Source organism: Streptomyces sp. NPDC107550 (genome assembly GCF_055639095.1).
On the sequence record NZ_JBVKBC010000014.1, the window covers coordinates 113,193 to 169,831 of the forward strand.

The following is a 56,639-nucleotide window of genomic DNA, read 5'->3' on the forward strand; positions in this document are numbered from 1 at the left end:
TCGGTCAGGACCGCGGCCGCGAAAGGGTGAGAGGTAGACGGCTCCGCCATTCGTCCTCCTTGACGCTTGGACTGAGCTCAAGACGTGGACGGATTGTAGGGAGCATGACCTGATCAAAACAGTACGCGGTAAACGGAATTGCTCTTGAGCGAAGATCCGGCCAGATCCGGCCTGAGTACCAGCGAATAAACCCGAGCCCCACGAGTCCCTATGGGTAATACATAACACCCTCAGGGCGTTACTCGGGACGATACTCAGGGTGTTACGCACGCCATTGGCGGGACTTCTTCCGCCCCGCGATCACGCCCGCGATCACATCCGGGATCGCAAAGGAAAAAGCCCCGCTCACCGGGTTCGGTGAACAGGGCTCTCGGGGTCGGTCAGGTGACTGCGGGGTCAGGGGGCCGCGGGTCAGGGGACTGTGGGTGCCGGGGTCGTCGGCCAGCTCATCCTGATGAGCCCGCCGTCCGCGTCCGCGGTGACCTCGACGTCGTCGACGAGGCCGCTGATGACGGCGAGCCCCATCTCGTCCTCGCCCTCGGCGTCCGCCTCCTCGCCGCCGCTCCCGGGCGCCCCGGGGCGCTGGGTCGCGTGCGGCGCGTCGTCCCCGACCTCGATGGAGAACTGCTTCTCCTCCTCGACCAGGGCCACCCGCACCGGCGACGTGATCCCGCCGTTCTGATGGAGTCCGACCGCGCGGCTGCACGCCTCGCCGACGGCGAGCCTGACCTCGTCGAGGACCGCCTCGTCCACCCCTGACCTGCGCGCCACCGCCGCCGCCACGAGCCGGGCGGTGCGGACGTGCTCAGGCAGAGGGCTGAAGCGGAGTTCGACGGTGGTCATGCGTCCCCCTCGGTCGTACGGGCGTGCTCCGGGAGAACGGGCCGGCCGCGCACGGCCGCCCGCACCCCGCTGTCTACCGGGTGCCCGGGATCTCCCGGCGCACCGGACCGGCCGACCCGCGCGGGGCCGGCCGTGTCCGCCGGTCAGTCGGTCGCCGCGACGGCTTCCTCGACCGAGGTGTGGATCGGGAACACCTTGGTCAGACCAGTGATCCGGAAGATCTTCAGAATGCGCTCCTGGTTGCAGACCAGGCGCAGCGAGCCCTCGTGGGCACGCACCCGCTTCAGGCCGCCGACCAGCACGCCGAGCCCGGTGGAGTCGAGGAAGTCCACGCCCTCCATGTCGACGACAAGGTGGAAACTGCCGTCGTTCACCAGCTCGACCAACTGCTCGCGCAGCTTGGGCGCGGTATATACATCGATTTCGCCACCGACCTCGACGACCGTACGATCGCCGACGGTACGGGTCGACAGGGACAGGTCCACGGATCCTCCAGCACCTTGCTATCGAGCGGTCGCCCCTCGGGGACACCTCGGCATGATCCCCCGGGACGGTTCGCCAGCCGCGATGCATTCAATCACTTACCGGCAGGCAAGCACGACGCCTTGGGAGCATTGTCGGTCACGCCAGTGACACACTCGGTGCCGATGGCCAAGAATCACCGATCCGAACGACCCTCGGCGCCCACCGGCTCCCGCCCCTCTCCCGGTGCGGTCCTGGAACGGCTCGCCTCGGGTCCGAGCAGGGCTGCGCGCATCACCCATACGGAGCACTTGCCCCCTCGTCAGGGGCGTCATGCAGTCTGGCCCGACCGGATCCGCGCCGAGGTCGTCGCGGCCGTCCAGGCGGCCGGGATCGAGCATCCCTGGGCCCACCAGGCGCTGGCCGCCGAGCACGCCCTGGACGGCGAGTCGGTCGTCGTCTCCACCGGAACCGCCTCGGGGAAGTCCCTGGCGTACCTCGTCCCGGTCCTCTCCCGCCTCCTCGACGGCTCCGAGGCGCCGAACGGGCGCGGCGCCACCACCCTCTACCTCGCCCCCACCAAGGCCCTCGCCGCGGACCAGTGCCGATCCGTGAAGGAACTTTCACAACCGCTCGGCACGGCGATCCGGCCGGCGGTCTACGACGGCGACACCCCCTTCGAGGAACGCGAGTGGGTCCGCCAGTACGCCAACTACGTCCTCACCAACCCCGACATGCTGCACCGCGGGATATTGCCCTCGCACCCGCGCTGGTCCTCCTTTCTCAAGGCCCTCAAGTACGTCGTCATCGACGAGTGCCACACCTACCGCGGCGTCTTCGGCTCGCACGTCGCCCAGGTCGTGCGCAGGCTGCGCCGGCTGTGCGCCCGCTACGGCTCCGACCCCGTGTTCCTGCTGGCGTCCGCGACCGCCGCCGAACCGGCCGTCGCAGCGAGCCGTCTGACCGGGCTGCCGGTCGTCGAGGTCGCCGACGACGCCTCCCCGCGCGGCGAACTCGTCTTCGCCCTCTGGGAGCCCCCGCTCACCGAGATGCAGGGCGAGAAGGGCGCGCCGGTGCGCCGCACGGCGACGGCCGAGACCGCCGACCTGCTGACCGACCTGACCGTCCAGGGCGTCCGCTCGGTCGCCTTCGTACGGTCCCGGCGCGGCGCCGAGCTGATCTCGGTGATCGCCCAGGAGCGACTGGCCGAGATCGATCGGTCGCTCGCCCGGCGTGTCGCGGCCTACCGGGGCGGCTATCTGCCCGAGGAGCGCCGTGCCCTGGAGAACGCGCTGCACTCCGGCGAACTCCTCGGCCTCTCCGCCACCACCGCCCTCGAACTCGGCATCGACGTCTCCGGCCTCGACGCCGTCGTCATCGCCGGCTACCCGGGCACCCGCGCCTCCCTGTGGCAGCAGGCCGGACGCGCCGGACGGGCCGGGCAGGGCGCCCTCGCCGTGCTCGTGGCCCGCGACGACCCGCTGGACACGTTCCTCGTCCACCACCCCGAGGCGCTGTTCGACCAGCCCGTCGAGTCGACCGTCCTCGACCCCGACAACCCGTACGTCCTCGCCCCGCACCTGTGCGCCGCCGCCGCCGAACTTCCGCTGACCGAAGCCGACTTCGCCCTGTTCGGCCCGGCCACGACCGAACTGCTGCCGCAGCTGGAGGGCGCGAAGCTGCTGCGCCGGCGGCCCGGCACGAAGGCGTGGCACTGGACGCGCCGGGAGTCCGCCGCCGACCTGGCCGACATCCGCGGCGAGGGCGGCGACCCGGTGCAGATCGTCGAGGCGAGCACCGGCCGTCTCCTCGGCACGGTCGACGCGGGCTCCGCCCACACCAGCGTCCACGACGGCGCGGTCCACCTCCACCAGGGCCGCACCTACGTCGTCAAGCACCTCGACCTCGACGACTCCGTCGCCCTCGTCGAAGCCGCGAACCCCACGTACTCGACCACCGCCCGCGACACCACCGCCATCTCCATCCTGGAGACGGACGTCGAAGTCCCCTGGGGCGAGGGCCGGTTGTGCTACGGCTCCGTCGAAGTGACCCACCAGGTCGTCGGCTATCTGCGCCGCCGCCTCATCACCGGCGAAGTACTCGGCGAGACCAAGCTCGACCTCCCTCCCCGTACGCTGCGCACCCGCGCCGTGTGGTGGACGGTCACCGAGGACCAGCTCGACGCCGCCCGCATCAACCCCGAGATCCTGGGCGGCGCCCTGCACGCCGCCGAACACGCCTCCATCGGCCTCCTCCCTCTCTTCGCCACGTGCGACCGCTGGGACATCGGCGGTGTCTCCGTCCCCCTCCATCCCGACACGCTGCTGCCCACGGTCTTCGTCTACGACGGCCACCCGGGCGGCGCGGGCTTCGCCGAGCGGGCCTTCCACACGGCGGAGGAATGGCTGACGGCCACCCGTGAGGCCATCGCCTCCTGCGAGTGCGAGGCCGGCTGCCCGTCCTGCGTCCAGTCCCCCAAGTGCGGCAACGGCAACGATCCGTTGCACAAGCGGGGCGCGGTACGACTCCTCTCCGAGCTGCTGCGGTCGGCGTCTTCTTCGGCGGGGGGCGGGGCGGGCTCTGTGGGTGGTTCGCAGGGGGCTTCTGTGGGGGCGGCTTCTGCGGGGGGCTCCGCGGGCGGGGGTTCTGCCGGGGGCTCTACGGGCCGGGTTTCCCGTGGGGGTTCTACGCAGGTGGCTCCTGCGGGGGGCTCCGCGGGCGGGGGTTCTGCGGGGGGAGGGTCCCGGGCTGCCGGTTAGGGAGGCGGGGGTGGCTCCGTCGCCGGGTTCGGCGGGTGCGGGGAGCCGGGGTCGGCGGGCGCGGGTGTCTTGTGTGGCGGGCCTGTTCGGGAAGCAGCCGGGGGTGCGGGGCCTGTTCGGGAGTTGTCCGGGGGCGCCGGGGCGGGTGCGGGGAAGGGGCCTGCGCCCAAGGGCGGGGGGTCCCCGTCCGGGGGGTCCCCGTCCGTCGGGCCCGCTCGGGACGTGGCCCGGGCCGCGAGGGACCCCGATCCCGCCGACACCGTCACCTCCGCGACCGCGCCCCGCAGTTCGCACCCCACGACCCTGGTGCCCTGCGCCCGTGCCACCCGCGCCGCCAGCCCACAGGCCGCGCCGGCGCCCTCGTCGCCGTGTCCCGCCGCCGCGAGCGCCGCCAGATCCGCCGCGCCGCCCGCCCGATGCCGGGCCTCCACCGCCGTGCCCAGCGCCAGGACGCCCCCGAACACCAGCCCCAGGGCCGCCAACGCCATCGCCGCCCAAACAGTCGCTGACCCCCGGTCCCGCCCCGCGCACGCCCGCCCCCGAAGCACAGCCCACGCCCCCATGCCTCTCACCGCCTTCACCACAATCGCCGCACTCGTCGCCCTCGTCGCGCTCACTGCCCTTATCGCCCTCACCGCCCTCACCCGTCGCCCCCTGCCGGCTCTCCGCCCGAGGGCGCGGCCCCTGGCGTGTCCTCCGCCGCCGCCACCGCCCGCGCGGTCAGGTCGACGCCGAGCGGTCCGGGGCCGGTCGCCCGCGCCCGCACCGTCACCCTGATCAGCGCGCCCTCGCGGTCCACGTCGATCCGCGCCCCGGCCGGCGCCGCTTCCCGCGCGGCGCCGATCGCCGCCTCCCGGGGCTCCTCCCGGGCCAGCGCCCTGGCCCCGACCCGCGCCGCGTCCACGCACCTGATCTGCGCGGACGCTGCGAACACCGCCCAGATCAGCGCCAACGTGAACGCCACCAGCACGGGCAGCACCACCGCCGCCTCCGCCGTCACGAACCCTCCGTCGCCGTCCGCCCGGTCCGCCCGGTCCGCCCGGGGGGCCTCAGAACGACCCGTGGAGCGCCTTCGCCACCATCGATTGCAGGGCCGACTGCACGACATCGCTCGTCACCACCTGATAGAGCACCCCGGCGAACCCCACAGCGGCGAGCAGCCCCACCGCGTACTCCGCACTGACCATCCCCGCGTCCCGCTCCGCCGCCGCCCGCACGGCCCGCGCCCACCGCAACATCCGCCTGCTGCGGGCCAACCGCCCCCGCCGCTGCGCGTCCCGGCGCCCGCGCACGCCCCCGAGCCCCAGGAGTCGACGCCTGCGCGCCCGTACCCCGATCGCCCGCGCCCCGATCTCCCGCGTACCGCTCTCCGGCGTCCTGCTCGTCCGCGTCGCTTCCATCACAACCCCCGTGTAGTTCCTTGGTAGTTCCGTCATGTGTCACGTCATGCGCTACTTCATGTGCCAGGTCGTGCGTCACGCCACGCGTCACGCCATGCCTCACGCCACGCGTTACGTCACTCGTCACGTCCCGCGTTACGTCGACTGCCGCCGCCCGGCGCCTCACCGGCCGGCGCCCCACACCCCGCCCGCGAGCCCGATGACCACGGGCACGATCCCGATCACGAGGAACGCGGGCAGGAAACACAGCCCCACCGGCGCTGTCACCGCGACAGCGGCGCGACGGGCCACGGCGGTCGCTCTCCGCCCGCGTTCCGCTCGGCACTCCGCGGCGAACCCCGCGACCGAAGCCGCCGCCGGCACCCCCGAGTCCCCCGCCCGCTCCAGCAACCGCACCAGCCCCGCCGCTCCCGGCACTGCCGCCAACTCCGCCCACGCCCGCCCCGGTTCACCCCCGAGCCGCACCTGAGCCCCGCCCCGGACGAGCGCCCTGCCGACCGGCCCGCCCAGCGCTTCCCCCACGGCCCGCGCCGCCCCCACCGGCTCCGCGCCCGCCGCGAGGCAAGCCGCCAACAGGTCCGCCGCCAGCGGTAGTTGCCGCTCGGCCTCGGCCCGCTCAGCCGCCGGCATCCCGGCGCCGCCGACAGCCGCCCGCACCGCACGAGCCCGCCGCCACCGGTGCAGCGCGACGCCCGCGAACGCGCCCAGCACCAGCCCCGCCACCCCGCCCACCAGGACGTACCCGGTGCTCACCGCCCCGGCCATGGGCAGCCAACTCCGCGCCCGCGCCGACATCCGGCCGCCCGCTCCGTCTCTGCGCAGGCCCCCGGCGGCCCGTGTCCCTGTCGCCCAGGCGTCCACGGACCACACCTGCCTCGCCCGCGCTCCGCCCGGCTCCCGAAGGCCCCGTCGCCCGGACGGCGAAGCCCCTGGGACGCCCCCGGCTCCCTCCCTCCGCGCTTCCGCTCCTCGCGCTCGCGTCACCGCCGCCGGCTCCCGCGCCCCTGGCCCGTGATCGATCTCCTCCAGGAGCAACCGCACCCTCCGCCTGAAGGTCCGCGCCCGGCGCCTCTCCTCGAACTCCCGTACCGCGTACATCACCAGGGCCGCCACGCACAGCACCGCCCCCAGCCTGTGGACAAAGTCCATCGCCTCTCACTCCCCGTTCCGTACGACCTCGTGCACAACCCCGAACTCCGACAACCGCCCCGACCACCGCCCCTCCAGCCGCCCCGCCACCACTCCGGCCCGGCCCGTCCTCGCGGAACCGTCCCCACGGGCCCGCCCCCAGGGGCCCTCCTCACCCGCGCTCCCGCCCCCCCTCCGGCCCCAGCCCCCAACTCCCCTCACCCCTCCGCCCCGCGCACGATCCGCCGCGCCCAGCACAGGCCCGCCGCCTCCAGTGCCGCGCCCACGACCAGGCACGCGGCGCCGCCTCCGGTGTGGAGCAGCACCCGCAGCGGGCGTGCCCCGAGCGCCGCCCCCAGCGCCAGCCCGAGCCCGGGCAGCGCCGCGAGCATCACCGCCGTCGACCAGGGCCCCGCCAACTGGGCTCTGAGGTCAGCCCGTTGATCCCGCTCCGCGCGCAACGCCCCCGCCAGCCGTTCGAGCCCGGCGGCCAGCCCCGCGCCCCGGTCCACCGCCACCCGCCAGCACGCGGCCAGCCCGTGCAGCCCCTCGGCGCCCGGCTCACCGGCGGCCTCCCGCAGCGCCCCCGGCACGTCCCCGCCGAACCGCGCCGCGGCCACCACCCCGGCCGCCGCCGCCCCGGGCAGTGCCTCGCACTCCCCGACCGCGATCTCCAGGGCCGCCCCCGGCTGACGGCCGGCGCGCACCTCACCGGCGAGGACCGCGCACAGCCGGATCACCGCGTCCCCGCGCCGTTCCCGTTCCCGGCGAGCCGCGCGGCTCCTGCGGGCCCGCGCGAGCCCCGGCACCGCCCCCACCCCCAGCAGCAACGGCACCGGCGACGCCCCGAGCAGCCCGAGCAACGCCCCGATCCCCACGCACCCCCACTCCGGCCGCGCCCGCGCCCAGCCCCGCGCCCGCTCCGCTCCGGCCCGCCACCCGGCAGGCACCGGCCCCGCGACCGTGCCGCCCAGCACCGCCCGGGCCCGCCGCACCTCGGCGCCCTGCGCGATCACCGCCCAGGCCACGGCCAGCGCCCCCAGGACCGCCACCACCATCACGCCCGACACATCACTCACCCCGTACTCCGCGCTCCGTACCGCTCCCGCCGACCCGTCCGTCCCCGCACCCCGCTCACTCCCTGTCCGGCAGCCCTCCCCTCGTCCTCAGCACCGCCGCCAGCCGCTCCCAGCCGGCGCCCTGGACGAAGCCGCGCTCGCCCCACTCCAGCGCGGGCACGGCCCGCACCCAGCCCTCGGAGTCCCGTTCGAGGACGCGGACCTCGGCGACCCGGCGCCGGCCGGCCCGGTCGCGTACGAGGTGCAGGACGACGGAGACCGCCGCCGCCAACTGGCTGTGCAGGGCGGCGCGATCGAGCCCGGCGGCCGTGCCCAGCGCTTCGAGCCGGACCGGGACGTCGCCCGCCGCGTTGGCGTGCACGGTGCCGCTGCCGCCCTCGTGCCCGGTGTTGAGCGCGGCGAGCAGCGAGACGACCTCCGCGCCGCGCACCTCGCCGACGACGAGCCGGTCGGGCCGCATCCGCAGGGCCTGGCGGACCAGGTCGTCGAGGCCGACCGCGCCCGCGCCCTCCTGGTTGGCGGGCCGCGCCTCCAGCCGTACGACGTGCGGGTGGTCGGGCCGCAGCTCCGCCGAGTCCTCCGCCAGCACGATCCGCTCCTGCCGCCCGACAAGCCCGAGCAGCGCGCTGAGCAGGGTCGTCTTCCCCGTGCCCGTGCCCCCGCTGATCAGGTACGACAGGCGGGCGGCCAGCAGCGCGCGCAGGATCCGGTCGCCGCCCGGCGGCACGGTTCCCGCGGTGACCAGTTCGTCGAGGGTGAAGGCTCGGGGACGTACGACGCGCAGGGACAGGCAGGTGCAGCCCACCGCGACGGGCGGCAGCACCGCGTGCAGGCGGGTGCCGTCGGGCAGCCGGGCGTCCACCCAGGGCCGGGCGTCGTCGAGCCGGCGTCCGGCGACGGAGGCGAGGCGCTGGGCGAGCCGGCGTACGGCGGAGGGACTCTCGAAGGTCACCCCGGTCCGTTCGAGTCCGGCGCCGCGGTCGATCCAGACGCGGTCCGGCGCCGACACCAGCACGTCGGTCACGGCGGGGTCGGCGAGCAGGGTCTCCAGCGGGCCCGCGCCCACCAGTTCCGACCTCAACCGGCCGGCCGTGCCGAGCACTTCGGCGTCGCCGAGGACGCGGCCCTGGGCGCGCAGCGCCTCGGCCACGCGCGCGGGGGTGGCCTCCGCCCCGTTCTCCGCGAGCCACTGGCGTACGCCGTCCAGCATGCGCGCTCCGACGACGGCGCTCATCCGGCACCACCGCCGTCGGCGAGGCCGACCGCCATGCGGTCCCAGAACTGCCCGCAGAAGCGCCCCAGGGGCCCGTCAGCCGCCACGACGGCGTCGGTGGGGGCGTCCGCCGCCCGGCCGCGCAGCGCGGGCAGCTCGCCCGCGAGGGGCAGTCCGAGCAGGCGCGCGACCTCGTCCGCCGGCAGCCCTCCGGCCCCGGCGGCGCCCTCGGATGCCGGACCGGTCACCACCCGCAGGTCCCGCAGCACCATGCCGACCGCGCCCGCGACCCGGCGGGCCGCCGCCACCGCGCGCAATTCGGGCGGGACGACGAGGAGCGCCACGTCGAGCTGGGCGAGGGCCTCCACCGACCCGGCGTCCACGCGGCGCGGCAGGTCCACGACGACCGTGCCGCCCGTGCGCCGTCCGGCGGCGAGGACCGCCCGTACGGCTTCGGGCGGGACCGCCGCCATGTCGCCCCGGTCCCAGCTCAGGACGCGCAGGCCGTGCAGGCTCGGCAGGGACTCCTCCAGCGCGCCACTGCCGACCCGGCCCCGCGACTGGGCGAACGCGGGCCAGCGCAGGCCCTGGGTCGTCTCCCCGCCGAGCAGGACGTCCAGGCCGCCGCCGAGCGGGTCCGCGTCGACCAGCAGGGTGCGCCGCCCGGCCCTCGCGGCGGCCACCGCGAGGGCGCAGGCCAGCGTGGAGGCTCCCGCACCGCCGCGGCCGCCGATGACGCCGACGGTCAGCGCGGGACGGCCCACGGCCTCGGCGACGTCCGCGATCCGGTCCATCAGCCACTGCTCGCCGGCCGGCAGCATCAGTACGTGGTCGGCGCCGATCTCGACGGCCCGCCGCCACACGCCCGGGTCGTCCTGGTCGCGGCCCACGAGCACGACGCCGCGCCGCCGGGCCGCGCCGCTCAGCCGGCCGGCCGCGTCGTCCCCGACGAGGACCAGCGGGGCGGCCTCCCAGCTCCCTCTGGTCCCGGGTGGACCGTGCCCCACTTCGGGCCGGACGCCCGCCGCCGCGCACAGCCGCAGCAGGTCGTCGAGCAGTTCCACGTCCTCGGTCACGATCAGCGGCGTGCGCCGCTCGGCTCCGGCGCCGCCCGCCGGGTCGCACGTGATGACTCCCGTCACGATCCGATCCCCCTTCTCACCGCGCTCGCCCGCGTCCGCGGGCGTCGTCCTCCGGAGCGAAGTCACCGGCGCCAGGGGCTCCGAATAGCGGCCGCCGGACATCGGTCGGCCATAACGAACCGGCCATGAACACCGGTCCGGACTTCGCGTCCGGAATCACCGTGCAGCGATCTCGGAAATCATGTGGATCTTGGTCAAAAACTGTGGACAGGAGAAGGCTTGTGGATATCTCGCTCACCCATACCGGTGACGTTTGGAAGTTGACGCGTGAAACGACCCCGGATCACCTCACAGTGCGGCCGTACGGTCACGCTGTGTAGTGGCCGAGGGGATGGGTGCGGGCGGATCCGAGGGGTGGATCAGGAGGCTCAGGGCCGTTCGGGGCATGAAAAAAGGACCCGAAAACGGGTCCGGACATGCGACGACCCCCGCCGGGGGGGAGAGCGGGGGTCGTCCCCACGGTCCGACTCGGGGGGGGGAGGAGCCAGACCGGGTTAGCACGGACGCGAACGATCCGTGACTTCCATGGTGTACCCGAGAGCCTTCTCAGGCAAACCCACGCGCCCCAGAGTACGCCGAATGGTGGGCGCCTATGCTCGGGCACGTGGAAAACCACTCCTGGAACGACTCGATGAACGACTCGGCGAACGATGCGATGAGCGATCCGACGCACCGGTCGGCGCACGATGCGAAGCCGCACTCCATGCCCCGCACAGCGGCCTTCTTCGACCTGGACAAGACCGTCATCGCCAAGTCGAGCACGCTCACCTTCGGCAAGTCGTTCTACCAAGGCGGCCTGATCAACCGCAGGGCCGCGCTGCGCACCGCGTACACGCAGTTCGTCTTCCTGGCCGGCGGCGCCGATCACGACCAGATGGAGCGGATGCGCGCCTATCTGTCGTCGCTGTGCAAGGGATGGAACGTGCGGCAGGTCAAGGAGATCGTCGCCGAGACCCTGCACGAGCTGATCGACCCGATCATCTACGACGAGGCCGCCTCCCTCATCGAGGAGCACCACACCGCCGGGCGGGACGTCGTCATCGTCTCCACCTCGGGCGCCGAGGTCGTCGAGCCGATCGGCGAACTGCTCGGCGCCGACCGTGTCGTCGCCACGCGCATGGTCGTCGGCGACGACGGCTGCTTCACCGGCGAGGTGGAGTACTACGCGTACGGCCCGACCAAGGCCGAGGCCGTCGAGGAACTCGCGCGGAGCGAGGGGTACGACCTCGCGCGCTGCTACGCGTACAGCGACTCGGCGACCGATCTGCCGATGCTGAACGCCGTGGGGCATCCGCACGCCGTCAACCCGGACCGGACGCTGCGGCGTGAAGCTCTCGCGCGCGAGTGGCCGATTCTGGACTTCACCAAGCCCGTCCGGCTCAAGCAGCGGCTGCCCCGCATGTCGGCGCCCTCACGGCCGGCCCTGATCACCGCCGCCGCCGTGGGCGCCGCAGCGGCAGCGGCCGGTCTGGTCTGGTACTCCAGCCGCCGCCGCGGCCTCGCGTCCTCCGCCTGAACCCTCTCGCCCTCCGCCCGGTTCGCCCGTATTTGAACCCAAAAGTAAAAAGTGCGGGCAGGGGTTTCACTTCCCCTGGGTGAGGAGTACAAAGGAGTCAACGGCCCGCGAGACCAAGGACATCCGCGAGGATCCCCTTCACACGCAGACTGGCCCCACGGACCGAGCATGAACATCGGGCACCCACGCGACGTCGACCCGTCGATTACGGGCCAGCCGCACCAGGAGACGGGCAAAGTTCCCGACCTGATGGGCGACATCACGAGGACGCTTGGTAACCCGGTGGCCATGCCAGCGGCGGTACGAGGACTCGTACCGCCGCACTTTTGTGACCTCCGCCCGGACCGGGACTCCCCGTAACCCCCGCCGCCCGAACCGGGCCTCCACGCGCGCGTAGCGCTACGCCGCGCCGCGCTGAAGCGCCTCGCAGACCGCGGTCGAGTCGCGCACGCCCAGCTCGACGGCCTTGCCGCAGTGGGCGATCCAGGCCGCCATGCCCTCCGGTGTACCGGACACATAGCCTTCGAGCGCCGCCGCGTACGCCGCGCGCCCCAGCTCCGCGTGGCCGACCTCCGCCGGGCAGATCGACTTCGGGTCGAGGCCGCTGCCCACCAGGACGATCCGCTCGGCGGCGCGCGCCACCAGCCCGTTGCAGGAGCCGAAGGGGCGCAGCGCGACCAGTTCGCCGTGCACGATCGCGGCGCTGACCAGCGCCGGTGCCTCGCTGCCCGCGATGATCAGCCGGGCCAGACCGTCGAGCCGGCCGTCGACCTCCTGCGCGCCCGGCAGCGGCAGCTCCACGAGCGGCTCGTCGACGGGCTCCCCCGCCTGGCGCGGCCGGCCCACCGTGTCGCCCTGATCGGCGGCGGCGACCAGATGCAGGCGCGCCAGCACACGCAGCGGCGACTGGCGCCAGATGGACAGGAGTTGACCCGCCTCGGCGGTCAGCCGCAGCGCCGCGCCGACGACGGGTGCCTCACGGTCGCCGTCGCCGCCGCTGAAGTCGGAGCGCCGCCGCACCTCCTCCAGCGCCCAGTCGGCGCCGGACAGCGCCGCACTGCCGCGCGCACCGCGCAGCGCGGCCTCGGAGGTGACCTCGTTGCTGCGGCGCCGCATGACGCGGTGCCCGTAGACCCGGTCCACGGCCTTGCGCACGGAGGCCACGGACTCGGCCACGCCCGGCAGGTCGGCCAGCGCGGCGAGGGGGTCGGCTGTCGTACTCATGAGTACGACCCTACGGGCCCGGCGGCCGCGCCCCACGAAGGAGTGGTCTTCTTCACGCGGGCTCGGCACGCACGGCGACGCGCCCGCTACGCTTCGTGAACATGAAGATCGCTTTCGTGGGGAAGGGCGGCAGCGGCAAGACCACGCTGTCCTCCCTTTTCATCCGCCACCTCGCCACCACCGGATCGCCGGTCGTCGCCGTCGACGCCGACATCAACCAGCACCTGGGCGCGGCCCTGGGCCTCGACGAGCAGGTCGCCGCCGAGCTGCCCGCCATGGGCGCGCGGCTGCCGCTGATCAAGGACTATCTGCGCGGTTCGAACCCCCGGATCGCCTCCGCCGACACGATGATCAAGACGACCCCTCCCGGCGAGGGCTCCCGCCTGCTGCGGGTGAGGGAGAACAACCCGGTCTACGACGCCTGTGCGCGAGAGGTGGAACTCGACGGCGGGGCCGTGCGTTTGATGGTCACCGGGCCGTTCACCGAAGCCGACCTCGGTGTCGCCTGCTACCACTCCAAGACCGGAGCGGTGGAGCTGTGCCTGAACCACCTCGTCGACGGCCAGGGCGAGTACGTGGTGGTCGACATGACCGCGGGCTCGGACTCCTTCGCTTCGGGCATGTTCACCCGCTTCGACATGACGTTCCTCGTCGCCGAGCCGACACGTAAGGGGGTCTCCGTCTATCGCCAGTACAAGGAGTACGCACGGGACTTCGGCGTCAGCCTGAAGGTCGTGGGCAACAAGGTGCAGGGCGAGGACGACCTCGACTTCCTGCGCTCCGAGGTCGGGGACGACCTGCTGGTCACCGTCGGGCACTCGGACTGGGTGCGGGCCATGGAGAAGGGGCGCCCGCCGCGCTTCGAGCTCCTGGAGGAGGCCAACAGGGCGGCGCTGCACGCCCTCCAGGACGCGGCCGACGCCACGTACCCGGCCCGGGACTGGGAGCGGTACACGCGCCAGATGGTCCACTTCCACCTGAAGAACGCGCAGAGCTGGGGCAATGAGAAGACGGGCGCCGACCTGGCGTCCCAGGTCGACCCCGCCTTCGTCCTGCGCGAGAGCGTCGCGGCGAGCGCCTGACGCGGCCTACGGCTTGGCGGCCGGCGCGCCCGCGCCGGGGGCCGCCGATCCGGGTGCGGCCGCGCCGGGGGTGCCGGGAGCCGGGGTGCCCGGGGCGATCGGGGCTCCGGACGCGGCGGGTGCGCTCGGAGTCCCGGGAGCGGCCGGGGCGTTCGGGGTGCCCGGTGCGGCCGGGGTCCCGGGGGCGACGGACTCGGCCGGCACCGGAGAAGCGCCGGGGGCCGTCGAGGTGCCCTGGACCGGGGACGGGGACGAGGGCTCGGTCAGGAAGGACGCCCAGCCCTGCCGGGGCGCCTGCCCGACGCCGAGCGTGCCGAGCCTGCGCAGCGTCTCCGGGTCCTGCGCGTCGAGCCAGTCGGCGAGCTGTCGGAAGGAGACGCAGCGCACCTCGGGCTTGGTGCAGACGGCCTTGACGGTCTGTTCGACGGCACGCATGTAGACGCCGCCGTTCCAGGACTCGAAGTGGTTGCCGATGATGAGCGGCGCGCGGTTGCCCCGGTAGGCGCGGTCGAAGCCGGCGAGGAGGCTGTCGCGCATCTCGTCACCCCAGAAGGCGCGGCGGTCGGGGTCGCCGTGGACGGTGCCCGACTGGTTGACCATGAAGTTGTAGTCCATCGTCAACTGCTCGTAGCGGTGCCCGGTGAAGGGGACGAGCTGCATGGACAGGTCCCACAGGCCCTCCTTCTTCGCGGGCCAGACCTGGTTGGCGACGCCGCTCGTGTCGTAGCGGAAGCCGAGCTGGTGGCCGGCGCGTTTGAAGTTGCGCTGCCCTTCGAGGCAGGGCGTGCGGGCGCCGATCAGTTCCTTGTCGTAGTCGAAGGGCAGGGGCGCCGCGTTCTTCAGGCCGGAGTTGCTCTTCCAGGACTTCACGAAGTTCTTGGCCTGCTGGATCTCGCTCTTCCACTCGTCGACCGACCACTCGCCGACGCCGCCGCCTGCGCCGCAGAAGTGGCCGTTGAAGTGGGTGCCGATCTCGTTGCCCTCCAGCCAGGCGCCCCGCAGTTGCTCGGCTGTGTCCTTGATCCCCTTGGTGTCGTTGAAGCCGATGTCCGAGCGGCCCGGGGAGTGCTGGGGCGCGTGGTACAGGTTCTTCTTGGCCTCGGGGAGCATGTAGACGCCGCTGAGGAAGTACGTCATGGTCGCCCGGTTCTCCTTGGCGACCTTGCGGAAGCGGGAGAACAGCTTCTGGCTGTCCTCGCCCGCGCCGTCCCAGGAGAAGACGACGAACTGCGGTGGTTTCTGCCCGGGTCTGAGCTTCTCGGGCGTCGGCAGGTGGGGTTGGCGCCCGGTGTACGCGGTCGAGCCGTCGCCGATGAGCCGCAGCGGCGTGCCCGGGGCTGCGGGCGCGGCCGGTGCCGCCTTCTTCGGGCCTGCGGCGCCCACGTGCTGTTCGGCGGCCGGACGGTCGGTTCCGGCGCAGCCCGCGAGGACGGTGGCGCACGCGGCGGTGACGACCACGCCCGCAGCGCCCCTGCGGACCACGGCCCCCTTACGGGCGACGGGCTCCTTACGGGCGACGATGCCTCCGGGTACGGCGGTCCCCCCGGGTACGGCTGTGCCCCCGGCCACGACGGCTCCTCGGGCCATGGCTCCGGCGCCGGCACCGCGGCGGGCGGTGAACAGCCTCCGGGCCGCGGCGATCCCCCGGGACAGGGCCCGGGACGCGGTGATCCTCCTGGTGGCGGCCATCTTCCGCCCACCTTCTTCCTGGGACTCGGAGGCACGCGGCCTCACGGCAAGACGATGAATGCGAGAAATGCCCGCTTTATACGGGCGGCGCCGTCAAGGTCGCACGAGGTCCGCGCGGAGATAGTCCGACAAGCCGACCAGGATTCCTATTCACTCCGCAGAGTGAAGCCATGACCCATTTGCCCCGAATATCCGTCCGCAAGCTTTACTCTGCATTACGATCCATTTACCGAGCGTTGATTCATCCCGCCGCTGCACGCCGTGAACCACGGCCGCGTTCCGACCCCAGCCACCGCCCGGGGTCACCCCTCATTCCGCGACCGCGCTGCACCCCGGAGGAGACGGGAACATGTCAGCCTGCGTACCCACCCGCGCCAGCGACTCCGATCCGCACGGAGCCGACCTCACCGGCGAACCGACCGCCGCCGACCGCACCGCCCACAGCCCGCCGCCCCGCGCGCCCCGGCGCCGGTTCCGCGTCGCGGGCGCCGACCTCTCGGCGTCCGTCGCCGTCTTCCTCATCGCCCTGCCCCTCTCGCTCGGCATCGCGCTCGCCACCGGCGCCCCGCTGGAGTCCGGGCTCGTCGCCGCCGCCGTCGGCGGGATCGTCGCCGGCTGCCTGGGCGGCGCCCCGCTCCAGGTCAGCGGCCCGGCAGCCGGTCTGACCGTCGTCACCGCCGAGCTGATCCAGCGCTACGGCTGGCGCACCACCTGCGCCGTCACCGTCATGGCGGGCGTCGCCCAGATCGGCCTCGGCTGCCTCCGGGTGGCCCGCACCGCCCTCGCCGTCAGCCCCGCCGTCGTGCACGGCATGCTCGCGGGCATCGGCGTGACCATCGCCGTCGCGCAGCTCCACATCGTCCTCGGCGGCACGCCCGACAGCTCCGTGCTCGCCAACCTGGCTTCCCTGCCACGCCAGTTGACGCACGCGCAGCCCGCCGCCCTCGCCGTCAGCGTCCTCACCCTCACCGTGCTCCTCGGCTGGCCGCGGCTGCCCGGCCGCGCGGGGCGCGTCGCCCGGAGAGTCCCCGCCGCGCTGCTCGCCGTGATCGCGGCGACCGTCGTCACCGCCGCCCTCGGGCTCACCCTGCCGAAGGTCGATCTGCCGTCCTGGAGCAGTCATGCCCTGGTGGGGCTGCCCGAGGGGCCGGTGCTCGGCATCGCCGCCGCCGTGCTCACGACGACCCTGGTGTGCAGCGTGCAGTCGCTGCTCGGCGCGGTCGCCGTGGACAAGATGGCCGCCGCCCGCCCGGATCTGCCGCCCGCGATGCGCCGTTCGAACCTGGACCGGGAGCTGCTCTCCCAGGGCGCGTCGAACATCGTGTCCGGGACGCTCGGCGGGCTGCCCGTCGCGGGCGTCGCGGTGCGCTCCACGGCGAACATCAACGCGGGGGCGGTCAGCGGGAACTCCTCGGTCCTGCACGGCGTTTGGGTAGGTGCGGCCACCTTGCTCCTGGTCCCCGTCCTGGAGCTGATCCCGCTCGCGTCACTCGCCGCCCTGGTGATGGCGGTCGGGGTGCAGATGGTCTCGCTGAACCACATCCGCACGGTCACCCGCCACCGTGAGGTCCTGGTCTACGGCGTGACCACGGCCGGAGTCGTCGTCTTCGGCGTCCTCCAGGGCGTCGGGCTCGGCGTCGCCGTCGCCGTCGGCGTCGCGCTGCACCGCCTCGCGCGTACCCGCATCACGCACGAGGAGGACAGCGCCGGCGTCCACCATGTGCGGGTGCGGGGGCAGTTGACGTTCCTCGCCGTGCCCCGGCTCAGCCGCACGCTGCACCATGTCCCGCACGGGGCGGACTGTGTCGTGGAGTTGGACGGCTCGTTCATGGATCACGCGGCGTACGAGGCGTTGCAGGACTGGCAGAAGTCGCATCGCGCGCAGGGCGGCCGGGTCGAGGTCGGCGGGCGCGCGGGCGGCACCGGCGGCCGGATCGCGGAGCCCGCGAGCGCGGCGCACACGTGTTGCCGCCCGTGGACGCCGTGGCGCAACCACCACTGCGACCGGCCCGGCCCCCCAGTCGCCGAGAACACCGGAAGCCCACAGAAGACCGGAAGCCCCCAGAGCCCCGGGAGCCCGCGGAACCCCGGCCGACCGGTCAGCCCCGCGAGCCCGGGGAACACCGGGAGCCCGCAGAGCGCGCGGAGCCCAGGGGACCCCGGGAGCCCGACCAGCCCCGGGACCCCCGCCGCTCCCGGCGCCACAGCCGCAGCCGCCACCCCCACGGCGACCTCCGCCCGCTCCAGGACCAGGCACCATCTGGCCACCGGCATCAGGGCGTTCCACCGGAACACCGCGCCACTGGTGCGCGGGGAGCTGGCGCGGCTGGCGCGCGAGGGGCAGCAGCCGACGCACCTGTTTCTGACCTGCGCCGACTCCCGCGTCGTCACCTCGATGATCACGTCGAGCGGCCCCGGCGACCTGTTCGTCGTGCGTAACGTCGGCAATCTCGTACCGCTGCCCGGCGAGGAGAGCGGGGACGACTCGGTGGCCGCCGCCATCGAGTACGCGGTGGACGTGCTGAAGGTGCAGTCGATCACCGTGTGCGGGCACTCCGGCTGCGGCGCGATGCAGGCCCTGCTGAGCAGCCCGCCCGACGCCGGGGCGCGCACCCCGCTCAAGCGCTGGCTGCGGCACGGCGCGCCGACCCTCGCCCGGGTTTCCGACGCCACGCTGCCCGGGGCGCGGCTCGCGGGACGGGCGCCGGCGGACGCGGTGGAACAACTGTGCCTGACCAACGTGGTGCAGCAGTTGGAGCACTTGAGGGCGCACGAGTCGGTGGCCCGCGCCCTCGCGGACGGCACGCTCGACCTGCACGGCATGTACTTCCACGTCGGAGAGGCGCAGGCGTATCTGCTCCGGGAGGCCACGCCGCTTCCGGCGGCCGAGCCGGTGTTCGGGCAGGTGGAGGCGGCCGCGTACGAGGACACGCGGGCCTGAACCGGGCGGCGGCCGGCCGCGTGCAAAGAGGAGGAGCATGTGGCCTCCCGGTCCGCCGGGGGCCACATGTTCGCGCCCCCGCCCAGAACTCGCTCATCACACGCTCAGAACGCGCGCAGAACCCGGCTATAGGTCTAAACCAATTTTGCGGACACCCCTTGTCACCAGGGGTCCCCTTCTGATGAGCTGTGGTCTGGGACACAACGGCCGCCCGGCAAAGCACCGTAAGGGAGATGTCGTGAGCAACGAGACCAGCTTGGCCAACCTTCTCAAGGAGGACCGTCGCTTCGCGCCGCCCGCTGACCTGGCCGCCAACGCCAACGTCACGGCCGAGGCGTACGAGCAGGCCAAGGCTGACCGGCTCGGTTTCTGGGCCGAGCAGGCCCGCCGCCTGACCTGGGCGACGGAACCGACGGAGACGCTCGACTGGTCGAACCCGCCGTTCGCCAAGTGGTTCAAGGACGGCAAGCTGAACGTCGCGTACAACTGCGTCGACCGGCACGTCGAGGCCGGCCACGGCGACCGCGTGGCGATCCACTTCGAGGGCGAGCCGGGCGACAGCCGGGCCATCACCTACGCGGAGCTCAAGGACGAGGTCAGCCGCGCGGCGAACGCGCTGACGGAGCTGGGCGTCCAGGCCGGTGACCGCGTCGCCGTGTACCTGCCGATGATCCCCGAGGCCGTCATCGCCATGCTGGCCTGCGCCCGCCTCGGCGCCGCGCACTCGGTCGTCTTCGGCGGCTTCTCGGCGGACGCCATCGCCAAGCGCATCGAGGACGCCGCCGCCAAGGTCGTCATCACCGCCGACGGCGGCTACCGGCGCGGCAAGCCGTCCGCGCTCAAGCCCGCCGTGGACGACGCGCTCACCCGGGTCGAAGGCGTCGCCAAGGTGCTCGTCGTGCGCCGCACCGAGCAGGACGTCGCCTGGACCGAGGGCCGCGACGTGTGGTGGCACGAGATCGTGGGCCGCCAGTCGGCCGAGCACACGCCGGAGGCGTTCGACGCCGAGCAGCCGCTGTTCATCCTGTACACGTCGGGTACGACGGGGAAGCCGAAGGGCATCCTGCACACCTCCGGCGGCTATCTGACGCAGGCCAGCTACACGCACCACGCGGTCTTCGACCTCAAGCCGGAGACGGACGTCTACTGGTGCACGGCCGACATCGGCTGGGTCACCGGCCACTCGTACATCACGTACGGCCCCCTCTCCAACGGTGCGACGCAGGTCATCTACGAGGGCACCCCGGACACCCCGCACCAGGGCCGCTTCTGGGAGATCGTGCAGAAGTACGGCGTCACGATCCTGTACACGGCGCCGACGGCGATCCGTACGTTCATGAAGTGGGGCGACGACATCCCCGCCAAGTTCGACCTCAGCAGCCTGCGTGTGCTGGGTTCGGTGGGTGAGCCGATCAACCCCGAGGCGTGGGTCTGGTATCGCAAGAACATCGGCGCGGACAAGTGCCCCGTCGTCGACACGTGGTGGCAGACCGAGACCGGCGCGATCATGATCTCGCCGCTGCCGGGCGTCACCGAGACCAAGCCGGGCTCCGCGCAGCGCGCGCTTCCGGGCATCTCCGCGACCGTCCTCGACGACGAGGGCCACGAGGTGCCCAACGGCGGGGGCGGCTACCTCGCCCTCACCGAGCCGTGGCCGTCGATGCTGCGCACCATCTGGGGCGACGACCAGCGGTTCATCGACACGTACTGGTCGCGCTTCGAGGGCACGTACTTCGCCGGTGACGGCGCGAAGAAGGACGACGACGGCGACATCTGGCTGCTCGGCCGGGTCGACGACGTGATGCTCGTGTCCGGGCACAACATCTCGACGACCGAGGTCGAGTCGGCGCTCGTCTCGCACCCGGCCGTCGCCGAGGCCGCCGTGGTCGGCGCCGCCGACGCGACGACCGGCCAGGCCATCGTGGCGTTCGTCATCCTGCGCGGCACCGCCGACGCCGACGACGAGTCGCTCGTCGCCGACCTGCGCAACCACGTGGGCGCCACGCTCGGCCCGATCGCCAAGCCCAAGCGCGTCCTGCCGGTCGCCGAGCTGCCCAAGACCCGCTCCGGCAAGATCATGCGCCGCCTCCTGCGGGACGTCGCGGAGAACCGCGAGCTGGGCGACGTCACCACGCTCACCGACTCCTCCGTCATGGACCTCATCCAAACGAAGCTCCCGGCGACCCCGAGCGAGGACTGACCCACCCGGCGCGGCGACCGTATGCAGGGATTTCCCCAGGCAGGGCCCCGGGGAAATCCCGTACGGAAGACGGACCAATCGGGTGCCCGGCGATCGTGCCGGGTGTCCGATTCGTGCGTATCGTGAGGGACGCCAGGTACGCCTCGCGTACACCCGGTAGGGTGAAGGACGCGTCAGAAACGCGATAGGGAAAGACCACAGGGTGTGCCGGGAAGTCTGGTCGGCGATGTGTCCAGCCGTACCCGACCGGAGGTTCCCCCGTGAGCGCCCCCCGCAAGAACGACCGCAAGGCCCTCGGCAGGCTCTCCCTGCCCGAGCGCAACTTCGTGGCCGAAGCGCTCCGCACCGAGACCGTCGGCGGCGTCCTGCTCCTCGTCGCCGCCATCGCCGCCCTGGTCTGGGCGAACGTGCCCGCGCTCAGCGACTCGTACAAGTCCGTGAGCCACTTCCACTTCGGTCCTGCGGCGCTCGGGCTCGACCTCTCCGTCGCGCACTGGGCCGCCGACGGGCTGCTCGCCATCTTCTTCTTCGTCGCCGGCATCGAGCTGAAGCGCGAACTCGTCGCCGGTGACCTGCGCGACCCGAAGGCCGCCGCGCTGCCCGTGGTCGCCGCCCTGTGCGGCATGATCGTGCCGGCGCTCGTCTACGTCCTCGTCAACACCGTCGGCGGCGGCTCGCTCGACGGCTGGGCCGTGCCGACCGCCACCGACATCGCGTTCGCGCTCGCCGTCCTCGCCGTCATCGGTACGTCACTGCCGAGCGCCCTGCGCGCGTTCCTGCTCACGCTCGCCGTCGTCGACGACCTCTTCGCCATCCTGATCATCGCCGTCTTCTTCACGAGCGAGCTGAACTTCCTCGCGCTCGGCGGCGCCGTCGTCGGCCTCGCCCTGTTCTGGCTGCTGCTCAGGAAGAACGTACGCGGCTGGTACGTGTACGTGCCGCTGGCCGTCGTCATCTGGGCGCTCATGTACAACAGCGGCATCCACGCCACCATCGCCGGTGTCGCCATGGGCCTGATGCTGCGCTGCACCACCCGTGAGGGTGAGAAGACCTCCCCCGGAGAGCACATCGAGCACGTGGTGCGCCCGCTGTCGGCGGGGCTCGCGGTGCCGCTGTTCGCGCTGTTCAGCGCGGGTGTCGCGGTGTCCGGCGGGGCGCTCGGCGATGTGTTCACGCGGCCCGAGACGCTGGGCGTGGTGCTCGGCCTCGTCGTCGGCAAGGCCGTCGGCATCTTCGGCGGCACCTGGCTCACCTCCCGCTTCACCCGCGCGTCCCTGTCCGACGAACTCGCCTGGCCGGACGTCTTCGCCGTCGCCTCCCTCGCCGGCATCGGCTTCACCGTCTCCCTGCTCATCGACGAACTCGCCTTCACCGACGACCCGCTGCTCACCGACGAGGTCAAGGCCGCCGTCCTGCTCGGCTCCCTGATCGCGGCCGTCCTCTCCGGCATCCTGCTGAAGATCCGCAACGCCAAGTACCGTGCGCTGTGCGAGACCGAGGAGCGCGACGAGGACCTCGACGGCATCCCCGACATCTACGAGCAGGACAAGCCGGACTACCACCTCCGGATGGCCGAGATCTACGAGCGCAAAGCCGCCGAACATCGCAGGCTTGCCGAAGTGACGGGCGGGGGAGGCGACGAGGAGGAGCGTCCGGCATGATCTGACAACAAGTCCGCACATCCGGAGCACCACGGCTACAAGGCTTCAAGGCTTCAAGGCTTCTACGAGCTTCTACAGGGAAACAGGGAGAACGCGATGAGCGCACCCGACGGCAACCCGGTCGGCGCCGAACGCAGCGTCGGCCAGCTTTTCGCCTCGGCGACGGCAGAGATGTCCGCACTGGTGCACGACGAGATCGCCCTCGCCAAGGCGCAGCTCAAGAACGACGTGAAGCGCGGCGCGGTCAGCGGCGGCGCGTTCACGGCCGGCCTGGTCATCCTCGTGTTCTCGCTGCCGATGCTGAGCTTCGCGCTCGCCTACGGCATCCGTACGTGGTCGCACTGGAACCTCGCGCTCTGCTTCCTGCTTTCCTTCGCGGCGAACGTCCTGGTCGCGCTCGTGCTCTTCCTCATCGGCATGGTGTTCGCCAAGAAGGCCAAGCAGGGCAAGGGCCCGCAGAAGGTCGCCGCCTCCATGAAGGAGTCCGCGAGCGTCCTGCAGAACGCCAAGCCGCACCCGCGCCCGGTGACGCCGCGTGACGAGGAGCCCGTCGCCATCGAGGCTGTGGCACGCTCGTCTTCATGACGGACCCCGCCACTCCCCCGGCCCAGCCGCCCGCCTCTGTCGTACGCCCCGACGGCCCCTGGACGCACCGGGAGGTCGCGGCGAACGGCGCGCGCTTCCACATCGCGGAGGCGGGGGACGGGCCGCTCGTCCTGCTCCTGCACGGCTTTCCGCAGTACTGGTGGACATGGCGGCACCAGTTGGAGGCGCTGGCCGACGCCGGTTTCCGCGCCGTCGCCATGGACCTGCGGGGCGTCGGCGGCAGTGACCGTACGCCGCGCGGCTACGACCCGGCGAACCTCGCGCTCGACATCACCGGTGTGATCCGCTCCCTCGGCGAGCCGGACGCCGCGCTCGTCGGGCACGACCTCGGCGGCTATCTGGCCTGGACGGCGGCCGTGATGCGGCCCAAGCTGGTGCGCCGGCTCGCCGTGTCGTCCATGCCGCACCCGCGCCGTTGGCGTTCCGCGATGCTGTCCGACGTCAAGCAGACGACCGCCGGTTCCTACGTATGGGGGTTCCAGCGCCCCTGGTTGCCCGAGCGTCAACTCGTCGCTGACGACGGCGCCCTGGTGGGCCGTCTGCTGGAGGAGTGGGCGGGGCCCCGGGGCATCGAGCCCGACGCGGTCGCCACGTACCGGCAGGCCATGTGCATCCCCTCCACGGCCCACTGCTCGATCGAGCCGTACCGCTGGATGGTGCGCTCGCTCGCGCGGCCCGACGGCATCCAGTTCAACCGGCGCATGAAGCGCCCCGTACGCGTGCCGACGCTGCATCTGCACGGCTCCCTCGACCCGGTCGTGCGCACGCGCAGCGCGGCCGGTTCCGGCGAGTACGTCGAAGCGCCCTACCGCTGGCGGCTGTTCGACGGGCTCGGGCACTTCCCGCACGAGGAGGACCCGGCCGGCTTCTCGAAGGAGCTGGTCAGCTGGCTCAAGGACACCGAGCCCGACCGCTGACCCGGCCGCCCCGCACCCCCGGAACGGATTGCTCCGTCCGGGTGGGAACACCTGTCCCTCGAACAGCCAATTGCCTGGCGCATACGCCAATTGGGGTCCAACGGCGCGGTTACCGACCATGAGCCCCGGGCAGACGTCGGTGTATGGGCTGGACGCACGACTACAGTGACGCAGCACGCACCCGACGCCCCGCGATGACGCTGGGCTCTCCGCGCGAGGAGGCGCAAGGGGCAGTCTCCGTACACGATCCCCGGTTGGGCATCCCGCGCATCCTGCGCCGCCGGGCCCGCTGGGTCTCGGCCCGGCTCAAGCACACCGGGCGCGCCACCACCACCTGAGCGGGCCCCGCGCCGTCGGCTACAGCGCGCAGTCGTCCGTGTCGACCTGCTGGGACGCCGAGCGGCCCTTGTCGATGTCGGCGCGGATCTCGTCACCGGTCAGCGCGTACCCCGTCTGCGCGTCGTCCAGGGACTTGGCGAACACCACGCCGTACACCTGCCCCTCGGGCGTCAGGAGCGGTCCGCCGGAGTTGCCCTGACGGACCGTCGCGTACAGCGAGTACACGTCACGGCTGACCGTGCCCCGGTGGTAGATGTCCGGCCCGTTCGGTGTGACGCGGCCGCGCACCCGGGCAGGGCGCACGTCGTACGCGCCGTTCTGCGGGAAGCCCGCCACGATCGCCCCGTCGCCGCGCTGCGCGTCCCGCTCGGTGAAGCGCAGGGGCGGCGCGGGCAGCTTCGGCACGTCCAGGACGGCGATGTCCTTCTTCCAGTCGTAGAGCACGACCTTCGCGTCGTAGCGCACGCCCTCGCCGCCGATCTGCACGGTCGGCTCGTCGACGCCGCCGACCACGTGCGCGTTGGTCATCACGCGGCGGTCGGAGAAGACGAAACCGGTGCCCTCGACGACCTTGCCGCAGCGCGGCGCCTGTCCCACCACCTTCACGATGGAACGCTTCGCCACGGTCGCCGCGCGGCTGTGCGCGAGCCGCGGGTCGGGCGGCTTGACCTCGGTGATCGGCTCGTTGGCGAACGGGCTGAAGACCTGCGGGTAGCCGTTCTGCGCGAGCGTGGAGGAGAAGTCGGCGAACCAGGTGTCCGCCTGCGCGGGCAGCGCCCGTGACACGCCCATCAGCACCTTGGAGCTGCGTACTTCCTTGCCGAGCGTGGGCAGCGTGGTGCCGGCGAGCGCGGAACCTATCAGCCACGCCACCAGCAGCATCGCCGCCACGTTCACCACGGCGCCGCCCGTCGCGTCGAGGGCGCGCGCGGGGGACCAGGTGATGTATCTGCGCAGCTTGTTGCCCAAGTGGGTGGTGAAGGCCTGGCCGATGGAGGCGAAGACGATCACCACGATCACGGCGACGACCGCGACGGCCGTGGTGACCTCCGCGTTCTCCGTGGCCGCGCCCCACAGCAGGGGCAGCGTGTAGACGGCTACGAGACCGCCGCCGAGGAAACCGATCACCGACAGGATGCCGACCACGAACCCCTGGCGGTAGCCGACGATCGCAAACCATACGGCGGCTGCGAGCAGCAGGATGTCCAGCACGTTCACCGATTCATGCCTCGCCTTGTATCTCGCTTCGCCACTTCGCAGGACACCCTGTCATGTACGCCAGTCGAGCGGCACCGTGTTCTCCCGGTCCCAGGGCCGCTCCCAGCCCGCGTAATGCAGGATCCGGTCGATCACGCCGGCCGTGAAACCCCAGACCAGAGCCGATTCGACGAGGAACGCGGGGCCCTGGTGGCCGCTCGGGTGGACCGTCGTCGCCCGGTTCGCCGGGTCCGTGAGATCGGCCACCGGGACCGTGAAGACGCGGGCCGTCTCGGCGGGGTCCACGGCCGCGACCGGCGTCGGGCGCCGCCACCAGCCGAGCACCGGCGTCACGACGAAGCCGCTCACCGGGATGTACAGCTTCGGCAGCACGCCGAACAGCTGGACGCCGCTCGGATCCAGGCCCGTCTCCTCCCACGCCTCGCGCAGCGCCGCGCGCAGCGGGCCCTCGGCGGCCGGGTCGCCGTCCTCCGGGTCCAGGGCGCCGCCGGGGAACGAGGGCTGCCCCGCGTGCGATCTCAGCGATCCCGCGCGCTCCATCAGCAGCAGCTCGGGGCCGCGGGCGCCCTCGCCGAACAGCACCAGGACCGCGGACTGGCGCCCCGCGCCGCTCTCGGGCGGCAGGAAGCGGCTGAGCTGCTCGCCACGGACGGTGCGGGCGGCGCGGGCGACCGGGGCGAGCCAGTCGGGCAGACCGTCGTCGCTCAGCACGGGGGGCGCGGGGCGCGGGGCGTGCGGGGCCTGTGAGTCGTGCGGGGGGTGCGGATCGCGCGCGGCTTCGGGGTCGTGCGGGGCCCGGGGGGCGTGGGGTTCGCGCGGGTCGTGCGTGGGGTGCGGATCGCGTGCGCCTTGGGATTCGCGCGGGTCGTCCGGGGTCTGCGCGTCGTGCCGCGCCTGCGGGTCGTGCGTGGCCTGCGGGTCTCGCGGCACCCGCGAGTCGTGCGGGGCCTGCGGGGCGTGCCGCGCCCGTGACTCGTGGGGGTCGGGGTCGTGCGGTGCCGACGCCCTTGTCGTGTCGTTCGTTGGTTCGCTGCCGATCTCGCTCACGTGCTTCATCGCCGCCCCCGTACCTGCTCGTGTTGGGCCCAACGCCCCGGTGCCCCCTCTTCGTTCCCCCCGTACCCGCGGGTCACCCGATCGTGCCGCCCAGGGGCGGGGCGGGCAGGCCGCCGGCGTCCAGGTAGGACTGCGGCGGCTTCAGACGCTGGCCCGGCATGCCGCCCTTCTCGTACTTGAGCAGCTTCTTCGCCTTCTCCGGGTCCGTCTCGCCCTCGCCGTACGCCGGGCACAGGGGCGCGATCGGGCAGGCGCCGCAGGCGGGCTTGCGGGCGTGGCAGACGCGGCGGCCGTGGAAGATCACGTGGTGGCTGAGCATCGTCCACTGGCTCTTGGGGAACAACTCCCCGACCGCCCGCTCGACCTTGTCCGGGTCCGTCTCCTCCGTCCACTTCCAGCGCCGTACGAGACGGCCGAAGTGGGTGTCGACGGTGATGCCGGGCCTGCCGAACGCGTTGCCCAACACCACGAACGCCGTCTTGCGGCCGACCCCGGGCAGCTTCACGAGGTCTTCGAGGCGGCCGGGGACCTCACCGCCGAACTCCTCCGTCAGCGCCTTCGCCAGCCCCATGATCGACTTCGTCTTCGCGCGGAAGAACCCCGTCGGCCGGATCAGCTCCTCGACCCGCTCCGGGTCCGCCGCGGCGAGGTCCTCCGGGGTCGGGTACGCGGCGAACAGCCCCGGCGTCGTCTGATTCACCCTCAGGTCCGTGGTCTGCGCGGACAGCACGGTCGCCACGAGCAGTTGGAAGGGGTTCTCGAAGTCCAGCTCGGGGTGGGCGTACGGGTACGCCTCCGCGAGCTCCCTGTCGATCTTGCGGGCGCGGCGGACCAGAGCGGTGTGGCTCTCCGCCCGGGGAGCGGGGGTCTTCTTGGCCGGGGCGGGCTTCTTCGCGGGGGCGGTGCGCTTGGCTGCGGGCGCTTTCTTCGCTGAGGCGGGCTTCTTCGCGGGCGCGGCGCTCTTGGCCGGGGCGAGGCTTTTGGCCGCAGGCACCTCCTTCGCCGAGGTGGCGCTCTTGGCTGCGGGCGCCTTCTTCGCCGAGGTGGCCTTCTTCGCGGGCGCGGCGGGCTTCGTCGCGGGCGCTTCGGCCGGCTTCTCGGCTGCGGCCTTCTTCGGCGCGGGGGCGGCCTTTTTCGGCGGCGGGGACTTCTTCACTGCGGTAGCCCTCCCGGAGGCTGTCGTCGTCGCGGCGCGCTTCTGGGCCGTCCCTCGAACAGAATCGGCGGAGTGTTCGCCCACAGCGGAATCGGAGGGCTCCGGCATCGCTCCAGCCCCCTCCGCCCGCGCTGTCACCGGCCTTTCGGACACCCGGCCAGCCTAAAGGTCGGCACTGACATCCGCCCCGGAGGCCACGGATCGGCCCCCGATTGGCCCCCTAGTCCTCGGCTTGTGACCCAGGTGCGGCAGACTTGTGCCTGAGTGACTGATCACACTGTTTGGACCGTCCGGCAAAATGGGAACCGGGAAAGCCTCCCCCCAGGCAGTAACCCCACAGTGCAGGCGACATAGGAGAGAAACTCGTGGACGACGTTCTGCGGCGCGCCCCGCTCTTCGCGGCGCTCGATGACGAGCAGGCCGCGGAGCTCCGCGCCTCCATGAGTGAGGTGACCCTCGCACGCGGCGACGCCCTGTTCCACGAGGGCGACCCCGGAGACCGGCTGTACGTGGTCACCGAGGGCAAGGTGAAGCTCCACCGCACCTCCCCCGACGGGCGGGAGAACATGCTGGCCGTGCTCGGCCCCGGCGAACTGATCGGAGAGCTGTCCCTCTTCGACCCCGGCCCGCGTACGGCCACGGCCAGCGCGCTGACCGAGGTGAAGCTGCTGGGTCTCGGGCACGGTGACCTCCAGCCCTGGCTCAACGTGCGGCCCGAGGTGGCGGCGGCGCTGCTGCGGGCGGTGGCCCGTCGGCTCCGCAAGACCAACGACCAGATGTCCGACCTCGTCTTCTCCGACGTACCCGGGCGTGTCGCGCGGGCGCTGCTCGATCTTTCGCGGCGGTTCGGTGTGCAGTCCGAGGAGGGCATCCACGTCGTCCACGATCTGACGCAGGAGGAGCTGGCGCAGCTCGTCGGGGCGTCCCGGGAGACGGTCAACAAGGCGTTGGCCGATTTCGCCGGGCGCGGGTGGCTTCGCCTTGAGGCGCGTGCGGTGATTCTGCTTGACGTGGAGCGGCTGGCCAAGCGGTCGCGCTGACGCTGGTCTACGCGATCGAAAGCCCCGCCCGCCTCTCAGGCCGGCGGGGCTCCCCCCCGGCCTCCGGCCCTGACGGACTGGGCTCAGCGCGAACTCCAGTCCCCGGCGGAGCTGACCTCAACGCCAACTCCCAGCCTCCGGCCCTGACCGACTGGGCTCAGCGCCAACTCCCGGCCTCGGCCCTGGCCGGCTGGCCTCAGCGCTAACTCCCAGCCCCTCCGGCGATTGAGGAGCGGGGGCTGGGGCAGCGCCCCAGAGTGCCGGGTTCGTCGTGGCCGCTCGCGCAGTTCCCCGCGCCCCTTACGGGGCAATTAGCACCGGCGCCCTGGGCAGCCGCCCCCGCCTTGGGCAATCTGCCGCCTGGGGCGGCAGGGTGGGCAAGGCGGCACCCCAGCGCCGGGTGCGTTGATGTTGTACGTCCAGTTCAGCCCCGGTGGGGCTTCTCGCGCAGTTCCCCGCGCCCCTGAGGGAGTCGCCTCAGCGCCAACACCCAGCCCCTCCGGCGATTGAGGAGCCCCAGGGGGCTGGGGGCTCCCCGCGGCGCTGGAGGGCGGTCACTGAGGGATGAGACCGTGTTCCTGGAGGTAGTCCAGTTGGGCTCGGACCGAGAGTTCCGCTGCCGGCCACAGGGAGCGGTCGACGTCCGCGTAGACGTGGGCGACGACCTCGCCGGGGGTGGCGTGGCCGTTCTCGACGGCCGTCTCGACCTGGGCGAGCCGCTTCGCGCGGTGCGCGAGGTAGAACTCGACGGCGCCCTGCGCGTCCTCCAGGACCGGCCCGTGCCCCGGCAGGACCGTGTGCACGCCGTCGTCGACCGTCAGGGAGCGCAGCCGCCGCAGCGAGTCGAGATAGTCGCCGAGCCGCCCGTCGGGGTGGGCGACGACCGTCGTGCCGCGCCCGAGGATCGTGTCGCCGGTCAGGACCGCCCCGTCGGCGGGCAGGTGGAAGCAGAGCGAGTCGGCGGTGTGCCCGGGCGTGGGAACGACCCGCAGTTCCAGGCCGCCGACGGCGACGACGTCCCCGGCCCCGAGCCCCTCCTCCCCCAGCCGCAGCGCGGGATCGAGCGCGCGCACGCGCGTGCCGGTCAGTTCCGCGAACCGGGCCGCGCCCTCCGCGTGGTCGGGATGCCCGTGCGTCAGGAGCGTCAGCGCGACCCGCCGGCCCGCGCGCTCGGCGACCGCGCACACCTCACGCAGATGCGCGTCGTCCAGCGGGCCCGGGTCCACGACGACGGCCAGGTCGCTGTCCGGCTCGGCGAGGATCCAGGTGTTGGTGCCGTCGAGGGTCATCGCGGACGCGTTCGGCGCGAGGACGTTCGTGGCGCGGGCCGTCGCGGGGCCCGAGAGCACCCCGCCGCGCGGCTGCCCGGGCAGTGCCGCGGCGTCGGTCATCGGGAACTCCCCCCGGTCGGGATGTGCTTGGTGAACTCCTCGTGCCCCGGCCAGGACAGCACCACCTCGCCGTCCGCCACGCGCGCGCGTGCCAGTACGGGGGTGAGGTCCCGCCCCGCCGCCGCGCCGAGGGCGTCGCCGGCACTGTCGTACGCGGCGAGGGTGCGCAGTGTGGCGACCGTCGGCGGCATCATCGTCAGTTCGCCCCGGTCGTACGCCTCGGCGGCCCGCTCCGGCGCGATCCACACCGTACGGTCGGCCTCGCTGGTGTCGTCGCTGGTGCGCTGGCCCGCCGGGAGGGCGGCGGCGAAGAACCACGTGTCGTAGCGGCGCGGTTCGAACTCGGGCGTGATCCAGCGCGCCCACGCGCCCAGCAGATCGGAGCGGAGCACCAGGCCCCGCGCGTCCAGGAACTCGGCGAAGGACAGCTCGCGTGCGATCAGCGCGGCGCGCGCGGCCCGCCACTCCTCGCCGGTGGTGTCGTCGACGACGGTGTCGGGGGCCGGCCCGGCGAGCAGCACGCCCGCCTCCTCGAAGGTCTCGCGGACGGCCGCGCAGACGACGGCCTGCGCCTCCTTCTCGGGCAGCCCGAGGCGTGCGCCCCACTCCGCGCGCGTGGGGCCCGCCCAATGCGGTTCGCGCTCGCCGTCGCGGGGGTCGACGCCGCCGCCGGGATACGCGTACGCCCCGGCCGCGAAGGCCATCGACGTACGTCTGCGCAGCATGTGCACCTCGACGCCGGCCCCGGGCACGTCCCTGAGCAGCATCACCGTCGCGGCGCGCCGGGGCGTCGCGGGCACCAGCGTGCCCTCGGCGAGGGCGCGGATGCGGTCCGGCCACTCGGGGGGATACCACTGCCCGTTTGCCATGGCCGGAGGCTAACCGGTGACGGCCGGATGTTCGAGACCCCATCCGTCACCGGTGGCACACACGCCGTACGGTCCGCAGCCGGCCGGAGGCGGGCCCGTACGGCGCCAGGTCAGTCCTCGGGGGTCAGCTCGACCTGGATCTCGACCTCGACCGGCGCGTCCAGCGGCAGCACCGCCACGCCGACCGCGCTGCGCGCGTGCACGCCCTTGTCGCCGAGTACGGCGCCCAGCAGCTCGCTCGCGCCGTTGATCACGCCGGGCTGCCCGGTGAAGTCGGTGGCGGAGGCCACGAACCCGACGACCTTCACCACGCGCGCGATGCGGTCCAGATCGCCGGCGACGGACTTCACGGCCGCCAGCGCGTTCAGCGCGCAGGTCGCGGCGAGGTCCTTGGCCTGCTCGGCGGTGACCTCGTCACCGACCTTGCCGGTCAGCGTCAGCACGCCGTCCACCATGGGCAGCTGCCCCGCCGTGTACACGTACACCCCGGACCGTACGGCCGGCTGGTACGCGGCGACCGGCGGCACGACGGGCGGCAGCGTCAGACCCAGCTCCGCGAGGCGCGCCTCGACCTGCCCGCTCATGCCTTCTCCCGCTTCAGGTACGCGACGAGCTGCTCCGGGTTGTTCGGACCCGGCACGACCTGCACCAGCTCCCAGCCGTCCTCGCCCCAGGTGTCGAGGATCTGCTTCGTCGCGTGCACGAGGAGCGGCACGGTCGCGTATTCCCACTTCTTAGCCATGGGGCGACTGTAGCCGCCGTCCCGGCGCCGGGCGTCGCGGAGGCCGCTGCGTGAGAGCGGAGGCTGCTGCGTGAGAGGGGCCGTCACTGGTTAGGCTCGCATATGTGAGCAGGCTCCAGGTCGTCAGCGGCAAGGGCGGTACCGGAAAGACCACGGTCGCCGCCGCACTCGCGCTCGCCCTCTCGACCGAGGGCAAGCGCACTCTCCTCGTGGAGGTGGAGGGCAGACAAGGAATCGCGCAGCTCTTCGAGACGGAGGCGCTCCCCTACGAGGAGCGGAAGATCGCCGTGGCGCCCGGCGGCGGCGAGGTGCACGCCCTCGCCATCGACCCCGAACTGGCGCTGCTGGACTACCTCCAGATGTTCTACAAGCTCGGCGGCGCCGGCCGCGCCCTGAAGAAGCTCGGCGCGATCGACTTCGCCACGACCGTCGCACCGGGCCTGCGGGACGTGCTGCTGACCGGCAAGGCGTGCGAGGCGGTCCGCCGCAAGAACAAGCAGGGCCGGTACGTGTACGACCACGTCGTCATGGACGCGCCGCCCACGGGCCGCATCACCCGCTTCCTCAACGTCAACGACGAGGTCGCGGGGCTCGCCAGGATCGGCCCGATACACAACCAGGCACAGGCCGTCATGCGCGTGCTCAAGTCCCGTGAGACGGCGGTGCATCTGGTGACGCTCCTTGAGGAGATGCCGGTGCAGGAGACCCTCGACGGGGTCGCCGAACTGCGCGCCGCCCAGCTCCCGGTGGGCCGCGTCGTCGTCAACATGGTGCGCCCCGCGCTCCTCGGGGAACCCGCGCTGGCACTGACCGGCGACAGCGGGGTACGCCCGGCCGTCACCGGGGCACTGGAACAGGCGGGGGTGGCCGGCGCCAAGCGGCTGGTGGGGCCGCTGCTCGCGCAGGCCGCCGAGTACGCCGAGCGGTACGCGCTCGAGGGCGCCCAGCGCGAACTGCTCACCGACGCGGGCCTGCCGACGCACGAACTGCCGTTGCTCACCGAGGGGCTGGACCTCGCGGGCCTGTACCGGCTCGCCGAGGAACTGCGACAGCAAGGGATCTAGGGGACGGTTTCGATGACGCTGGATGCTGAGCGCACGCTCGACGTGGACCCACTGCTCGACGACCCGAAGACCCGCATCGTGGTGTGCTGCGGCAGCGGGGGCGTCGGCAAGACCACGACCGCGGCGGCGCTCGGTCTGCGCGCCGCCGAGCGGGGCCGCAAGGTCGTCGTGCTGACCATCGACCCGGCCCGCAGGCTCGCCCAGTCCATGGGCATCGACTCGCTGGACAACACCCCGCGCCGGGTGAAGGACATCGACGACGCGGCGGGCGGTGAGCTGCACGCGATGATGCTCGACATGAAGCGCACGTTCGACGAGATCGTCGAGGCGCACGCGGACCCCGAGCGCGCCCGGGCGATCCTCGACAACCCCTTCTACCAGTCGCTCTCGGCGGGCTTCGCGGGCACGCAGGAGTACATGGCGATGGAGAAGCTCGGGCAGCTGCGCTCGCGCGACGAGTGGGACCTGATCGTCGTGGACACGCCTCCCTCGCGCTCGGCGCTGGACTTCCTGGACGCGCCGAGCCGCCTCGGGTCGTTCCTCGACGGGAAGCTGATCCGGGTGCTGATGGCGCCGGCGAAGGTCGGCGGGCGGGCCGGGATGAAGTTCCTGAACGTCGGTATGTCGATGATGACGGGCGCGCTCGGCAAGCTGCTCGGCGGTCAGCTCCTGCGGGACGTACAGACGTTCGTCGCGGCGATGGACACGATGTTCGGCGGGTTCCGTACGCGGGCCGACGCCACGTACAAGCTGCTCCAGGCGCCGGGGACGGCGTTCCTCGTGGTCGCGGCGCCCGAGCGGGACGCGTTGCGGGAGGCCGCGTACTTCGTGGAGCGGCTGGCCGCGGACCGGATGCCGCTCGCGGGGCTCGTGCTGAACCGGGTGCATGGCAGCGGGGCCGCGAAGCTGTCCGCCGAGCGGGCGCTGGCCGCCGCGGAAAATCTTGACGAGCGCGGCATTGTGGATCAGGGCGCCGGGAAGGAACAGGGGCGTACGCCCCCCGAGGCGTCCCCCGAGACCGAGGTCCCCGCGTCCGGCTCCCCCGAACCCGAACCCGAGCCCACGGTCGAACAACTGACGGCTGGTCTGTTGCGGCTGCATGCCGAGCGGATGCGGGTCATCGCGCGGGAGCGGCGTACGCGGGATCGTTTCCGCGCGCTGCATCCTGAGGTCGCCGTGGCGGAGGTCGCGGCGCTGCCCGGTGACGTCCACGACCTCGCGGGCCTACGCGCCATCGCCACCCGCCTCGCCGGCCAGCCAAAAAGCGGACGCTGAGGTCAGCCCCCTCAGGGGCGCGGGGAACTGCGCGAGAAGCCCCACCGGAGCTGAACTGGACGCACAACATCAACGCACCCGGCGCTACCCCTGGGGCTCCGCCCCAGACCCCGCTCCTCAATCGCCGGAGGGGCTGGAAGTGGGCGCTGAAAGCCCCCTCATGGGCGCGGGTCCGCTGCCGCGAAGAAGGAACGCTGAGGTCAGCCCCGTAAGGAGCGCGGAGAACACCGGGCCGGGCTGGAGTGGACGGAGATAAGGGCTAGCCGACCGCCGCGTACCGCTCGTACGCCTCGTCATCCTCAAGCTCCACCGGCAACAACCCCGCCCCACGCTCATACTCCGTACGCGCGGTCTCCAGCAGCCGGCGCCAGGACGTGACCGTCGGCCGCCGGCGCAACAACGCCCGCCGCTCCCGCTCCGTCATGCCGCCCCACACACCGAACTCGACGCGATTGTCGAGCGCGTCAGCGAGACACTCGGTGCGCACAGGGCACCCCGTGCACACCGCCTTCGCCCGGTTCTGCGCTGCTCCTTGAACGAACAGTTCATCCGGATCGGTAGTGCGGCAGGCCGCCTGCGCACTCCAGTCGACTACCCAGCCCATACCGGCGCCGTCCTCTCCCGAATCGAGGCTCCCCCACGGCGGCAGCGGCATATTCACCGCCGCCAGTTGAGGACGTTACGGAAGGTGGGCACAGCGCAACACCCCCTTCGGGCCCAATCTTGAATGGTCCGAACGGACTATGCGTAAGCGGCAGATCACCCGACGGAGTGACCGGAAGACATGCGTAACAACCCCGGCAAACCGGGACAGTTCTGGTGCGCCACAACGGACGCGGAATGACACACGAGGCGGTTTCGGACACCCTCCGAGCCCTGCGCGGGGGGCTCGCGGGAGGGGACGGGAATGACTACGGCCGACGTCGGGAACGTTTCGGGGGCGTCCCACGTCTTGATACGTAACCGCACTGCTGTGACAGTTGAGTGCAGCTTAGGCCAAGGCATATACGCCTGTCCGGAGAATCGACACGTAGGCTGCCCCACATGGGAAAGAAGCGCTCGGCCGGTAGTGGCGGCGGCATGTCGCCCGCCCAACAGGCCGCCAAGTTCCTCGGCGTCAGCGTGCTCGCCGGGGCCGTACTCGCCGGCATCGCGCTGCCCGCAGCCGGCGCGCTCGGGCTCGCGGCCCGCGGCTCGGTCGAGGGGTTCGACGAGATCCCCGCGAACCTGAAGACGCCCCCGCTGAGCCAGCGCACCACCATCCTGGACAACCAGGGCGGCGCCATCGCCACCGTCTACTCCCGCGACCGCACGGTCGTCCCGCTCGACGCCATCTCGCCGTACATGCAGAAGGCGATCGTCGCCATCGAGGACTCGCGCTTCTACGAGCACGGCGCGGTCGACGCCAAGGGCATCCTGCGCGCGATCAACGCCAACGCGCACAACGGCGGCGTCTCGCAGGGCGCGTCCACCCTCACCCAGCAGTACGTGAAGAACGTCTTCATGGAAGAGGCGGGCGACGACCCGACCAAGCTGGCGCAGGCGACGCAGCAGACCATCGGCCGCAAGGTCAAGGAGCTGAAGTACGCGATCCAGGTGGAGGAGGAGCTGGGCAAGAAGAAGATCCTCGCCAACTACCTCAACATCACGTACTTCGGCCAGCAGGCGTACGGCGTCGAGGCCGCCGCCCAGCGCTACTTCTCCAAGCCCGCCAAGGACCTGAAGGTCCAGGAGGCCGCCCTCCTCGCCGGCATCGTCCAGTCGCCGAGCCGCTACGACCCGGTCAACGACAGCGAGGAGGCCAAGAAGCGGCGCAACGTCGTGCTCCAGCGCATGGCCGACATGCACGACATCTCGCAGGCGGAGGCCGACAAGGCCAAGCAGACCGACCTCGGCCTCAAGGTCAAGCGCCCGCGCAACGGCTGCATCACCGCGGTCCGCGGCGCCGCCTTCTTCTGCGACTACGTCCGCGAGGTCTTCCTCAACGACCCGGTCTTCGGCAAGAAGAAGGAAGACCGCGCCAAGCTGTGGAACCGCGGCGGCCTGACCGTGCGGACGACGCTCGACCCGCAGGCGCAGGACTCGGTGGAGTCCTCCATCAAGGAGCACGTCTACACGGCCGACAAGGTCGCCACGGCCGTCACCCTCGTCGAGCCGGGCACCGGCAAGATCCTCGGCATGGGCCAGTCGAAGCCGTACGGCACCGACAAGGACAAGAACGAGACGGTCCTCAACTACTCGGTCAACTCCGCGTACAACGGCTCGGCGTACGGCTTCCCGACGGGTTCGACGTTCAAGCCGTTCGTGGCGGCCGCCGCGCTCGACGCCGGCACGCCGATCACGCAGCAGTACCCGGCCCCGTACAAGATGCCGTACCCGAGCACCGTGCAGACGTGCAGCGGGAAGCCCTGGCGCAACGACGGCGGCTACGAGCTGGAGAACGAGAACGAGTCGGAGAAGGGCCCCTATCGCCTCAAGGAGGCGATGGAGAAGTCCATCAACACGTACTTCGTGCAGATGCTCGGCGACACCGGCATGTGCCCGGTCGTGCAGATGACCGACAAGCTCGGCGTCGTCCAGGGCAACGGGCAGAAGGTCCCCGAGGTGCCGTCCTCGATGACCCTCGGTTCGACCGGTCTCTCCCCGCTGACCATGGCCTCCGCGTACGCGGCCTTCGCCAACCGGGGCACGTACTGCACGCCCGTCGCCATCGAGTCGATCACCGGGCCGGACGGCAAGGGCATCGGCGTACCGAAGACCGCGTGCTCGCGCGCCATGTCCGAGGAGACCGCCGACAAGATCAACACTCTGCTCAGCGGAGTGGTCGACTCCGGTACGGGTCAGCAGGCCGGCCTCCAGGACCGGGACAACGCGGGCAAGACCGGTACGACGGACTCCCGCAAGAACGCCTGGTTCGTCGGCTACACGCCGAACCTGTCGGGCGCGGTCTGGGTCGGCAGCGCCTCGCAGAGCGTGTCGATGACCAACATCACCATCGGCGGCCAGTACCACGACAAGGTCTACGGCGCCGACACCCCCGGCCCGATCTGGCGCAACGCCATGACGGGCGCCCTGTCGGGCAAGGACTCCCCCGGCTTCAACATGGTCGACATCCCCGACCTCGACAAGGGCAAGGGGAAGACGAAGGACAAGGGAAAAGGCGGTGACGGGGGCGGCGGTCAGAACGACGGCAAACCCGGCGCCGACAACCCCTTCCCGCACCTGACCATCCCGCCGGGCCTGCTCGGCGGCGGCAACGGGAACGGGCACGGCCGGGGGCACGGGGGCGGTCACTGACGCTCTCCCTGTACGAGGAGGCGCGTAGGCCGGTACGTGGAGGCCCGTAGGCCGCCTGTACGACGAGGAGACCCGTGGGCCTGCCTGTACGAGGAGGCCCGTTGGCGCAAGCGAAAGGGGCGCCCCCCGATGATCGGGGGGCGCCCTTTTCTCTGCCCTCTTCGGCGAGCCGTCCGTTTAGGCTCAGCCAAGCAGGAGGCGCTTGACCGTGGCGGCGACGCGGCCGCCCTCCGCGCGGTCCCCGACCTTCGGCTTCACGATCTTCATGACCTGGCCCATGGCCTTCGGCCCCTCCGCGCCGGCCGCCTTCGCCTCCTCGACCGCCTGCCCGACGATCTGCTCCAGCTCGGCGTCGCTCAACTGCTGCGGCAGATACTCGGCGAGCACCTCGCCCTCCGCCTTCTCGCGCGCGGCGGACTCCGCGCGCCCGCCCTTCTCGAAGGCCTCGGCCGCCTCGCGGCGCTTCTTCGCCTCCTTGACGATCACCGTCTGCACCTCGTCGTCGGACAGCTCGCGCTTCTGCGTACCCGCGACCTCCTGCGTGGTGATCGCGGCGAGGGTCATCCGGAGCGTCGAGGAGCGCAGCTCGTCCCGCCCCTTGATCGCGGCGTTGAGATCGTCCTGAAGCTTCGACTTGAGCGTGGTCATACGTCGATTGTCGCAGGTACGGACAGGCCCGCGCCCGCCGATTTCGGGGGCGGCCCGGGTCTGACACGATGGGCCTCATGCGCGCGCGAAACGGGACTGCACTGAAAACCTCCCTCAAGGTCTCCCTGAAGGTGACGGCGGGCATCGCGGCGGTCGGCGCCGCCGGTGTCGCCTACGCGGCGGGCTTCGAGGCCCGGTCCTTCCGGCTGCGCCGGGTCACCGTCCCCGTCCTGCCCGAGGGGATGCGCCCGCTGCGCGTCCTCCAGGTCTCCGACATCCACATGGTCGGCGGGCAGCGCAAGAAGCAGCGCTGGCTCCAGTCGCTGGCCGGGCTGCGCCCCGACTTCGTCATCAACACGGGTGACAACCTCTCCGACCCGGAGGCCGTCCCCGAGGTGCTCGACGCGCTCGGCCCCCTGATGGAACTCCCCGGCGCGTACGTCTTCGGCTCCAACGACTACTACGGGCCCCGGCCGCGCAACCCCGCCCGCTACCTGCTGGAGCGGACCACCGGCAAGCACGGCCTGAACGGCAACGGGCCGGTCGTCGGCGCCGTCCACAACCCCTGGCAGGACCTGCGCGACGGCTTCGACGAGGCCGGCTGGCTCAACCTGACCAACACGCGCGGCGCGCTCAAGGTCGCCGGCGTCGAGATCGGCCTGACCGGCATCGACGACCCGCACATCAAGCGCGACCGGTACGCGGAGGTGGCCGGCGGCCCGCTGCCGGGGCCGGACTTCTCGATGGGCGTGGTGCACGCGCCGTACCTGCGGGCGCTCGACGCGTTCACCGCCGACGGCTACCCGCTGGTCCTCGCCGGGCACACGCACGGCGGGCAGCTCTGCATCCCCTTCTACGGCGCCCTCGTCACCAACTGCGACCTGGACACCGACCGCGTGAAGGGCCTGTCCACGCACACCGCCGACGGCCGCACGTCCTATCTCCACGTCTCCGCCGGCTGCGGCACCAGCCGCTACACCCCGGTCCGCTTCGCGTGCCCGCCCGAGGCGACGCTCCTGACGCTGACCCCGGCCCCGGCCCCGGCCTCCGCCAAGTAGCGCGTACGGGGCGGGACTTCCGCCCCTTTCGCGTGGGTTCGGCCGCGCGTCTACGGTGGAGGGATGTTCGCCTCCAGTGCCGCGCGTGTCCCCGCCGAGGCGGTCGTCCCGCCCCACCGCCGCCCCGTGGCCGCCGCGTTCCGCGCCCTTGTCGCGCTCGCGGCGATCACCGGGATCGTCATCGACCTGTCCGTCAGCGACAGCGCCCTGCGCGTCCTGAGCTACTTCACGATCCAGTCGAACGTCCTCGTCGCGGTCGTCTTCGCCCTCGGCGCCGTACGGGCCTTCCGCGCGCGCCCGCCCCTGCCCGCCCTGGTCACGGGCGGCACCCTCCTCTTCATCTGCATCACCGGGCTCGTCTACCACCTGATCCTCGCCAACTCCTCCTCCGGTTTCTCCATGACCGACGATCCCGAGGTCGCCCTCACCGGAGCGCGGGCCGTCTCCAACCAGCTCCTGCACACGGTGACGCCCCTGGCCGCCGTCCTCGACTGGCTCCTGCTGACCCGCCCCGGCGCCCTGCGCCCGCGCCACGCGGCCCTCTGGCTGGCCTACCCCTTCGCCTACCTGGGCTTCGCCCTGGTGCGCGGCGCGATCATGACGCCGGGCACGCCGGCCCGCTACCCGTACCCCTTCGTGGACGTCGACGCCCACGGGTACGCCGGGGTCCTCGGCAACGCCGTGCTCTTCGGCCTGGCCTTCTACGCCCTGGCCCTCGTCCTCGTCGGCCTGGACCGGATCCGGCCCGAGTTCCGGGGCCCCGAAAACCGGATTTCGTCTCAGGGCTCCGGTCCGCTAAAGTAATCGATGTCGCCGCGACCAGCAGGACTCCTGCGGGCCACGGAGCACGACATCGGGGTGTAGCGCAGCTTGGCAGCGCGCTTCGTTCGGGACGAAGAGGTCGTGGGTTCAAATCCCGCCACCCCGACAGCTGAAACACCAGGTCAGGCCCGGTGCTGAGAGATCAGCACCGGGTCTGATTTGCGTTGCGGCCCTGTTTTGGGAGCCATTTGGGAGCCGACTTCAGGGGCGACTCCCCGGTGGCTCCCAGCGAGAGGTGTTCCGCCTCCGAGTGCGCCGTGCGCTCCGCAAGAGTCACCCCACGGCTTGTGCCGAGGAGACACCAGACGGTACGACGATCGACATGCACCGATGGTCTCCGTTAAATGACCGGCAACTCGCACTCCTCACCCGCATCGGGGACGGAGCCGACCCCGTCACGTCGGACAGCCCCGAGCTCGCCCTCACCGCCCGCGCGCTCAAGGAGCGGCGCCTGATCACGATGCCCAAGCAAGATGGGAAGTGGCAGGCGGAGATCACTGACGCAGGGCGCTTCTACCTGGAACACGGCCATCACCCGGACCGGCCTGAACCGGCGCCCCGCAAGCAGCGGTCGGCGGGTTCCGAGCAACGGACACGGCTGGCCCCTCCTACGCAGAAGCAAGACACAGCTCCGTCCACGACGAAGCCGGCGGTCACCGCTGCTGCGGATGTGCGCCGATGGACTACTGCTCTTCGACACCGACGGTCTCGGAGCCCGCCTCGCCGCACAGGCCCGGGAGCTGACCATCGCCGGACCGCCCCGGGTGTCGACGGAAGAGATCGACGACCGCCGCTACGCGATCACCGACCTGCTGGACGACCTCACGGGAAGCGACGACCAGAACGAGCGTCTCTTCATCGCGACCGAACTGGTCCGACGCACCGGTGAGAGCTGGCACTGGACGCTGCCGGTTCGTGGGGTGGCGGTGGGAAGTGGCTGGCACGCCGTCTTGAGACAACCGCGCCAGGGCTCAGCACACGCCTCCACCACGGCCTACAGGAGGTACTGGGCGGGAGAGTCGAGACCCTCGTGGCCGTCGTGACGAGGTGCTCGGGCAGACCGCTGGCCGGTTGTGGGTCGGCTACGAGCGCGTCCGGGCGCCCCGAGCGATCCCGCGCTGGGGACGTCGCAACGTCTGTTCTTTCAAGTGCAGATCACTTGACGGAGAGCGACGCCCGAGCCTCCTCGGCGCACCCCCACGACAGCGTGACGCCAGCACCTCCGTGCCCGTAGCTGTGCACGACCACAGTGCCGTCCTCCCCCACCTCTTCTTGCACACGGACCGTGGCGCGGGTCTGCCGAGCGCCGACTCGGTGTTCCAGGACACGCGAACCGGGGTAGTAGACATCAGCTCCAGGGTACCGACGCGGAGCCACTGCCCCGGACCACTCGGCTTACCCCCACACCGACATTGTTAGCCACCCTAGTGTTCTGATCACGCTTTCCCAGCCACTGCTCACGATGTCGACATGCCGCAGCCTGGAAGCCGACACCGCAATGAGCAGTAATAAGGGCGCTGTTCACACAGCCCGAAGTGAATCGGAGACAGCGATGGTGACGCTCTCCATGGCGAACCTCTCAGCTGGCCACTGAAGTACGTGCCGCTCAGAAGATCGCCACATCGGCTTGGAAATGCGCCTTGCCTCAAGTAGGACGCGGGCCCTCAGGGCAATGGGCGTGCGTTGTGCGAGCGCTGCCCACGGAGATCGCCGCCGTCAGATTGGGCTTAGATCTGTCAGGCCAGGTTGCCCCGGCTCGCCCTCGGAGGCGGAAGGAGGCGTGCCATGAAGCTGTAAGTGAGCGACTATCGCCGCTCGCAAAGGCTCTGGTCCCCCAGGTTGTGCGGGCATGCCATCCGCCCAAGCAATGCCGCTATGCACCTCATGCCACTTCGGACGAAGCTGCCTGTCTTCGCGTCCTGACCCCTGCCGGTTGACTCCGAACCCTTCCAGTACCACGTTCCACACGGGTTGTAGGTCGCCGATCATCAGTCGTTCAGCCATGGGCGTGAAGAGATCGTCGGCGGGGAGATACCGCGCGAAGAAGTCACCAAGATCGAGATCCAGCGCCTGGTTTATCTTGCGGGCGTGCTGTCTGAGCCGGTCCCGCAGTTTGGTGCCTTCCCAGGCCGCGCCCACGTTCTGGCCCTTGCGGCTTCCCTCTGGATCGGCCTTGCCGACATAGATTGGTATGTCGCAATCGGCGGAGGATATGGGCGTGTACAGCTCGTGGGCTCCCGCGTAGTAGATGGCGTAGATACCGGAGCCACGAAAGTCGGGGATGTGACCGAGGGGTACCGGCTTCGACGACACCAGGGCCCAGAGGACGCTCCGCCCGAGGTTTTCACGTCGTAGCGGGTCGTAGATGGAGTCTCGTCCAAATCCCGCGGACGGCTCTCGGCGCCCCTGCTCGCTGGACTCGGTCACGAGACGAGCTCCTTCGCTGGAATCGGTCTCCTCGGGCTGGGCCCACGGCGGTCGGCGCCCTTGGAGACACGGGTCATCGACGGAACTCTAGTCACCTCACGGTGAAGAGTTCGACCAGAGTGGCAGCATGATCGCCTCCTCCGCGGTATGGTTTCACCCGTACTGATCTGCTAGGAGCGTGAAATATGGCACGGACGTCGGTCGAACTGTTCGCCGGGGGCGGTGGACTGGTGCAGGCTGCCACAAACGCCGGCTTCCGCCATCTCCTCGTGAATGAGTACGCGAGATGGGCGTGCGAGACGTTGAAGGCGAACGACTTCGCGGCCTACCCGGAAGGGTCATGCCCTCCCGTACCCCAGGAGCTGGGGGACGGGGAGGAGAAGACCGACAAGCACAGGCCGCCGCTAGTCACGGGCGATGTCCGGAAGCTGAACATGACCTACCTGGGCGAGCATGAGGTCGATCTCCTGGCCGGCGGCCCGCCGTGTCAACCGTTCAGCCTCGGGGGCATCGCCAAGGGCGACGAGGATGAGCGGAACATGTTCCCCGAGATGTTCCGAGCCGTGCGGGAGATCAGGCCGAAGGCAGTCCTCTGTGAGAACGTCCGCGGCTTGCTCCGTCCGTCTTTCGCTCCGTACTTCCAATACATCAAGCGGGAGTTGCAGCTCCCCTTCATTGAGCGCGCGGACACGACATGGCGAGAGCACGATCGACTGCTAGAGGATCGGCTGAAGGCGAAGGACACGGACCCGACGCAGCGATATGAGGTCCTCGAATTCCCCGTGAATGCCGCCGATTACGGGGTACCGCAAATCCGGAACCGTGTCATTCTCGTGGCCTTTCGAGCTGACCTTGGCGTAGATCGGGCGGAATTCCGAGACGCGGTCAAGGAAACACATTCCAAGCAGTCGTTGATCCGGTCTTTCCTCGACCGCACCTACTGGGATCGACACCCAACCGTCGAGAAACACGTCCGTGAGGGCGTCGAGCGCCTGTACCGACAAGAGGAGCTCCAGCTCGAAGATGGGGAGTCTCTGGCGCCGTGGCTAACGCTTAGAGACGCGCTAGTCGGTTTGCCTGAGATCAACATGCAGAAGTTGGACAAGAAGACGCCACAGGGCTTCCCGGACCACATCGGGTGGCCTGGCGCGAGGATCTACCCGGGCCACACTCCGAACGTGCTGGATCACCCGGCGAAGACGGTGAAGGCTGGAGTGCATGGTGTCCCAGGCGGCGAGTCCGTGATGCTCCTGGACAGGCGCGAGCGAGACCCAGAGACCGGGGACCTGCGCTATATCCACCGGTATATGACTGTCCGTGAGACGGCCCGCGTCATGACGTTCGGCGACAAGTGGAACCTGATGGGGCCGCGCGGGGAGAGGATGCGGCAGCTCGGCAACGCGGTGCCGGTACGCCTTGGAGAGATCTTCGCCAGGGCGGTCTATGCGGCACTGGATGACGTGGAATCCCGATCATGACCGATACGCGGCGCGGGAGGCAGAGTGGTTGGAACGACCAGCCGCCGCCGACGCGAGCTTGGAAGGGGCGTTTTGGCCGAAGCCGAGAAGCTCTGGCGGCCGAGCAGGACCGCGCGGCGGGTGGCCGTCAAGGGCGTTATGTCCATCTGGACGACGATCGCTACGCCCTCGCCTCCGTCGAGCTCAAGGTACTACCCCACACCCGACGCATTCGCGCGTACTTGCGATGGTCCGACAAGGGCCGTTCCCCCGCCAAGTACCTAGGGCAAGTTGACAACGACACCCGAGAGGCGAACCTCGCCGCCGGGTGGGAGGCGGCCAGAAGCAAGGGGCTCACGGGCCCCCGACCTGTCCCGCAAGGTTCTTGGGCCTCATCGGACGCGGTTCGCGCGTCGATGCGCGGCAACCGGGGCAAAGACACCGGACCCGAGCTCAGGCTCCGCTCCCTCATCCATCGCGAGGGGCTGCGGTATCGCGTATCCACGCGGCCGCTGCCCGATCTACGCCGCACCGCGGATCTTGTGTTCACGAAGGCCCACGTAGCGGTGTTCGTGGATGGCTGCTTTTGGCATGGGTGCCCAGAGCATCACAGGCCAGCGACGCAGAACCCTGACTTCTGGCGCGACAAGATCGAGGTCAACCGCTCTCGCGACGAAGAGACGAACCGCCGCCTCTCCGAAGCCGGATGGACCGTCATCAGAATCTGGGAGCACGAGGACCCCGTCGACGCCGCACGGCGGGTCATCGCTGTGGTGCGTGATCAATAATGTGGCTACAGCGACCCATCAAGGAGTAGATCTCGACCGCGTCTGCCTCGTGTCGTGGGGTGATCCGACCGTCACCGTGGCTGAAAGCGAGTAACTACTCGCCGATGTGAAGGCTGGCCTCAGCCAAGACGCCCATCGGGATCTCGATGGTCCCGCCCTCTCTCACGGTCACCTCAGCGGGCTCTCGAATCATCCTCCCAGGATCCACGGGCATGGAACGTAGACCGTCGTGACGCTCCCGCGGTGAGGAGCCTGGCCCCTGAGGCATTGAACGGAACGCGTCGCGTACCGGATGAGCGAGTAGACCACGCCCACTCATGCGACCCGCAGAAGGATCATCCTTGTTTGCGGGGGTTCAACACATTCATCCCGTTCCGGTAACCACACGATTTGCCGGGTTTCGCAAACTCCGGTCGTGTTGTCAGCGCCCCCTTCTATCCTCTGATCGAACGCTTGGCTCGTTGGAGTCAGGTGGCTTCGTCGTGCCCGCGCAAGTCAGCCGCGGCCGTGCGACGTTCCGAACCATCAGGAGGGTTCCGCCGGAGTGAAGATCACCCCTTCCGCCCGCGTGCTCAGCATGCTGGGCGAGATCGATTTCGATGAGTGGCAGTGCGTGGCCGAACTCGTCGACAACCCCTTCGACGACTTCCTCGATGTCCTCCGCTCGGGGGTGGAGTGGCCTGACGGCTTCACGGTCAGCGTGTCCCTGCCATCGTCCCCGAAGGGAGTCCTCGAAGTCCGCGACACCGGGCGGGGCATGTCGAACGACCGGTTGGCGCGCGCGGTGCGGGCCGGCTGGTCCGGGAACGACATGCACGACAAGCTCGGCTTGTTCGGTATGGGCTTCAACATCTCGACCGCCCGCCTCGGCAGGCGCACCCGTGTCCTGACTACTCGCGCCGGCGACACGAAGTGGATCGGCGTCGAGATCGACCTCGACCAGATCAAGGACGACTTCGAAGCGAAGGACATCACTGAGCCGAAGACCAACCCGTCCCAGCACGGCACAAGGATCATCGTCGACCGTCTGCAGCCAGCGCGCGCCGAGTGGCTGCGCCGCAACGGCGCCTCGCTCCGCAACACCCTGGGCTCGGTGTACTCGTGGATCCTGACTGAGCATCCCTTCGAGCTCTACGTCGGCGGGACCCAGGTCAAGCCGGTCCGCCACTGCCGCTGGGGCGACGACCGTTACGTGCTCTACAACGGCAAGGAGCGAGTCCCCGCTTACATCCCGATCGACAAGAAACTCCAGAACGGGATCGCCTGCCGGGACTGTGGAGAGTGGCAGTTCGGTTCGGGCGAGGTCTGCTCGGTCTGCGGCAGCGGCAACCTGGCCGCGCGCGAGCGCCGGATCCACGGCTGGCTCGGCGTCCAGCGCTACCTCGACAAGACCGAGTACGGGATCGACTTCCTGCGCAACGGCCGGAAGATTTTGCGCTGGGACAAGCAGCTCTTCACCTGGAACAACCCCGACGGCGTCGCGGGGAACGAAGAGCCCGAGTACCCGGTCGAGCTCGCCCACCAGGGCGGCCGCCTCATCGGCGAGATTCACCTCGACCACGTACCTGTCACATATCAGAAGGACGCCTTCGAGTACGGGGACCGCAACTGGCTCACGGCCGTGGAACTGCTGCGCGGCGTGGCGCCGCTCCAGCCCCAGCGCGCCCACAAGCTCGGCTACCCAGAGAACGAGAGCCCACTGGCCCTGCTGTTCAAGGGCTTCCGCCGCAACGACGCCGGCCTGCGCTACCTCGTCCCAGGCGACGGCAACAAGCCCATCCACGCGGATACTCGGGACTGGGGCAGGAAGTTCCGGGCAGGCGTCTCTGAGTTCCAGACAGACGAGCACTGGTGGCAGGCCGTGCTGCGACACGAGGAGATCAAGAAGCGGGGCAAGGAAGCCAAGACGGCGGCCAGCGTGCCAACCCAACCCGACGAACAGGCCGTCCTGAGCGCTCTCGGCCTCCCCGCCGACATCCCCGCCTCCGGCGCCGCCCAGCCGAACACCGGCTCCAAGGCCGCCTCCACCGTGTCCACCCAGGCCGCTGTGGCGGTCAAGGAGAGGACGGAGACCCGCAGCGAGCGCCTGGCCCGGTACGAGAGCGTGGCGTCGCCGCACTCCTACCTGAGCCGGTCATTCGGTCACCCCGAGCTCGGCTATGTGAAGGTGCGGACCCTGCTACTGAAGCCGAACGAGCGGCTCCTCGACGACAACGGCCTGGGCGTCCCGGTCCTCCTCGACCAGCGATCCGGCAACGAGCTCACCGCCCTCGTCGACCCCGAACACGCCGCGTTCCAGCGGTTCGGCGCGGACTACGCTGACCTCCTCCTGGTCGAACTGGCCGCCATCTTGAAGGTTCGGGCGCGCTCCGACTGGAGCCCTTCCCAGCTCGTCGCCGCGATCCGAGCCGAGTCCCTGCAGGACAGTGCGCTCGATGGCACTACCGTCGGCGCGGAGGCCCGCGACCTCCTGACGGAGATCCGCGAGCGTGTGGCCGAAGTCCTCGACCGCAGCGGCGGTGACTACGCAACCGCCTACGGTCATCTCTCCGACGAGGAAAAGATCGCGACCGAGGAAGCGATGATCGCCGCCGGGCGTGTCGGCCTGGTCGGCCGTCTCGGCTTGGACTCCGGGTTCGTCCATCACGTCCCTGCACTGGCCTTGGTCCGGCTCGTCGAGACGATGCCGACCTCATTCATGGACGGAGCCGTCTTCCGTGGCCCATACGCCGGGGTGTCATCGCCGTTCGGGAAAGCCCTGAGCCTGGCCCGGGTCACGGGCTGCCTCGCGGACGTCGCGACGCTCGGTACCTTCGCCGGCGAGTCCAGCGCGCCGCAGCTGCGGCGCGCCCGCCTGAGCATCGCCCTTCTGCGCGACGAACTGGCGGGGGAGGAGTGAGTGCCGCGTTCCTGACGACCGCCGAACTTCGCGACGGCGGCCCGGAGGGACTGACCAAGGCGCTCGAACGGACCTTGTGGCATTTGGGATTCCACGACGTCCGCGTCATAGACGGCGCCCACGACCATGGCGCCGACCTGCTCGCGGTCCGCGACCGCGAGCAGTGGGTGTTCCAGAGCAAGTGGAAGGCGCACGGCACGGCCGACCACGCGGGCGTCGACGACCTCGAACGCGCTCGCACCCACTACCGCGCCGACAAAGCCGTCCTGGTGACCAACACGAACATCACCGCGTCGGCCGAGGCGCGGCGCCGGGCGCTGGCGGGGATTGGCGTCGAAATCACCCTGTGGCATGGAGCCACCCTGGACGCCATCGGCCAGAGGATGCCTGACCTCGTGCCCGCCCCCTACACGCTGCGGCCGTACCAGGAGCAGGCCGTGGCCGCTATCGAGCGAGACCTCAACGCCGAAGGGGCAGCGCTGCTGGTGCTGGCCACGGGGCTGGGTAAGACGGTTGTCGGCGGCGAGGTCATCGGCAACCTCCTCGCCGCGCGTCCGGACGCGCGCGTCTTGGTCGTCGCGCACATGCGCGACCTGGTTGGCCAGCTGGAGAGGGCGCTGTGGCGGCACCTCCCGAAGAGCGTGCCCACCCGCCTCCTCACCGGTGACACCAAGCCCCGGGCCCTCGACGGCGTCGTCGTCGCGACGATCGAGTCGGCTCTCTCCGTCGTGCGGACGGGCTACGAGCCCGACCTCATCATGATCGACGAGACTCATCACGTGGCCGAGACCGGCAGGTTTGCGGAACTCCTCGATCTGTGTGGGACTGCGGGGCGATTCGGTGTTACCGCCACCCCATGGCGTGGTGACAAGTTCGACATCACCGCCCGGTTCGGCCGCCCCAGCTTCAAGATGGGCATCGTCGAGGGTATGGCAGCGGGCTATCTGTCGGCCGTCGACTACAAGCTGTACGCGGATGGTGTCGATTGGGAGACCGTCCAGGACATCAGCCGTCACAGCTACTCCATCAAGGATCTGAACCGGCGCCTGTTCCTCCCCCAACGGGACGAGGAGATCGTCGAACATCTGCGGACGGCCTGGCGGGAGACCGCCGAGCCCCGCGCCATCGTCTTCTGTCAGACCATCGAGCACGCCGAGCACATGGCGGACCTCCTCGCCGTCTCGGACCCAGCATGGACCAACACCTCTTATCTGCACAGTGGTCTGTCGAAGCGTCATCGCGACGTTCTGCTCAACGAGTTCCGACTCGGCCGTGTCCCGGTGATCACCTGCGTTGACGTGTTCAACGAAGGCGTCGATGTACCCGACGTGAACCTGATCGCCTTCCTGCGCGTCACCCACAGCCGAAGGATCTTCGTGCAGCAGCTAGGCCGAGGGCTGCGTCTTAGCCCTGGCAAGAAGGCCCTGAAGGTCCTCGACTTCGTGACCGACATCCGTCGCGCCGCCGCGGTGCTGAACCTGCGCCGGACGCTGGAGGCTAATGAGGCCGAGCACTTGGAACTCCCGCATATCTCCCGAATCGAGTTCCAAGACGAGACGGTCGGCTCCCTGATGGACATGTGGATCCAGGACGCCGCCGACCTCGAGACCGCAGCGGACGAGGTCCGCCTCCAGTTCCCCCTGCCGAAAGGAATCCTGTGACCGACTACAAGATCCCGCCCGCCATCGAGAAGGCCGTGGTCACGCGGATCTACACCCAGGCCGACAAAGCCCATTGGCCGCACCTCCAGGACGCGGACCGCACCCGCCTGTACCAGGAGTGGACGGAGGACCCGGAGATCGGCGGCCGTCTTCTCGACTTCGTGGGGCAGCCGGCGAACGTCCGCCCGTGGCTGAAGGACTGCCCTATGAAGGAGTACGAGCGGGCCCGGCGCGGGGAAGGCAAGTATGCCAAGTACGTGACGCGGCCAGCCGCGACGCTCGAGCAGATGGTCGCGGCGACCCTCGGCCCCGACTGGGATGTCATTCCGGGGACCACCCAGCAGAAGCCGATGCGTGCCAAGATCCGCGAAGTCGGCCTGGAGGACGAAGAGCAGCACTTCGTGGCCGGCACGGCGGCGAATCTCAAGCATCTCATGTGGCCTGCGGTCCTCGACCGATCCGCGGGGGAGGCCTGGCCCTGGACGATCTGCGTCGTCGATCCGTTCCGCGCCCCCGTGCCACCCGAGAAAAAGGAGGAACACCAGCGCGTGGCCGAGTTCCTCGGCGTGCGGATCGTCTATTTCAACGAGATGTAGGGGGGAAACCGATGGGGGATGATTGGCCGATGAGCGAGTGGCTGGTCAGAGCGTGGGAGACGGGGGTCTTCGACGAGCGTGAGCGGGCCATCGTCGCGGGCCGGGCCGAAGGTCGGACGCTGGACGAGGTCGGAGGGGTGTTCGGGCTAAGCCGCGAGCGTGCGCGCCAGATCCAGAACGGGGTGCGGAAACAGCTCGTGGAGATGGCGAACATAGTCCAAAGCGATTGGCGGGAGACGGCCCGCGCCGTGGGCGCGGGCCCGGCCGCCCCGCGAGGAGCCTTCGCCGCCGCGCTTGGGGTCGTCGACCACGTGACCCTGGAGGAACTGCTGATTGCGGCGGGGCTGGACGCGCCGCGCACTTGGGCGGGGCCCCTGCGCGGCTGGTGGAGTACCGACCCTGGGGCGTTGGGCGGCGCCCTGAGCCGTCTCATCGACACAGCTCCCTTCCGCGGCGACGACCTCGATCGGGCGGCCTCCGAGGCCGGACTGCCTGCGGGTCTCCCCCTGGCCAGGCTCCTGAGCCACTCCGAGTCGCGACTCGCCCCGAACTCCGATGGCCACTGGGTCCGCCGCAAGGCACGGGGACGCGACGCCGCGTATCTGTGGCTGTTGGAGACCGGGCGCCCCTGCCGGGCCGACGAACTGCTTGCCCCGATGGAGGCGACGACCGTCGCAGCCGTGCGGGAGGCTCTGCGTCGTGACGACAGGTTTCGACCGATTCGCCCCGAGGGTACTTGGGCCCTGGCCGAGTGGACGCACCTGCGCGCGTCCACGTACGCCTCTGCGGTGGAGGCGATGGTCGCAGTGGTCACCGAGTCGGGCCCCCTGTCCCGGGCCCGGCTCTTCGCCAGGGTGACAGCGCTGCATCCGGTCACCGGGTGGCGCCTGAAGCAGTGCCTGCTCAGTGACCAACTCGGTGAGACTCCCGACGGCCTCGTCGACCTCGTCGCCCGCGGCGCCCGCCCCTTCGAGGAGGAGAAGCCGGCCCGACCGGCTACGATGGCCGTCGAAGGTGAGGTGCTCGGCGTGCGGATCCCCGTGAACCGGGACATCCTGCGCGGCAGTGGCGTCAACGTACACACCTGGCTGACCTGGCGGCTCGGGCTCCGCCAAGCCCCGATGAGCCGCTCGTTCACGACGTCCGGCGACCACTCACCGCTCGTCGTCCGCCGCGGCACCAGCAGCGCCCAGATCTCCAGCCTGCGTCGCCACGCGCTTGAACTTGAAGTCCTCGATGGCTGCGTGCTCGCCGTCCTCCTCCGCCTCGACGACGGCACCGCGCGCGTCGGTCACGGCTGCGCGCCGGACACCTGCCCGGCGCGACAGACGCGGGCCGCCGCGCCGCCGACAGCGACGGCCTGACCCGAGTCGGCATCGGCGTTCTCTGGTCAGCCCGCGAACGACACGCCCAGGGCCATTTGCACTGGATATAAGAGAGGAGCCGCTGACTTGCTGGCTACCTCACACGAAGACTCCTGATACGAGGGGGACATGAACCAGGTCGAACTACGCCGTGTGGAGCGACAGCTCCGCGAAGCGCTACGAGATACCGCTCTGAGTTGGGTGCTCGACGATGTCGACGCGGCAATCGCCGCGGGAGTGCCTGAGGAGAAGATCCTCCGCCGACGCCAACAGCGCCGCGGTGATGACGTCCTTGGCACGAGCCCGGCCGCAGCAGCGCTTCGATATGAGGTCGTGGACCGCAGCGTGCTTGGTCTCGTCGAGTTCGAGGCATCGCGCAAGCGAGGAACGCTGGTCATCGCAACGCGAGCCATGACGGATGAAGAGCGTGTCCAGCTGCTCCTGGATGCGGTGAGGCGAGTACTCGTCGACCTGCCTGAAATGGAACTGGAGGTGCTGAAGACGCTCCAGACCGAGCCCGAGGGCGACGCCGGCAGCCGGAGCACGGTTGCGGGGGTCGTATTCGAGCCGGACGAAAGCGCTCGGTCGCGCCGTAGCCGAACTGAGTTCCAGGGAGATCGGGTGCCGACGGAGCGACGTACACGCGTCAGCCAGTTGCTGGGCGAAGTGACGAGGGAGGTAGTCAGTTGAGCACGGTCGATGACCTGGTGAACGAGGTCAAGAGCCTTCTGGCTGCGGGCGCCGTGTCGTACGACTCCGCCTCGAAGCCTTCCGACGTCTACGAGGGCTTCATCTTCTCCCTCATCGTCGCCACCGCGAGTCGACATGGCGCCAATGTCACCTACGAAGATGTATACGGGGCGAAGGCCGGCAACCTTGTCTTCCGGACGGGGCCCGGTCACCTGTACAGCGACAGCCAGCCCTTCACCCACGCCGTGATCGAGTTCGACGGTGCTCCGGCCCTTGAAGTCCACCTCGGCGTCTACGTGACCGGTTCGTCGGGCGTCCTGCACGAGTGCGACGTGTTGGTGCTGCCGGCCGAGGAAGCCGCCCTGAGCCGAGCGCAGGGCATCGCACCACGAGGCAGTCAGAGCGTCCTCATCGTCGAGTGCAAGTACTACGTCTCCAACCTCGGCATCGGCCTCGCACGGAACTTCGAGGGGCTGCGCGCCGACATCCGCACCCAGAACGAAATCTTCGTCGCCAACACCAGATCGTCGAGCATCGTGCGGTACCTCGATGCCCGAAAGAGAGGCTTCGAGCCCGACGTGGTACCCAACTCACCGCAGGCAGGCTATCTCCAGGCTGAGATCAGGAAGACCTTCAAGAGCTACCTGAGCAAGCACGCTCCCTCAACGGTGATCTGAGCCCGTCGCAGGAGCGTCGCGCGAACGGATTCCGCGCCTGCCGATGCGGCGGGACAGGCGGTCCCAGCGGCTGTTGGCTGCGGTTCCCTTGGGAGCCATCTGGGAGCCAAACCGCTTCCCGAGCCCTTTCGAGACCGCCCGAGAGCCCGCCAGCCCAACGCGCTGACCATGGAAAACACCATCCATACTGGCAAGATCGGCCCGAACCTCATCTGGGACGAAGAGGTCGTGGGTTCAAATCCCGCCACCCCGACAGCTAAGTAGCAGGTCAGAGGGCCGGTACTCAATTGAGTACCGGCCCTCTGGCGTTGCGCGGGCGCGGGCGCGGGGTGTCTCGGTGGGTGGGCGGGCGGGCGGCGGAGGTGGGGTCGCCTGGTCGTGGAGGGGGGGTGGTGGCGTCGTGGTGGCGGGTGCTCGGGGGGCGGGCGGGCTTGGGTGTGGTGTCGGCGTGGAGGGCGGCGGGATTTTTTTCTGGGGGTGCGTGGGGGGTGTTGGGGGTGGGGCGGGGGTTTTTGCGTGGGGTTTATTTGGGCTGGTCATGGGGTGGGTGGGGGTGGAGGGGAGGGTGGGTGGATGAGGTTCGGGGGTGGGGTGGGTCGAGGAATTCTGTGTTCGCCGGGGGAGGGTTTAGTGGGGCGGGGTCGGAGGGTTTTTGGGGTGGGGAGAATGTGCGGAACGGGGCGGGTCTTGGCGTGCTACTGTCGTTTCAGTTGCAGTTGTGGTTCCCAAGACTTCAAGTGCTTCCGGGCGGTTCTGCCGACCGGGGCACTTTCGTGTTACCGGCCTTTTTGTCCGGCGGGGTGATCATCGCGGCGACACGGTGTCCGTAAAGTGCGGGCGCCGATGCACTGCCCCAAAGGAGACAGACATGGCCAGCGGTACCGTGAAGTGGTTCAACTCGGAAAAGGGCTTCGGCTTCATCGAGCAGGACGGTGGCGGCGCTGACGTCTTCGCCCACTACTCGAACATCGCCGCCCAGGGCTTCCGTGAGCTGCTTGAGGGCCAGAAGGTGACCTTCGACATCGCGCAGGGCCAGAAGGGCCCGACGGCCGAGAACATCGTTCCCGCCTGACGCTGACGCGTAGTTCGAAGCTGGGGCCCGCATCCTTCGGGGTGCGGCCCCAGCTTCTTTTTTTCGTAAGCGAGTCCGCAGTGAGTCCGCCTGCGGCGCCCCACGTTTTAATCCGGTCCATACTTGTAATTCTCTGCGCTGTACGCAACTGCGGGAATTCCTTGATATGCACCGCATCGAGGAAGGTTCCCTCAGTGAACCGCACACGTACGAATGACCGTTCCACCCGCGCCCGGAAATTCGGCAGCGCCTCCGGCGGAAAGGGCGGCGGCCGTTTCGCCGGTTCGCCGGCGCCCCGGCGTTCCGGTGGGCCCGCCCGTTCCGGGGGCCCCTCCCGGCGGAGTTCCGGGCCCTCGGGAGAGTTCGCGCTCCCCAAGACGATCACCCCGTCGATCCCGGCCGTCGAGGAATTCGCCGCGCTCGACATGCCCGCGCCGCTGCTGGCCGAACTCGGCAGGCAGGGCGTCTCCGTACCGTTCCCGATCCAGGGCGCGACCCTGCCGAACTCGCTCGCGGGCCGCGACATCCTCGGCCGCGGGCGCACCGGCTCCGGCAAGACCCTGGCCTTCGGCCTCGCGCTGCTCTCCCGTGTCGCCGGACAGCATGCCGAGCCGCATCAGCCGCTCGGCCTCGTCCTCGTACCGACGCGCGAGCTGGCGCAGCAGGTCACCGACGCGCTCACCCCGTACGCACGGGCCGTGAAGCTGCGCCTGGCGACCGTCGTCGGCGGCATGTCGATCGGCCGGCAGGCCCGCGCGCTGCGCGGCGGCGCCGAGATCGTCGTCGCCACGCCCGGGCGGCTCAAGGACCTCATCGACCGCGGCGAGTGCCGGCTGAACCAGGTCGGCGTCATCGTGCTCGACGAGGCCGACCAGATGGCCGACATGGGGTTCATGCCGCAGGTCACCGCGCTGCTCGACCAGGTGCGGCCGGAGGGGCAGCGGATGCTGTTCTCCGCCACGCTCGACCGCAACGTCGATCTGCTCGTACGCCGCTACCTCACCGACCCCGTCGTCCACTCGGTCGACCCGTCGGCCGGCGCGGTCACGACGATGGAGCACCACGTGCTGCACGTCCAGGGCTCCGACAAGCACACCGCCACCACGGAGATCGCCGCCCGCGACGGCCGCGTGATCATGTTCCTGGACACCAAGCACGCCGTCGACCGGCTGACCCAGGACCTGCTGGCCAGCGGCGTGCGGGCCGCCGCGCTGCACGGCGGCAAGTCGCAGCCGCAGCGCACGCGCACCCTGAAGCAGTTCAAGACCGGGCACGTCACCGTGCTCGTCGCCACGAACGTCGCCGCGCGCGGCATCCACGTCGACAACCTCGACCTCGTCGTCAACGTCGATCCCCCCACCGACCACAAGGACTACCTGCACCGCGGCGGCCGTACCGCCCGCGCGGGCGAGTCCGGGAGCGTCGTCACCCTCGTCACCCCGCAGCAGCGGCGCGGCATGGTCCGGCTCATGGCGGACGCGGGGATCAGGCCGCAGGTCACCCAGGTCCGCTCCGGCGAGCCCGAACTGCACCGGATCACCGGCGCGCGTACGCCCTCCGGCGTGCCCGTCGTCATCACCTCGCCGCCCGCCGAGCGCGCGGAGCGCGGGCCCGGTTCCGGGTCCGGTTCGCGTGGGCGTCGGCGCCGGCCCGCCGGGAGCGGTGCGCGTTCCGGCGCCCGGCAGCGTGCCGACCAGCGGCAGCGGGGTGCCGGGCCGGTCGGGCAGTCCGGGCAGGCCGCGTAGGACCTCGCGTCCTCGCGTCCACCCGTCAACGGAAGCCGTTCCCTCTCTGCCCTCTCTGTCAGGAGACATCCTTTGCCGCTGCTCCCCCTGCCGGTCGCCCCGCCGCTCGACCCCTCGTACGCCGATGCCGGGCCGCGGATCTGGGACGACATGACCGTCGAGGTCGCGCTGTCCGTGATGGCCGGCGCGCGCGTACGGCATCTGCTCGTGTGCGACGACGACGGGCGGCGGACCGGTCTGGTCACGCTGGCCGGACTCACCGCCGTGCGGGACGGCTCGGGGTACACGGACCGGGTGCGGTTGCGGGATCTGGGCGGGCGTGGGGCGCAGGTCGCCGCCTGAGCCGTATGCAGTGAGCAGTACCGCCTGCGCGGTGAGCAGTGAGCAGTGAGCAGTAAGTAGTCGTTGTACGTGTCTGAGGGCCCGGCCGGTTGATTCGGTCGGGCCCTCACGCGTGTGGCGGGTGGGCGGCTCGTGGCGCGGGCGGTGTGGTCATGTACGGATCAGGGGCAGGCGGGTGCGATTTCCTCAGCGGAGCCCGCCCAAAAATCTATGCTCGTCAAGGTAGACATTGGCGGATCATGCGGTTAGGGTTTTTGGTGTAGCGAAGATCGAGCATCAAGAAGGGCCCGGCAGACACGAACTGCCGGGAGCAAGACGCAGCACGGTGCGGCGGTGGAGTTCCGAAGCCACAGTTGTCGGATGACGGTGACGGGGCTGACCGCCGGACCGGGTGGCCCGCAGTCATCAGGGGCCGCCACCGGCAAGGAAGTACGAAGTCAGAGGGAAAGAACGGAGGAATCGATCGCCATCAGGATCGCCTGGGCTGCCTGCATTGAGCCCGGGTACCGCAGGACATCGATAGGCAGGTGGTCTCCGGTCACGCATCCGCGATCCCCGCGACCCCTCCGGAAACCCGGACGGGCACGCGGAAACAGAAGGCCGACGCGGCATCATGGTCGGCAGATGGTGTAGTAGTTCCTTCGGGGCCCTGGTGCCGTACGGCACCAGGGCCCCTCAACGCGTTCCGCGTCCGCGACCCGCGTCCGCAGAGAGGTGAAATGACGGCAGAAAACGCCCTGGGGCGTCTTGATGACGACGACTACCCGGCGTACACGATGGGCCGGGCCGCCGAGATGATCGGCGCCACGCCCGGATTCCTGCGCGCCATCGGTGAGGCGCGGCTGATCACGCCCCTGCGCTCCGAGGGCGGGCACCGCCGCTACTCCCGCTACCAGCTTCGGATCGCGGCGCGCGCGCGTGAGCTGGTCGATCAGGGGACCCCGATCGAGGCCGCGTGCCGGATCGTGATCCTTGAGGACCAGCTCGAAGAGGCGCAGCGCATCAATGCGGAGTATCGGCGGGCCGCTGCGGAATCCGGTGCGGGGGCCGGTGCCGGTGCTTCTGCCGTGTCCGAGAACGCGGG

The 56,639-nt window shown here is 70.8% G+C and carries 48 protein-coding genes, 1 tRNA gene and 2 pseudogenes (2 of these 51 cut by a window edge); 28 read left to right on the forward strand and 23 right to left on the reverse strand.

The window, feature by feature from the left end:
• From ACZ7LY_RS20210 to bldG, 3 genes are all read right to left on the reverse strand, one after another.
• Positions 1-50 carry the beginning of a sodium-translocating pyrophosphatase gene (locus tag ACZ7LY_RS20210; RefSeq protein ID WP_471626006.1) on the reverse strand. 2,368 nt of this gene lie to the left of the window's left edge, so the window shows 50 of its 2,418 coding nt (coding positions 1-50); it begins with the start codon at positions 48-50; its stop codon lies beyond the left edge, outside the window.
• 361 nt (positions 51-411) lie between these two features.
• Positions 412-843: an ATP-binding protein gene (locus ACZ7LY_RS20215; RefSeq protein WP_471626007.1), complete on the reverse strand. Its 432-nt coding sequence runs from the start codon at positions 841-843 to the stop codon at positions 412-414.
• A 143-nt stretch (positions 844-986) separates the two neighbouring features.
• The gene (gene bldG, locus ACZ7LY_RS20220; RefSeq protein WP_003975386.1) at positions 987-1,328 is read right to left on the reverse strand and encodes an anti-sigma factor antagonist BldG; all 342 of its coding nucleotides are present in this window, start codon (positions 1,326-1,328) and stop codon (positions 987-989) included.
• 162 nt (positions 1,329-1,490) lie between these two features.
• On the opposite strand from bldG, the gene ACZ7LY_RS20225 reads away from it, so the two are divergent.
• Complete coding sequence (locus ACZ7LY_RS20225) at positions 1,491-4,064, forward strand: DEAD/DEAH box helicase (protein WP_471626008.1); 2,574 nt, start codon at positions 1,491-1,493, stop codon at positions 4,062-4,064.
• On the opposite strand, the gene ACZ7LY_RS20230 is transcribed toward ACZ7LY_RS20225, so the two are convergent.
• The 7 genes from ACZ7LY_RS20230 to ssd form a co-directional block, all read right to left on the reverse strand.
• Entirely contained in the window at positions 4,061-4,627 is a 567-nt protein-coding gene (locus ACZ7LY_RS20230; RefSeq protein WP_471626009.1) for an Rv3654c family TadE-like protein, read from the reverse strand. The genes ACZ7LY_RS20225 and ACZ7LY_RS20230 overlap by 4 nt on opposite strands.
• 77 nt (positions 4,628-4,704) lie before the next feature.
• Positions 4,705-5,064 carry a TadE family type IV pilus minor pilin gene (locus ACZ7LY_RS20235; RefSeq protein ID WP_471626010.1) on the reverse strand — a complete coding sequence of 120 codons (360 nt, stop codon included), beginning with the start codon at positions 5,062-5,064 and terminating at the stop codon, positions 4,705-4,707.
• A 49-nt stretch (positions 5,065-5,113) separates the two neighbouring features.
• Positions 5,114-5,464 carry a DUF4244 domain-containing protein gene (locus ACZ7LY_RS20240; protein WP_471626011.1) on the reverse strand — a complete coding sequence of 117 codons (351 nt, stop codon included), beginning with the start codon at positions 5,462-5,464 and terminating at the stop codon, positions 5,114-5,116.
• Between the two features lie 162 nt (positions 5,465-5,626).
• A complete protein-coding gene (locus ACZ7LY_RS20245; RefSeq protein ID WP_471626012.1) occupies positions 5,627-6,325 on the reverse strand; it encodes a type II secretion system F family protein in 699 nt (232 codons plus the stop codon).
• A 485-nt stretch (positions 6,326-6,810) separates the two neighbouring features.
• Complete coding sequence (locus tag ACZ7LY_RS20250; protein WP_471626059.1) at positions 6,811-7,650, reverse strand: type II secretion system F family protein; 840 nt, start codon at positions 7,648-7,650, stop codon at positions 6,811-6,813.
• A 76-nt stretch (positions 7,651-7,726) separates the two neighbouring features.
• On the reverse strand, positions 7,727-8,905 hold the full coding sequence (locus ACZ7LY_RS20255) for a TadA family conjugal transfer-associated ATPase (protein ID WP_471626013.1): 1,179 nt from the start codon (positions 8,903-8,905) through the stop codon (positions 7,727-7,729).
• Entirely contained in the window at positions 8,902-10,026 is a 1,125-nt protein-coding gene (ssd, locus tag ACZ7LY_RS20260; RefSeq protein WP_471626014.1) for a septum site-determining protein Ssd, read from the reverse strand. The genes ACZ7LY_RS20255 and ssd overlap by 4 nt, the downstream gene beginning before the upstream one ends.
• Positions 10,027-10,729: 703 nt before the next feature.
• Here ssd and ACZ7LY_RS20265 point away from each other — a divergent pair.
• The gene (locus tag ACZ7LY_RS20265) at positions 10,730-11,542 is read left to right on the forward strand and encodes an HAD family hydrolase (protein WP_471626060.1); all 813 of its coding nucleotides are present in this window, start codon (positions 10,730-10,732) and stop codon (positions 11,540-11,542) included.
• A 399-nt stretch (positions 11,543-11,941) separates the two neighbouring features.
• Here the strand turns inward: ACZ7LY_RS20265 and ACZ7LY_RS20270 are convergent, their stop codons facing one another.
• Positions 11,942-12,766 (reverse strand): Fic family protein, encoded by an 825-nt coding sequence (locus tag ACZ7LY_RS20270; RefSeq protein WP_471626015.1) that lies wholly within the window; start codon positions 12,764-12,766, stop codon positions 11,942-11,944.
• A 101-nt stretch (positions 12,767-12,867) separates the two neighbouring features.
• Between ACZ7LY_RS20270 and ACZ7LY_RS20275 the strand changes: the two genes are divergently transcribed.
• On the forward strand, positions 12,868-13,848 hold the full coding sequence (locus ACZ7LY_RS20275) for an ATP-binding protein (protein WP_471626016.1): 981 nt from the start codon (positions 12,868-12,870) through the stop codon (positions 13,846-13,848).
• Between the two features lie 6 nt (positions 13,849-13,854).
• Here the strand turns inward: ACZ7LY_RS20275 and ACZ7LY_RS20280 are convergent, their stop codons facing one another.
• Positions 13,855-15,537, reverse strand: a complete 1,683-nt coding sequence (locus ACZ7LY_RS20280; protein ID WP_471626017.1) for a polysaccharide deacetylase family protein — start codon at positions 15,535-15,537, stop codon at positions 13,855-13,857.
• A gap of 349 nt (positions 15,538-15,886) precedes the next feature.
• Here ACZ7LY_RS20280 and ACZ7LY_RS20285 point away from each other — a divergent pair, with 349 nt between their 5' ends.
• The 5 genes from ACZ7LY_RS20285 to ACZ7LY_RS20305 all read left to right on the forward strand — a co-directional run bounded on the left by ACZ7LY_RS20285 (position 15,887) and on the right by ACZ7LY_RS20305 (position 23,862).
• Positions 15,887-18,478 carry a bifunctional SulP family inorganic anion transporter/carbonic anhydrase gene (locus ACZ7LY_RS20285; RefSeq protein ID WP_471626018.1) on the forward strand — a complete coding sequence of 864 codons (2,592 nt, stop codon included), beginning with the start codon at positions 15,887-15,889 and terminating at the stop codon, positions 18,476-18,478.
• 181 nt (positions 18,479-18,659) lie between these two features.
• Positions 18,660-20,678, forward strand: coding sequence for an acetate--CoA ligase (gene acs / locus ACZ7LY_RS20290; RefSeq protein ID WP_471626019.1), 2,019 nt, complete (start codon positions 18,660-18,662; stop codon positions 20,676-20,678).
• Between the two features lie 260 nt (positions 20,679-20,938).
• Positions 20,939-22,339 (forward strand): Na+/H+ antiporter NhaA, encoded by a 1,401-nt coding sequence (gene nhaA, locus ACZ7LY_RS20295; RefSeq protein WP_471626020.1) that lies wholly within the window; start codon positions 20,939-20,941, stop codon positions 22,337-22,339.
• A 96-nt stretch (positions 22,340-22,435) separates the two neighbouring features.
• Positions 22,436-22,924 carry a phage holin family protein gene (locus ACZ7LY_RS20300; protein ID WP_471626021.1) on the forward strand — a complete coding sequence of 163 codons (489 nt, stop codon included), beginning with the start codon at positions 22,436-22,438 and terminating at the stop codon, positions 22,922-22,924.
• Positions 22,921-23,862 (forward strand): alpha/beta fold hydrolase, encoded by a 942-nt coding sequence (locus ACZ7LY_RS20305; RefSeq protein WP_471626022.1) that lies wholly within the window; start codon positions 22,921-22,923, stop codon positions 23,860-23,862. The genes ACZ7LY_RS20300 and ACZ7LY_RS20305 overlap by 4 nt, the downstream gene beginning before the upstream one ends.
• A gap of 357 nt (positions 23,863-24,219) precedes the next feature.
• Here the strand turns inward: ACZ7LY_RS20305 and ACZ7LY_RS20310 are convergent, their stop codons facing one another.
• The 3 genes from ACZ7LY_RS20310 to nth form a co-directional block, all read right to left on the reverse strand.
• On the reverse strand, positions 24,220-25,419 hold the full coding sequence (locus tag ACZ7LY_RS20310) for a MarP family serine protease (RefSeq protein WP_471626023.1): 1,200 nt from the start codon (positions 25,417-25,419) through the stop codon (positions 24,220-24,222).
• Between the two features lie 51 nt (positions 25,420-25,470).
• Positions 25,471-26,130, reverse strand: coding sequence for an NUDIX hydrolase (locus ACZ7LY_RS20315; protein WP_471626061.1), 660 nt, complete (start codon positions 26,128-26,130; stop codon positions 25,471-25,473).
• 418 nt (positions 26,131-26,548) lie between these two features.
• Positions 26,549-27,739: an endonuclease III gene (nth, locus tag ACZ7LY_RS20320; RefSeq protein WP_471626024.1), complete on the reverse strand. Its 1,191-nt coding sequence runs from the start codon at positions 27,737-27,739 to the stop codon at positions 26,549-26,551.
• A gap of 257 nt (positions 27,740-27,996) precedes the next feature.
• On the opposite strand from nth, the gene ACZ7LY_RS20325 reads away from it, so the two are divergent.
• Positions 27,997-28,671, forward strand: coding sequence for a Crp/Fnr family transcriptional regulator (locus ACZ7LY_RS20325; protein WP_055515728.1), 675 nt, complete (start codon positions 27,997-27,999; stop codon positions 28,669-28,671).
• A 554-nt stretch (positions 28,672-29,225) separates the two neighbouring features.
• On the opposite strand, the gene ACZ7LY_RS20330 is transcribed toward ACZ7LY_RS20325, so the two are convergent.
• The 4 genes from ACZ7LY_RS20330 to ACZ7LY_RS20345 form a co-directional block, all read right to left on the reverse strand.
• Entirely contained in the window at positions 29,226-30,062 is an 837-nt protein-coding gene (locus tag ACZ7LY_RS20330) for an MBL fold metallo-hydrolase (protein ID WP_471626025.1), read from the reverse strand.
• On the reverse strand, positions 30,059-30,931 hold the full coding sequence (locus tag ACZ7LY_RS20335) for an NUDIX hydrolase (protein ID WP_471626026.1): 873 nt from the start codon (positions 30,929-30,931) through the stop codon (positions 30,059-30,061). Before ACZ7LY_RS20335 ends, ACZ7LY_RS20330 begins: the two co-directional genes overlap by 4 nt.
• A gap of 110 nt (positions 30,932-31,041) precedes the next feature.
• Positions 31,042-31,515, reverse strand: coding sequence for a RidA family protein (locus ACZ7LY_RS20340; protein ID WP_471626027.1), 474 nt, complete (start codon positions 31,513-31,515; stop codon positions 31,042-31,044).
• Positions 31,512-31,673 (reverse strand): DUF4177 domain-containing protein, encoded by a 162-nt coding sequence (locus ACZ7LY_RS20345; protein WP_471626028.1) that lies wholly within the window; start codon positions 31,671-31,673, stop codon positions 31,512-31,514. The genes ACZ7LY_RS20340 and ACZ7LY_RS20345 overlap by 4 nt, the downstream gene beginning before the upstream one ends.
• Before the next feature lie 104 nt (positions 31,674-31,777).
• On the opposite strand from ACZ7LY_RS20345, the gene bagA reads away from it, so the two are divergent.
• Both bagA and bagB read left to right on the forward strand, forming a co-directional pair.
• On the forward strand, positions 31,778-32,737 hold the full coding sequence (bagA, locus tag ACZ7LY_RS20350) for an ATPase BagA (RefSeq protein ID WP_471626029.1): 960 nt from the start codon (positions 31,778-31,780) through the stop codon (positions 32,735-32,737).
• Positions 32,738-32,749: 12 nt separating this feature from the next.
• A complete protein-coding gene (gene bagB / locus ACZ7LY_RS20355) occupies positions 32,750-34,012 on the forward strand; it encodes an ATPase BagB (protein WP_471626030.1) in 1,263 nt (420 codons plus the stop codon).
• Positions 34,013-34,271: 259 nt separating this feature from the next.
• On the opposite strand, the gene ACZ7LY_RS20360 is transcribed toward bagB, so the two are convergent.
• Positions 34,272-34,616, reverse strand: coding sequence for a WhiB family transcriptional regulator (locus ACZ7LY_RS20360; protein ID WP_471626031.1), 345 nt, complete (start codon positions 34,614-34,616; stop codon positions 34,272-34,274).
• A 440-nt stretch (positions 34,617-35,056) separates the two neighbouring features.
• Between ACZ7LY_RS20360 and ACZ7LY_RS20365 the strand changes: the two genes are divergently transcribed.
• Positions 35,057-37,309 (forward strand): transglycosylase domain-containing protein, encoded by a 2,253-nt coding sequence (locus ACZ7LY_RS20365; protein WP_471626032.1) that lies wholly within the window; start codon positions 35,057-35,059, stop codon positions 37,307-37,309.
• Positions 37,310-37,492: 183 nt separating this feature from the next.
• Here ACZ7LY_RS20365 and ACZ7LY_RS20370 read toward each other — a convergent pair whose 3' ends face one another.
• A complete protein-coding gene (locus ACZ7LY_RS20370; protein ID WP_471626033.1) occupies positions 37,493-37,957 on the reverse strand; it encodes a GatB/YqeY domain-containing protein in 465 nt (154 codons plus the stop codon).
• Between the two features lie 77 nt (positions 37,958-38,034).
• Between ACZ7LY_RS20370 and ACZ7LY_RS20375 the strand changes: the two genes are divergently transcribed.
• The 4 genes and pseudogenes from ACZ7LY_RS20375 to ACZ7LY_RS20390 all read left to right on the forward strand — a co-directional run.
• The gene (locus tag ACZ7LY_RS20375; RefSeq protein ID WP_471626034.1) at positions 38,035-39,015 is read left to right on the forward strand and encodes a metallophosphoesterase; all 981 of its coding nucleotides are present in this window, start codon (positions 38,035-38,037) and stop codon (positions 39,013-39,015) included.
• Positions 39,016-39,078: 63 nt separating this feature from the next.
• On the forward strand, positions 39,079-39,819 hold the full coding sequence (locus tag ACZ7LY_RS20380; protein WP_471626035.1) for a Pr6Pr family membrane protein: 741 nt from the start codon (positions 39,079-39,081) through the stop codon (positions 39,817-39,819).
• A 50-nt stretch (positions 39,820-39,869) separates the two neighbouring features.
• A tRNA-Pro gene (locus ACZ7LY_RS20385) sits at positions 39,870-39,943 on the forward strand.
• 439 nt (positions 39,944-40,382) lie between these two features.
• A pseudogene (locus ACZ7LY_RS20390) lies at positions 40,383-40,941 on the forward strand (nucleotidyltransferase domain-containing protein); the annotation flags it as partial.
• 51 nt (positions 40,942-40,992) lie between these two features.
• Here the strand turns inward: ACZ7LY_RS20390 and ACZ7LY_RS20395 are convergent.
• Positions 40,993-41,169: pseudogene (locus ACZ7LY_RS20395) on the reverse strand (FAD-dependent oxidoreductase); the annotation flags it as partial.
• A gap of 384 nt (positions 41,170-41,553) precedes the next feature.
• Entirely contained in the window at positions 41,554-42,264 is a 711-nt protein-coding gene (locus tag ACZ7LY_RS20400; RefSeq protein ID WP_471626036.1) for an Eco29kI family restriction endonuclease, read from the reverse strand.
• A gap of 185 nt (positions 42,265-42,449) precedes the next feature.
• Between ACZ7LY_RS20400 and ACZ7LY_RS20405 the strand changes: the two genes are divergently transcribed.
• The 12 genes from ACZ7LY_RS20405 to ACZ7LY_RS20460 all read left to right on the forward strand — a co-directional run.
• Positions 42,450-43,742: a DNA cytosine methyltransferase gene (locus ACZ7LY_RS20405; protein WP_471626037.1), complete on the forward strand. Its 1,293-nt coding sequence runs from the start codon at positions 42,450-42,452 to the stop codon at positions 43,740-43,742.
• Positions 43,739-44,509, forward strand: coding sequence for a very short patch repair endonuclease (locus tag ACZ7LY_RS20410; protein ID WP_471626038.1), 771 nt, complete (start codon positions 43,739-43,741; stop codon positions 44,507-44,509). Before ACZ7LY_RS20405 ends, ACZ7LY_RS20410 begins: the two co-directional genes overlap by 4 nt.
• 544 nt (positions 44,510-45,053) lie before the next feature.
• On the forward strand, positions 45,054-47,408 hold the full coding sequence (locus tag ACZ7LY_RS20415) for an ATP-binding protein (RefSeq protein ID WP_471626039.1): 2,355 nt from the start codon (positions 45,054-45,056) through the stop codon (positions 47,406-47,408).
• Positions 47,405-49,069: a DEAD/DEAH box helicase family protein gene (locus ACZ7LY_RS20420; RefSeq protein ID WP_471626040.1), complete on the forward strand. Its 1,665-nt coding sequence runs from the start codon at positions 47,405-47,407 to the stop codon at positions 49,067-49,069. The genes ACZ7LY_RS20415 and ACZ7LY_RS20420 overlap by 4 nt, the downstream gene beginning before the upstream one ends.
• The gene (locus ACZ7LY_RS20425) at positions 49,066-49,665 is read left to right on the forward strand and encodes a hypothetical protein (protein ID WP_471626041.1); all 600 of its coding nucleotides are present in this window, start codon (positions 49,066-49,068) and stop codon (positions 49,663-49,665) included. The genes ACZ7LY_RS20420 and ACZ7LY_RS20425 overlap by 4 nt, the downstream gene beginning before the upstream one ends.
• A 29-nt stretch (positions 49,666-49,694) precedes the next feature.
• Positions 49,695-51,029 carry a sigma factor-like helix-turn-helix DNA-binding protein gene (locus ACZ7LY_RS20430; protein ID WP_471626042.1) on the forward strand — a complete coding sequence of 445 codons (1,335 nt, stop codon included), beginning with the start codon at positions 49,695-49,697 and terminating at the stop codon, positions 51,027-51,029.
• Positions 51,030-51,158: 129 nt separating this feature from the next.
• On the forward strand, positions 51,159-51,719 hold the full coding sequence (locus ACZ7LY_RS20435; protein WP_471626043.1) for a hypothetical protein: 561 nt from the start codon (positions 51,159-51,161) through the stop codon (positions 51,717-51,719).
• Positions 51,716-52,396, forward strand: coding sequence for a hypothetical protein (locus tag ACZ7LY_RS20440; protein ID WP_471626044.1), 681 nt, complete (start codon positions 51,716-51,718; stop codon positions 52,394-52,396). The genes ACZ7LY_RS20435 and ACZ7LY_RS20440 overlap by 4 nt, the downstream gene beginning before the upstream one ends.
• Positions 52,397-53,264: 868 nt before the next feature.
• Positions 53,265-53,468 (forward strand): cold-shock protein, encoded by a 204-nt coding sequence (locus ACZ7LY_RS20445; protein ID WP_093766428.1) that lies wholly within the window; start codon positions 53,265-53,267, stop codon positions 53,466-53,468.
• A gap of 194 nt (positions 53,469-53,662) precedes the next feature.
• A complete protein-coding gene (locus ACZ7LY_RS20450; RefSeq protein WP_471626045.1) occupies positions 53,663-55,213 on the forward strand; it encodes a DEAD/DEAH box helicase in 1,551 nt (516 codons plus the stop codon).
• Between the two features lie 150 nt (positions 55,214-55,363).
• The gene (locus ACZ7LY_RS20455) at positions 55,364-55,555 is read left to right on the forward strand and encodes a CBS domain-containing protein (protein WP_471626062.1); all 192 of its coding nucleotides are present in this window, start codon (positions 55,364-55,366) and stop codon (positions 55,553-55,555) included.
• A 719-nt stretch (positions 55,556-56,274) separates the two neighbouring features.
• Positions 56,275-56,639: the 5' portion of a MerR family transcriptional regulator gene (locus tag ACZ7LY_RS20460; protein WP_471626046.1), read on the forward strand. Its footprint extends 4 nt past the window's final position; only the first 365 of its 369 coding nucleotides appear in the window; it begins with the start codon at positions 56,275-56,277; the stop codon falls past the right edge of the window.

What these genes read in the sequence shown, in the direction of transcription:
- ACZ7LY_RS20215 (WP_471626007.1), bottom strand. Translation starts at nt 843, where the DNA reads ATGACCACCGTCGAACTCCGCTTCAGCCCTCTGCCTGAGCACGTCCGC.
- ACZ7LY_RS20225 (WP_471626008.1), top strand. Translation starts at nt 1,491, where the DNA reads ATGGCCAAGAATCACCGATCCGAACGACCCTCGGCGCCCACCGGCTCC.
- ACZ7LY_RS20230 (WP_471626009.1), bottom strand. Translation starts at nt 4,627, where the DNA reads ATGGGGGCGTGGGCTGTGCTTCGGGGGCGGGCGTGCGCGGGGCGGGAC.
- ACZ7LY_RS20240 (WP_471626011.1), bottom strand. Translation starts at nt 5,464, where the DNA reads ATGGAAGCGACGCGGACGAGCAGGACGCCGGAGAGCGGTACGCGGGAG.
- ACZ7LY_RS20250 (WP_471626059.1), bottom strand. Translation starts at nt 7,650, where the DNA reads ATGGTGGTGGCGGTCCTGGGGGCGCTGGCCGTGGCCTGGGCGGTGATC.
- ACZ7LY_RS20255 (WP_471626013.1), bottom strand. Translation starts at nt 8,905, where the DNA reads ATGAGCGCCGTCGTCGGAGCGCGCATGCTGGACGGCGTACGCCAGTGG.
- ACZ7LY_RS20265 (WP_471626060.1), top strand. Translation starts at nt 10,730, where the DNA reads ATGCCCCGCACAGCGGCCTTCTTCGACCTGGACAAGACCGTCATCGCC.
- ACZ7LY_RS20270 (WP_471626015.1), bottom strand. Translation starts at nt 12,766, where the DNA reads ATGAGTACGACAGCCGACCCCCTCGCCGCGCTGGCCGACCTGCCGGGC.
- ACZ7LY_RS20275 (WP_471626016.1), top strand. Translation starts at nt 12,868, where the DNA reads ATGAAGATCGCTTTCGTGGGGAAGGGCGGCAGCGGCAAGACCACGCTG.
- ACZ7LY_RS20280 (WP_471626017.1), bottom strand. Translation starts at nt 15,537, where the DNA reads ATGGCCGCCACCAGGAGGATCACCGCGTCCCGGGCCCTGTCCCGGGGG.
- ACZ7LY_RS20285 (WP_471626018.1), top strand. Translation starts at nt 15,887, where the DNA reads ATGTCAGCCTGCGTACCCACCCGCGCCAGCGACTCCGATCCGCACGGA.
- acs (WP_471626019.1), top strand. Translation starts at nt 18,660, where the DNA reads ATGAGCTGTGGTCTGGGACACAACGGCCGCCCGGCAAAGCACCGTAAG.
- ACZ7LY_RS20300 (WP_471626021.1), top strand. Translation starts at nt 22,436, where the DNA reads ATGAGCGCACCCGACGGCAACCCGGTCGGCGCCGAACGCAGCGTCGGC.
- ACZ7LY_RS20305 (WP_471626022.1), top strand. Translation starts at nt 22,921, where the DNA reads ATGACGGACCCCGCCACTCCCCCGGCCCAGCCGCCCGCCTCTGTCGTA.
- nth (WP_471626024.1), bottom strand. Translation starts at nt 27,739, where the DNA reads ATGCCGGAGCCCTCCGATTCCGCTGTGGGCGAACACTCCGCCGATTCT.
- ACZ7LY_RS20330 (WP_471626025.1), bottom strand. Translation starts at nt 30,062, where the DNA reads ATGACCGACGCCGCGGCACTGCCCGGGCAGCCGCGCGGCGGGGTGCTC.
- ACZ7LY_RS20335 (WP_471626026.1), bottom strand. Translation starts at nt 30,931, where the DNA reads ATGGCAAACGGGCAGTGGTATCCCCCCGAGTGGCCGGACCGCATCCGC.
- ACZ7LY_RS20340 (WP_471626027.1), bottom strand. Translation starts at nt 31,515, where the DNA reads ATGAGCGGGCAGGTCGAGGCGCGCCTCGCGGAGCTGGGTCTGACGCTG.
- ACZ7LY_RS20345 (WP_471626028.1), bottom strand. Translation starts at nt 31,673, where the DNA reads ATGGCTAAGAAGTGGGAATACGCGACCGTGCCGCTCCTCGTGCACGCG.
- bagB (WP_471626030.1), top strand. Translation starts at nt 32,750, where the DNA reads ATGACGCTGGATGCTGAGCGCACGCTCGACGTGGACCCACTGCTCGAC.
- ACZ7LY_RS20360 (WP_471626031.1), bottom strand. Translation starts at nt 34,616, where the DNA reads ATGGGCTGGGTAGTCGACTGGAGTGCGCAGGCGGCCTGCCGCACTACC.
- ACZ7LY_RS20365 (WP_471626032.1), top strand. Translation starts at nt 35,057, where the DNA reads ATGGGAAAGAAGCGCTCGGCCGGTAGTGGCGGCGGCATGTCGCCCGCC.
- ACZ7LY_RS20370 (WP_471626033.1), bottom strand. Translation starts at nt 37,957, where the DNA reads ATGACCACGCTCAAGTCGAAGCTTCAGGACGATCTCAACGCCGCGATC.
- ACZ7LY_RS20375 (WP_471626034.1), top strand. Translation starts at nt 38,035, where the DNA reads ATGCGCGCGCGAAACGGGACTGCACTGAAAACCTCCCTCAAGGTCTCC.
- ACZ7LY_RS20380 (WP_471626035.1), top strand. Translation starts at nt 39,079, where the DNA reads ATGTTCGCCTCCAGTGCCGCGCGTGTCCCCGCCGAGGCGGTCGTCCCG.
- ACZ7LY_RS20405 (WP_471626037.1), top strand. Translation starts at nt 42,450, where the DNA reads ATGGCACGGACGTCGGTCGAACTGTTCGCCGGGGGCGGTGGACTGGTG.
- ACZ7LY_RS20410 (WP_471626038.1), top strand. Translation starts at nt 43,739, where the DNA reads ATGACCGATACGCGGCGCGGGAGGCAGAGTGGTTGGAACGACCAGCCG.
- ACZ7LY_RS20430 (WP_471626042.1), top strand. Translation starts at nt 49,695, where the DNA reads ATGAGCGAGTGGCTGGTCAGAGCGTGGGAGACGGGGGTCTTCGACGAG.
- ACZ7LY_RS20435 (WP_471626043.1), top strand. Translation starts at nt 51,159, where the DNA reads ATGAACCAGGTCGAACTACGCCGTGTGGAGCGACAGCTCCGCGAAGCG.
- ACZ7LY_RS20445 (WP_093766428.1), top strand. Translation starts at nt 53,265, where the DNA reads ATGGCCAGCGGTACCGTGAAGTGGTTCAACTCGGAAAAGGGCTTCGGC.
- ACZ7LY_RS20455 (WP_471626062.1), top strand. Translation starts at nt 55,364, where the DNA reads ATGACCGTCGAGGTCGCGCTGTCCGTGATGGCCGGCGCGCGCGTACGG.